The organism is Epibacterium sp. MM17-32 (assembly GCF_022348205.1).
Taxonomy (GTDB): Bacteria; Pseudomonadota; Alphaproteobacteria; order Rhodobacterales; family Rhodobacteraceae; genus Epibacterium.
This window is the reverse complement of sequence record NZ_JAKRFC010000010.1, coordinates 1-56,905: the sequence shown is the minus strand read 5'-3', so window position 1 is coordinate 56,905 and position 56,905 is coordinate 1. Positions and strand designations below refer to the sequence as shown.

The 56,905-nt window shown below is 62.8% G+C and carries 55 protein-coding genes (1 of these 55 cut by a window edge); 27 read left to right on the top strand and 28 right to left on the bottom strand.

Translation table 11 applies throughout. The annotated features are described in order from the left end of the window. On the bottom strand, window positions 1–261 hold the beginning of the coding sequence (locus tag MHM88_RS16065) for a helix-turn-helix domain-containing protein (RefSeq protein ID WP_239367467.1). The gene continues 390 nt to the left of window position 1, outside the view; the window shows 261 of its 651 coding nt (coding positions 1–261); the start codon lies at window positions 259–261; the stop codon falls past the left edge of the window. Window positions 262–325: 64 nt separating this feature from the next. Here MHM88_RS16065 and MHM88_RS16060 point away from each other — a divergent pair, with 64 nt between their 5' ends. From MHM88_RS16060 to MHM88_RS16010, 11 genes are all read left to right on the top strand, one after another. Next, window positions 326–1,600 carry an FAD-dependent oxidoreductase gene (locus tag MHM88_RS16060; RefSeq protein WP_239367465.1) on the top strand — a complete coding sequence of 425 codons (1,275 nt, stop codon included), beginning with the start codon at window positions 326–328 and terminating at the stop codon, window positions 1,598–1,600. A 53-nt stretch (window positions 1,601–1,653) separates the two neighbouring features. Next, window positions 1,654–2,589, top strand: coding sequence for an ornithine cyclodeaminase family protein (locus MHM88_RS16055; RefSeq protein WP_239367463.1), 936 nt, complete (start codon window positions 1,654–1,656; stop codon window positions 2,587–2,589). A gap of 100 nt (window positions 2,590–2,689) precedes the next feature. Next, window positions 2,690–4,144, top strand: a complete 1,455-nt coding sequence (gene nhaC / locus MHM88_RS16050) for a Na+/H+ antiporter NhaC (protein WP_239367461.1) — start codon at window positions 2,690–2,692, stop codon at window positions 4,142–4,144. Window positions 4,145–4,402: 258 nt separating this feature from the next. Then, window positions 4,403–5,473 (top strand): substrate-binding domain-containing protein, encoded by a 1,071-nt coding sequence (locus MHM88_RS16045; protein ID WP_239367459.1) that lies wholly within the window; start codon window positions 4,403–4,405, stop codon window positions 5,471–5,473. Between the two features lie 4 nt (window positions 5,474–5,477). Then, a complete protein-coding gene (locus tag MHM88_RS16040; RefSeq protein ID WP_239324218.1) occupies window positions 5,478–6,473 on the top strand; it encodes an ABC transporter substrate-binding protein in 996 nt (331 codons plus the stop codon). A 63-nt stretch (window positions 6,474–6,536) separates the two neighbouring features. Then, window positions 6,537–7,340: an ABC transporter permease gene (locus MHM88_RS16035; RefSeq protein WP_239367457.1), complete on the top strand. Its 804-nt coding sequence runs from the start codon at window positions 6,537–6,539 to the stop codon at window positions 7,338–7,340. A gap of 4 nt (window positions 7,341–7,344) precedes the next feature. Then, window positions 7,345–8,133: an ABC transporter permease gene (locus MHM88_RS16030; protein WP_239367455.1), complete on the top strand. Its 789-nt coding sequence runs from the start codon at window positions 7,345–7,347 to the stop codon at window positions 8,131–8,133. Next, window positions 8,130–9,161: an ABC transporter ATP-binding protein gene (locus tag MHM88_RS16025; RefSeq protein WP_239367453.1), complete on the top strand. Its 1,032-nt coding sequence runs from the start codon at window positions 8,130–8,132 to the stop codon at window positions 9,159–9,161. Before MHM88_RS16030 ends, MHM88_RS16025 begins: the two co-directional genes overlap by 4 nt. Next, complete coding sequence (locus MHM88_RS16020; protein WP_239367451.1) at window positions 9,161–9,976, top strand: phosphodiesterase; 816 nt, start codon at window positions 9,161–9,163, stop codon at window positions 9,974–9,976. The genes MHM88_RS16025 and MHM88_RS16020 overlap by 1 nt, the downstream gene beginning before the upstream one ends. 192 nt (window positions 9,977–10,168) lie before the next feature. Next, window positions 10,169–11,683 carry a malonyl-CoA synthase gene (locus MHM88_RS16015; protein ID WP_239367557.1) on the top strand — a complete coding sequence of 505 codons (1,515 nt, stop codon included), beginning with the start codon at window positions 10,169–10,171 and terminating at the stop codon, window positions 11,681–11,683. 146 nt (window positions 11,684–11,829) lie between these two features. Further along, complete coding sequence (locus MHM88_RS16010; RefSeq protein WP_239367449.1) at window positions 11,830–12,852, top strand: GSU2403 family nucleotidyltransferase fold protein; 1,023 nt, start codon at window positions 11,830–11,832, stop codon at window positions 12,850–12,852. 46 nt (window positions 12,853–12,898) lie between these two features. Here the strand turns inward: MHM88_RS16010 and MHM88_RS16005 are convergent, their stop codons facing one another. The 7 genes from MHM88_RS16005 to MHM88_RS15975 form a co-directional block, all read right to left on the bottom strand. Beyond that, window positions 12,899–13,789: a hypothetical protein gene (locus tag MHM88_RS16005; RefSeq protein ID WP_239367447.1), complete on the bottom strand. Its 891-nt coding sequence runs from the start codon at window positions 13,787–13,789 to the stop codon at window positions 12,899–12,901. A 30-nt stretch (window positions 13,790–13,819) separates the two neighbouring features. Further along, window positions 13,820–14,428 carry a DapH/DapD/GlmU-related protein gene (locus tag MHM88_RS16000; protein WP_239367445.1) on the bottom strand — a complete coding sequence of 203 codons (609 nt, stop codon included), beginning with the start codon at window positions 14,426–14,428 and terminating at the stop codon, window positions 13,820–13,822. 3 nt (window positions 14,429–14,431) lie between these two features. Further along, a complete protein-coding gene (gene rffA / locus MHM88_RS15995; protein ID WP_239367443.1) occupies window positions 14,432–15,577 on the bottom strand; it encodes a dTDP-4-amino-4,6-dideoxygalactose transaminase in 1,146 nt (381 codons plus the stop codon). A 155-nt stretch (window positions 15,578–15,732) separates the two neighbouring features. Beyond that, on the bottom strand, window positions 15,733–16,401 hold the full coding sequence (locus MHM88_RS15990) for a TetR/AcrR family transcriptional regulator (protein ID WP_239367441.1): 669 nt from the start codon (window positions 16,399–16,401) through the stop codon (window positions 15,733–15,735). Between the two features lie 85 nt (window positions 16,402–16,486). Further along, a complete protein-coding gene (locus MHM88_RS15985) occupies window positions 16,487–18,037 on the bottom strand; it encodes a TRAP transporter large permease subunit (RefSeq protein ID WP_239367439.1) in 1,551 nt (516 codons plus the stop codon). After that, complete coding sequence (locus tag MHM88_RS15980) at window positions 18,030–18,599, bottom strand: TRAP transporter small permease subunit (RefSeq protein ID WP_239367437.1); 570 nt, start codon at window positions 18,597–18,599, stop codon at window positions 18,030–18,032. Before MHM88_RS15980 ends, MHM88_RS15985 begins: the two co-directional genes overlap by 8 nt. Before the next feature lie 106 nt (window positions 18,600–18,705). Further along, window positions 18,706–19,788, bottom strand: a complete 1,083-nt coding sequence (locus tag MHM88_RS15975; RefSeq protein ID WP_239367435.1) for a TRAP transporter substrate-binding protein — start codon at window positions 19,786–19,788, stop codon at window positions 18,706–18,708. 137 nt (window positions 19,789–19,925) lie between these two features. Here MHM88_RS15975 and MHM88_RS15970 point away from each other — a divergent pair, with 137 nt between their 5' ends. Beyond that, a complete protein-coding gene (locus MHM88_RS15970; RefSeq protein ID WP_239367433.1) occupies window positions 19,926–20,300 on the top strand; it encodes a cupin domain-containing protein in 375 nt (124 codons plus the stop codon). Between the two features lie 106 nt (window positions 20,301–20,406). Further along, the gene (locus tag MHM88_RS15965; protein WP_239367431.1) at window positions 20,407–21,297 is read left to right on the top strand and encodes a LysR family transcriptional regulator; all 891 of its coding nucleotides are present in this window, start codon (window positions 20,407–20,409) and stop codon (window positions 21,295–21,297) included. A gap of 12 nt (window positions 21,298–21,309) precedes the next feature. Here MHM88_RS15965 and MHM88_RS15960 read toward each other — a convergent pair whose 3' ends face one another. From MHM88_RS15960 to MHM88_RS15910, 11 genes are all read right to left on the bottom strand, one after another. Next, the gene (locus tag MHM88_RS15960; RefSeq protein WP_239367429.1) at window positions 21,310–22,110 is read right to left on the bottom strand and encodes a glycine betaine ABC transporter substrate-binding protein; all 801 of its coding nucleotides are present in this window, start codon (window positions 22,108–22,110) and stop codon (window positions 21,310–21,312) included. A gap of 16 nt (window positions 22,111–22,126) precedes the next feature. Next, complete coding sequence (locus MHM88_RS15955; protein WP_239367427.1) at window positions 22,127–22,624, bottom strand: RidA family protein; 498 nt, start codon at window positions 22,622–22,624, stop codon at window positions 22,127–22,129. Window positions 22,625–22,761: 137 nt separating this feature from the next. Then, on the bottom strand, window positions 22,762–23,868 hold the full coding sequence (locus MHM88_RS15950; protein WP_239367425.1) for an alkene reductase: 1,107 nt from the start codon (window positions 23,866–23,868) through the stop codon (window positions 22,762–22,764). Between the two features lie 47 nt (window positions 23,869–23,915). Next, window positions 23,916–25,094: an MFS transporter gene (locus tag MHM88_RS15945; RefSeq protein ID WP_239367423.1), complete on the bottom strand. Its 1,179-nt coding sequence runs from the start codon at window positions 25,092–25,094 to the stop codon at window positions 23,916–23,918. 14 nt (window positions 25,095–25,108) lie between these two features. After that, complete coding sequence (locus MHM88_RS15940) at window positions 25,109–25,780, bottom strand: SDR family oxidoreductase (protein WP_239367421.1); 672 nt, start codon at window positions 25,778–25,780, stop codon at window positions 25,109–25,111. Further along, entirely contained in the window at window positions 25,773–26,168 is a 396-nt protein-coding gene (locus tag MHM88_RS15935; RefSeq protein WP_239367419.1) for a VOC family protein, read from the bottom strand. The genes MHM88_RS15940 and MHM88_RS15935 overlap by 8 nt, the downstream gene beginning before the upstream one ends. Before the next feature lie 328 nt (window positions 26,169–26,496). Further along, entirely contained in the window at window positions 26,497–28,002 is a 1,506-nt protein-coding gene (locus MHM88_RS15930; RefSeq protein ID WP_239367417.1) for a sugar ABC transporter ATP-binding protein, read from the bottom strand. Then, the gene (locus MHM88_RS15925; protein WP_005625641.1) at window positions 27,999–29,000 is read right to left on the bottom strand and encodes an ABC transporter permease; all 1,002 of its coding nucleotides are present in this window, start codon (window positions 28,998–29,000) and stop codon (window positions 27,999–28,001) included. The genes MHM88_RS15930 and MHM88_RS15925 overlap by 4 nt, the downstream gene beginning before the upstream one ends. Window positions 29,001–29,014: 14 nt before the next feature. Then, entirely contained in the window at window positions 29,015–29,989 is a 975-nt protein-coding gene (locus tag MHM88_RS15920; protein ID WP_239367415.1) for an ABC transporter permease, read from the bottom strand. A 69-nt stretch (window positions 29,990–30,058) separates the two neighbouring features. After that, the gene (locus tag MHM88_RS15915) at window positions 30,059–30,847 is read right to left on the bottom strand and encodes an SDR family NAD(P)-dependent oxidoreductase (protein ID WP_005625633.1); all 789 of its coding nucleotides are present in this window, start codon (window positions 30,845–30,847) and stop codon (window positions 30,059–30,061) included. 83 nt (window positions 30,848–30,930) lie between these two features. Beyond that, entirely contained in the window at window positions 30,931–31,878 is a 948-nt protein-coding gene (locus MHM88_RS15910; RefSeq protein WP_110365551.1) for a sugar ABC transporter substrate-binding protein, read from the bottom strand. 305 nt (window positions 31,879–32,183) lie between these two features. Between MHM88_RS15910 and MHM88_RS15905 the strand changes: the two genes are divergently transcribed. The 8 genes from MHM88_RS15905 to MHM88_RS15870 all read left to right on the top strand — a co-directional run bounded on the left by MHM88_RS15905 (window position 32,184) and on the right by MHM88_RS15870 (window position 41,804). After that, the gene (locus MHM88_RS15905; RefSeq protein ID WP_239367413.1) at window positions 32,184–33,929 is read left to right on the top strand and encodes an ABC transporter substrate-binding protein; all 1,746 of its coding nucleotides are present in this window, start codon (window positions 32,184–32,186) and stop codon (window positions 33,927–33,929) included. Between the two features lie 20 nt (window positions 33,930–33,949). Further along, window positions 33,950–34,759, top strand: coding sequence for an SDR family NAD(P)-dependent oxidoreductase (locus MHM88_RS15900; RefSeq protein WP_239367410.1), 810 nt, complete (start codon window positions 33,950–33,952; stop codon window positions 34,757–34,759). A gap of 63 nt (window positions 34,760–34,822) precedes the next feature. Then, window positions 34,823–36,121, top strand: coding sequence for a Xaa-Pro peptidase family protein (locus MHM88_RS15895; RefSeq protein WP_005619409.1), 1,299 nt, complete (start codon window positions 34,823–34,825; stop codon window positions 36,119–36,121). 59 nt (window positions 36,122–36,180) lie between these two features. After that, the gene (locus MHM88_RS15890; protein ID WP_239367408.1) at window positions 36,181–37,182 is read left to right on the top strand and encodes a thiamine pyrophosphate-dependent dehydrogenase E1 component subunit alpha; all 1,002 of its coding nucleotides are present in this window, start codon (window positions 36,181–36,183) and stop codon (window positions 37,180–37,182) included. Between the two features lie 10 nt (window positions 37,183–37,192). Further along, window positions 37,193–38,188, top strand: coding sequence for an alpha-ketoacid dehydrogenase subunit beta (locus MHM88_RS15885; RefSeq protein ID WP_239367406.1), 996 nt, complete (start codon window positions 37,193–37,195; stop codon window positions 38,186–38,188). Continuing rightward, window positions 38,178–39,473, top strand: a complete 1,296-nt coding sequence (locus tag MHM88_RS15880) for a biotin/lipoyl-containing protein (RefSeq protein WP_239367404.1) — start codon at window positions 38,178–38,180, stop codon at window positions 39,471–39,473. Before MHM88_RS15885 ends, MHM88_RS15880 begins: the two co-directional genes overlap by 11 nt. Before the next feature lie 15 nt (window positions 39,474–39,488). Beyond that, window positions 39,489–40,919, top strand: coding sequence for an NAD-dependent succinate-semialdehyde dehydrogenase (locus tag MHM88_RS15875; RefSeq protein ID WP_239367402.1), 1,431 nt, complete (start codon window positions 39,489–39,491; stop codon window positions 40,917–40,919). 9 nt (window positions 40,920–40,928) lie between these two features. Continuing rightward, a complete protein-coding gene (locus MHM88_RS15870) occupies window positions 40,929–41,804 on the top strand; it encodes a 2-oxo acid dehydrogenase subunit E2 (protein WP_239367400.1) in 876 nt (291 codons plus the stop codon). Window positions 41,805–41,962: 158 nt separating this feature from the next. Here MHM88_RS15870 and MHM88_RS15865 read toward each other — a convergent pair whose 3' ends face one another. Continuing rightward, a complete protein-coding gene (locus tag MHM88_RS15865; RefSeq protein ID WP_239367398.1) occupies window positions 41,963–42,901 on the bottom strand; it encodes a LysR family transcriptional regulator in 939 nt (312 codons plus the stop codon). A 116-nt stretch (window positions 42,902–43,017) separates the two neighbouring features. Here MHM88_RS15865 and MHM88_RS15860 point away from each other — a divergent pair, with 116 nt between their 5' ends. From MHM88_RS15860 to MHM88_RS15835, 6 genes are all read left to right on the top strand, one after another. Then, a complete protein-coding gene (locus MHM88_RS15860) occupies window positions 43,018–44,466 on the top strand; it encodes an aldehyde dehydrogenase family protein (protein WP_239367396.1) in 1,449 nt (482 codons plus the stop codon). Further along, window positions 44,466–45,446, top strand: a complete 981-nt coding sequence (locus MHM88_RS15855) for a membrane dipeptidase (protein ID WP_239367394.1) — start codon at window positions 44,466–44,468, stop codon at window positions 45,444–45,446. Before MHM88_RS15860 ends, MHM88_RS15855 begins: the two co-directional genes overlap by 1 nt. A gap of 64 nt (window positions 45,447–45,510) precedes the next feature. Further along, window positions 45,511–47,055: a BCCT family transporter gene (locus tag MHM88_RS15850; RefSeq protein WP_239367392.1), complete on the top strand. Its 1,545-nt coding sequence runs from the start codon at window positions 45,511–45,513 to the stop codon at window positions 47,053–47,055. Between the two features lie 107 nt (window positions 47,056–47,162). After that, a complete protein-coding gene (locus MHM88_RS15845) occupies window positions 47,163–48,854 on the top strand; it encodes a hypothetical protein (protein WP_239367390.1) in 1,692 nt (563 codons plus the stop codon). Beyond that, window positions 48,851–49,501: a DUF3726 domain-containing protein gene (locus tag MHM88_RS15840; protein ID WP_239367388.1), complete on the top strand. Its 651-nt coding sequence runs from the start codon at window positions 48,851–48,853 to the stop codon at window positions 49,499–49,501. Before MHM88_RS15845 ends, MHM88_RS15840 begins: the two co-directional genes overlap by 4 nt. Before the next feature lie 53 nt (window positions 49,502–49,554). Further along, entirely contained in the window at window positions 49,555–50,562 is a 1,008-nt protein-coding gene (locus MHM88_RS15835) for an Ldh family oxidoreductase (protein ID WP_239367386.1), read from the top strand. Between the two features lie 154 nt (window positions 50,563–50,716). Here the strand turns inward: MHM88_RS15835 and MHM88_RS15830 are convergent, their stop codons facing one another. The 8 genes from MHM88_RS15830 to MHM88_RS15795 all read right to left on the bottom strand — a co-directional run. Next, a complete protein-coding gene (locus tag MHM88_RS15830) occupies window positions 50,717–51,250 on the bottom strand; it encodes a biotin transporter BioY (protein WP_239367384.1) in 534 nt (177 codons plus the stop codon). Between the two features lie 39 nt (window positions 51,251–51,289). Next, window positions 51,290–51,880, bottom strand: a complete 591-nt coding sequence (locus MHM88_RS15825; protein WP_239367383.1) for an energy-coupling factor transporter transmembrane protein EcfT — start codon at window positions 51,878–51,880, stop codon at window positions 51,290–51,292. Next, window positions 51,873–52,553, bottom strand: coding sequence for an energy-coupling factor ABC transporter ATP-binding protein (locus MHM88_RS15820; protein WP_239367382.1), 681 nt, complete (start codon window positions 52,551–52,553; stop codon window positions 51,873–51,875). The genes MHM88_RS15825 and MHM88_RS15820 overlap by 8 nt, the downstream gene beginning before the upstream one ends. A 118-nt stretch (window positions 52,554–52,671) precedes the next feature. Next, on the bottom strand, window positions 52,672–53,757 hold the full coding sequence (gene modC, locus MHM88_RS15815; protein WP_239367381.1) for a molybdenum ABC transporter ATP-binding protein: 1,086 nt from the start codon (window positions 53,755–53,757) through the stop codon (window positions 52,672–52,674). Then, entirely contained in the window at window positions 53,754–54,449 is a 696-nt protein-coding gene (gene modB, locus MHM88_RS15810; protein WP_239324354.1) for a molybdate ABC transporter permease subunit, read from the bottom strand. Before modB ends, modC begins: the two co-directional genes overlap by 4 nt. A gap of 8 nt (window positions 54,450–54,457) precedes the next feature. Next, a complete protein-coding gene (modA, locus tag MHM88_RS15805; RefSeq protein WP_239367380.1) occupies window positions 54,458–55,183 on the bottom strand; it encodes a molybdate ABC transporter substrate-binding protein in 726 nt (241 codons plus the stop codon). 368 nt (window positions 55,184–55,551) lie between these two features. Beyond that, on the bottom strand, window positions 55,552–56,112 hold the full coding sequence (locus tag MHM88_RS15800; protein WP_239324350.1) for a chemotaxis protein CheD: 561 nt from the start codon (window positions 56,110–56,112) through the stop codon (window positions 55,552–55,554). Window positions 56,113–56,131: 19 nt separating this feature from the next. Further along, window positions 56,132–56,905 (bottom strand): CheB methylesterase domain-containing protein (locus MHM88_RS15795; protein ID WP_239367379.1); only part of this gene is annotated, 774 nt, incomplete at its 5' end.

The window sequence follows — 56,905 nt, the reverse complement described above, 5'->3', positions numbered from 1 at the left end:
CAGGCCGACACCATACCCCCGTGCGAGTCGCAGCAGATTCTCGAAACTCGGGGACACCTTGCCGTTTTCGATCTTGTAAATGGTCGAAACCGCAAGGCCCGTGCGCTCCGCCGCTTGTTCCAGTGTCATCTCGGCCGAACTGCGTAAGCCTTTGACACGCTTGCCGAGTTCAAGCCGGATCTGCTGCTTTTCACTGTCATCCAGCAATGCCGTTTGTGCATCAGAGACAAAGGGAGAGTCTTTTTTTGTTGTTTGGGACATGATTTTTCTTATTTTACCAAAAAATTGCCCATAGGCCGCGTGCCCGAGCTATTTGGATGAAAGTATGCATGACCAGCAGAAGCGTGGCCAGCGAATTGCCGTGATCGGAGCGGGGGTGGTTGGGATGGCCACCGCCTACCACCTCGCGGAACGCGGCCACCACGTGACCGTGATCGAGCGCGCAAAGGCCCCTGCCGAGGGCTGCAGCTTTGCCAATGCGGGGATCATTGCCGTCGGTCATGCCGAGAGCTGGGCCGGGCCTGCCGCGCCTGCGCAAATGATACATGCTTTACTGGGCCGTACCCCGAGCGTGAAGATCAGCAAGCTGATGGACCCGCAGCTCTGGCGCTGGGGGCTGGCGTTCTTGCGTCAGTGCTCGGCGCGGGCGCATCGGGAAAATTCCGGCGCGATGGCGTGGCTGGCCCGCCATGGGCGGCAAGAGTTGCAGGCCTTGGAGCAAGCCACTGGGCTTGCTTTTGAGCAGGGGCATGACGGGGCCTATTATCTTTATGGGGAAGAGAGCGCCTTTACCGCGCGCAAGGCATCGGATCATCTCGAAGGCTTCTCTCCCATGAGCGCCGAAGAACTGACCCAATGGGACCCGGCGCTGAAGGTTTATGGCGACAGGCTGAAAGGCGGGCTGTTGTCCTCGGTCGACAGTAAGGGCGATTGCCGCCGGTTCACCAGAGCGCTGGCGCAGTGGCTGGAGCAGAACCGGCAGGTCACGTTCCACTATGGCGCAACGGTCACCGGGTTCGAGCGCGCACAGGGGCGCGTGTCGGCGGTGCAGACCACAGACGGGCCAGTGCCCTGCGATCAGTTGGTGATCGCGGCAGGTGTTGGCACGGTCGCGCTCGGCAAACAGTTAGGCGTGCGCCCGCTGATCTACCCGGTCAAAGGCTATTCGGCGACCTACCCGATACGGGATGGTGCGTATATGCCAGCCCGCCCGCTGGTCGATGAAACCAATCTGATCGCAGTCACCCGGCTGGGGTCTTACCTGCGCGTCACCGCCATTGCCGAATTTGCAGGTCACGACAGCAGCCCCAACCCGGAGCGCGCGGCGTATCTGGATGACTATGTGGCGCGCCACTTTGGCTGCGCGGTCGAGTTGGATGCGGTCACACATTGGGCCGGTCTGCGCCCCACCACCCCCAGCGGGCGGCCCTATCTAGGCCGTTTGCGCACCCACAAAAATGTCTGGCTCAACGCCGGTCACGGTCAGCTTGGCTGGACCATGGCGCCGGGCGCAGGACAGCTCCTCGCCGCGCGGCTGCATGGCGCTCAATCTCCCTCATACGGCGTTTCCGAGACAGCCCGCTGGCTGATCGCCGCCTAGGCACGGGCGTTATCCGCCCGGCGCTGCCTCCTCTTCACAGTTAGGATCGTTCAATGAAAATTCTCGACCAGGAACAGACCCGCGCCGCCCTGCCTTATGCGGAATTGATTGATGCATTGGATCAGGGATTTTGCGGCGCGTATGAAGCGCCGCTGCGCCATCACCACTATCTGGAAAACGCCGGAGAAGAAGACGATGTGCTGCTGCTGATGCCAGCATGGCGTGCGGAGGGCTTTGGCGGCATCAAACTGGTCAATGTGGTGCCCGGCAACAGCAAACGTGGCCGCGCGGCGCTGTCGTCGAGCTATGTGTTGTTTGACCGCGAAACCGGCGCGCATCTGCTGCTGGCAGATGGCGGAGAGCTGACAGCGCGGCGCACCGCTGCGGCCTCGGCGCTGGCGGCACGGCGGCTGGCCCGCCCCGAAAGCGCCACGCATCTGATCATTGGCGCCGGGCGCGTGGGCTTTAATCTGGCGCAGGCCTACCGCGAGGTGCTGCCGATGACGCGCACGCTGGTCTATGACATCATGCCCGAAAATGCGGCGCGCACGGTGGCAAACCTGAAGGAGATGGGCATTGCCGCCGAGGTCACCGAAAGCGTCGAGGCCGCCGCAGCAGAGGCCGATGTGGTCTCTTGCGCGACCCTGTCGCAGACACCGGTGCTGCAGGGCGCGTGGCTGCACCCCGGCCAGCACATCGACCTGATCGGCAGCTTTACTCCAACCATGCGCGAAGCGGACGACGCGGTGCTGACCCGTGCCACGGTCTATGTGGACACGATGGATGCGCTGGTGGAAAGCGGCGACATCAAGACCCCGCTGGAAACCGGCGTGCTCGTCGAAAGCGACATTCGCGCTACGCTCAAGGACCTGTGCGAAGGGGATCTGTCCCCGCGCCAGTCGCCAAAGGAAATTACCCTTTTCAAAGGGGTCGGTACCGCGATTGAAGATCTGTCGGCCGCAATACTCGCCTACAGATCCACCAGCTGATCCCAAAGAGACGACAACCGGCACCGGACCCCGCTGCGCTCGGTGATGCCCTCATTGAGGCCAGGTCACGGTTCGCCACCCAACAGAGAGGACATGTTTCATGCCATTACAAAAAACGGACGTTCGTCCATCAATCGGTCTGGCGCTGCTGCCGATTGTGCTGACGCTCGGCATCCTTGGGGTGCAGATCTTTTATTTTGGGGATTTCACCCCGCATATCCCGCTGGCCATTGGTATCGCACTGACGGCCATCGTGGGCCTGATCGAAGGCCTGAGCTGGGATGAGATCGAAAAAGGCGCATTCCATGTGATCGCGGTCTCCTTTCCCGCCGTCTCGGTTCTGATCCTTGTCGGCATGATCGTCGGTACATGGATCGCCTCGGGTACGGTTCCGACATTGATCTATTACGGGCTGTCGCTGCTGTCGCCGCAGCTGTTTCTGGCTGCGGGCATGATCCTGTGTTCCATCGTCTCATTGGCGCTTGGGACAAGCTGGGGCACCGTGGGCACCGTGGGTCTGGCGCTCATGGGCATTGGCGAAGGCTTTGGCATTCCTGCCTATTGGACCGCAGGCGCGGTGGTTTCGGGGGCCTTCTTTGGCGATAAAATCTCGCCCCTGTCGGACACCACCAACCTTGCGCCCGCCGTGACCGATACGCAGCTGTTTGACCACATCCGCAATATGCTGCCGACCACGGTTCCGGCCATGCTGATTGCACTGGCGATCTATACGGTGATGGGCTTCAACCTTGGCGAAGGGGAGCCGTCTTTTGAACGGATCGAGAGCTTCAAGACCGCGCTGGATGGCTCTTTTGACATCACGCCCTGGCTCTTGTTGCCCGCGCTTCTGGTGATCGGGCTTGCGATGTTGAAGATGCCCGCAATCCCGACGCTGTTCATTGGTGTCGTGGTGGCCTCGCTGATCGCGATCTTCGTGCAGGGCGTATCGGTGCATGACGTCTTTACTTATGCCAACTACGGCTACTCGGTTGAAACCGGGGTGGAGGCGATGGACGCGCTGATGAACCGGGGCGGCATTCAGTCAATGATGTGGACCATCTCGTTGATCCTGATTGCGCTTGGTTTTGGTGGCGCGCTGGAGCGCACGGGCTGTCTGGCCGCGATCATTGAGCTGCTGACCAAGCGGGTCAAATCCATCGCGGGCGTGCAGACCTCGGCGATCCTGTCGTCGATGGCAACCAACACCGTGGCAGGCGACCCCTATTTGTCGATCGCGCTGCCGGGTCGGATGTTCAAGCCGGTCTATGACCGCATCGGCTATTCACGTCTGAACCTTGCCCGCGCCACCGAAGAAGGCGGCACCATCATTTCGCCGCTGATCCCATGGAACGCAGGCGGTGCCTTTGTAATCTCGGCGCTGGCGCTGGGGATCTCGGAGGGCAAAATGGAGAACCTTCTCTATATTCCGCTGTCCTTTGCCTGCTGGCTGGCGCCGGTGTTTGGCATCTTCTACGCATGGACGGGTTTCTTTACACCCAAGGCAGAAGAGACCGGCGAACAGGCACCCACCGGTGCGCACCAGGCCGCCAAATAAACTGACGCGGACCTAAAACAGAGAGGCTGCTCCGGTATCGACCGGGGCAGCCCTTTTTGTTGCCGCGATCCTGATAGCTGCGCAACCGCATCCTCCACGCGTGAAAATCCTATTCGGAACGGCCACCGGCAACGCGCAGCGGAAGTGTCAAACGATCCGCCGGCGACCTCGGCCTTTGTCATATTCCTGAAAAGAATCCTCTTTATCAGGTATGGAAACGTTTCCAATCGAGTCTGACGAATGGACCAGAAGCAAAGAGTGACCATCAAGGACGTCGCGCGCGCCGCCGGCTGCGGGATCGCAACGGCAAGCCGGGTTCTGAACAAATCCGGTCCGGCCAGTGCTGAGGTGCGTGCGCGGGTTGAGACCGCAGCGCGCGATCTGGGGTTCTCTTTCAGCGCCATCGGACGCGCGTTGCAGGGCGGACGCAGCATGACGATCGGCTGCCTGGTTCCCTCGCTGACCAATCCGGTCTTTGCAGAGGCGGTGCAAGGCGCGCAGGAGGTGTTGTCGGGCGCAGGCTATCAGCTGCTGATTGCCAGTTCGAATTATGACGGTGATGCCGACAACGAGGCCATCGCGACCCTCGTCGCCAAGGAAGTTGACGGGCTGATCGTGACCATGGTCGCCCCCGAACGCAGCGCGGCCCTGAACCAGGCGCGTAACCGGGGCGTGCCGGTGTCATTGATGTTCCACGATCCGCTCGACGGGTTCGTGACCGCTCATGTGGACAATTTCGAGGCCGCGCGAGAGGTCGCGCGACGCTTTGCCGATCTTGGCCACCAGCGCACGGCCTTTCTGTCGCTGCGGTTCTCCAGCTCGGACCGGTCCCGCAACCGCTATGCGGGATTTCATGCCGAGTGCAGAGCACGGGGCCTGCCGGATCCCGCCCTGATCGAACTCGACGAAGCCGAGGCGAATACGCCTGATATTCTGGCCGAGGTTCTCTCCTCCCTTGGCGGGCTGACGGCGATCTTCGCTTCAAACGACTTTTTGGCCATCGCCGTGCAAAAGGCCGCCCGCCTGGTGGGGAAAAGCGTCCCAAGGGACCTGTCGGTTGTCGGCTTCGACGGGATCGACGTCGGGCGGCTATTGGACGTGCCTCTGTCGACGATCGAGACGGCACCGGAGGCCATGGGGCGCCAGGCCGCGCAGACTCTACTGGACATGATGCAAGGTGGGGGCTGCGCGCAGCGACCCCCGTTGCCATTCGATTTCCGTGCCGGGGCCACGCTTGCGCGCCCGCGGACGGAAAGCCGTGACGACGACCAGGTTGCCGCCTGGCCGCCGTCTGTTCACTCGCTCAAGACCGATCTCAAACAAGGATGAACCCATGAAACATACTGTTCTTGCCGCGGCCTTCGCAACCGCGATCGCTGCACCGGCCTCTGCCGAGGATGCTGTCTGCTACAATTGCCCGCCACAATGGGCGGACTGGGCCTCGATGCTGGAGGCCATCGATGACCGCCTCGACATTCAGATGCCGCATGACAACAAGAACTCCGGCCAGACCCTGAGCCAACTTCTGGCGGAACGTGCAAGCCCCGTTGCCGATGTTGCCTATTATGGTGTGACCACCGGTATCAAGGCCGGGAATGAGGGCGTCGCGCAGCCGTACAAGCCCGCAGGCTTCGATGACATCCCCGAAGGCCTCAAGGACCCCGAAGGCCGCTGGTTTGCTGTTCACTACGGCACACTGGGCCTGTTTGTGAATGTCGATGCCTTGGGCGGTGCGCCGGTGCCGCAATGCTGGGCCGACCTGACCAAGCCGGAATATCGTGGCATGGTCGGCTATCTCGATCCGTCGTCGGCCTTTGTCGGTTATGCCGGTGCGGTGTCCGTGAATCTGGCCAACGGCGGTGATCTCGAGAATTTCGATCCAGCGATCGCCTATTTCAACGCGCTGGCCGAAAACGATCCTATCGTGCCCAAACAGACCTCTTTCGCGCGGGTGGTATCGGGCGAGATCCCGATCCTGTTTGACTACGACTTCAATGCCTATCGCGGGAAATACGAGGAAGACGGAAATTTCGAGTTTGTATTGCCCTGCGAAGGCTCGGTTCGGGTGCCCTATGTCATGAGCCTGGTCGCCGACGCCCCGAACCCCGATGCCGGCAAGAAGGTGCTGGATTTCATCCTGTCGGATGAGGGGCAGGCGATCTGGACCAACGCCTATCTGCAGCCCGCGCGGCCGGTAGATCTGCCTGCCGAGGTGGCGGCCAAGTTTCTGCCAGCCGCCGAGTACGAGCGCGCCGTCGCGGTGGATTACGCCGAGATGGAAAAGGCGCAGGCCGCGTTTGGCGAGCGATATCTGAACGAGGTCAAGTAACGTCGCTCTTCAGGCCGGGCGGACAGTGGTCCTGCCCGGCCGTCTCTTGCATCGGAGCCGCTGATGATCCAACGCCATTTCCTGACGCTGTGCCTGCTGCCGCTGGCGATTTTCACTCTCGCCTTTCTGGCGATCCCGCTGGCGCGCCTGGTCCTCGCTGCGGGCGAGGGTGACGCAGGCTGGGCCATCTACCTGCAAATTCTACAAACTCCACGGTACCTGTCGACGCTGGGGCAGACCGTTGTGGTGTCGCTGGCCGTCACCGTGGCGGCGTTGGCGATTTCCACCACCGCCGGGCTGTTCCTGGTGCGCAACCGGTTCGTGGGCCGCAATACGCTTCTGTCGATCCTGACGTTGCCGCTGGCCTTTCCCGGCGTTGTCGTGGGGTTCATGATCATCCTGCTGGGCGGACGGCAAGGGTTGGTGAACCAGATCCTGCCCGGTCATTGGACCTTTGCCTATTCGATTACAGGCTTGTTTCTGGGCTATCTCTATTTCTCGATCCCGCGCGTATTGCTGACGGTCATGGCCGCAGCGGAAAAGATCGACCCGGCGCTGGAGGAATCGGCCCGGACCCTGGGCGCGCCGCCGTTGCGTATTGTCATTGACGTTGTGCTGCCGGCGCTGGCGCCTGCGTTGATCGCCGCCGGGGCGATCGCCTTTGCCACTGCCATGGGTGCCTTCGGCACGGCCTTCACGCTCGCCACCGACATCGATGTGCTGCCGATGGTGATCTATACCGAATTCACGCTGTCAGCGAATATCGCCATGGCATCTGCTCTGTCCGTGGTGCTGGGGCTGGTGACCTGGGCGCTGCTGCTGATCGCGCGAAGCCTGTCGGGAACAAACGTTGCGGCAGGAGGATAGGACGATGAAATCCTTCACCAAAATCATACCATTATTGGTCACTTTGCTGACTTGCGCGTTTCTCCTGATCCCGATCATCCAATCGGTTCTTGCCGGGCTGACGGTGAACTACTTTCGCGGGTTGTCCTCGGGGGTGACGCTGAAATGGATCGGCGAGGTCTGGATGCTCTATTCCGGTAGCATCTTCTTGTCGGTCGGGCTCGCACTGGCGTGCCTGATCGTCACTCTGGTCCTGGGCGTGCCTGCCGCCTATGCTCTGGCGCGCAATCCCGGTCGTGCCTCGCGCGTGCTGGAAGAGTTCATTTCGCTGCCCCTGGCCATTCCGGGTCTGGCCTTGGCTCTGGCGCTTTTGCAGCTTTATGGCGGCTGGACCGAGTTTCGCACCAGCTGGCTGTTTATCCTTGTCGGTCACGTCCTCTACACGCTGCCGTTCATGGTGCGTTCGGTCCTGTCCGTGCTGGCGGCCATTGACCTCAAGACGCTGGAGGAAGGGGCTGCCAGCCTTGGCGCGGGGCCGGCGCGGCGTTTCATTGACATCGTTGTGCCGAATGCGATGCCCGGCATCCTTGCCGGGGCGCTGACCGTGGTCACCCTGTCGATCGGCGAGTTCAACCTGACATGGATGCTGCACGTACCCTATCTAAAAACCCTGCCCGTGGGCCTGGCTGACAGCTACGCCTCGATGCGGCTCGAAGTGGCGTCGGCCTACACGCTGGTCTTCTTCGTGATGATCGTGCCGCTTCTGATGGCCATGCAATGGGCCAGCGCACGCGCTCAAAGGATCATGCAATGACACTGACACTAACCAATATCGCCAAGACCTTTCCCGGCGGCACACGGGCGCTGTTGCCCACCGACCTGGAGATCGCCAAGGGCGAGATCCTGTCGCTGCTCGGCCCGTCCGGATGCGGGAAATCCACGCTGTTGCGCATCATTGCCGGGCTTGAAACGCCCGATCCCGGCGCGTCGATCGTTTTCGACGGCGAGGAGGTAACGCATCAGTCCGTTGAAACGCGCAAGATTGGCATGGTGTTTCAGTCCTATGCATTGTTTCCCAACATGTCGGTGCGCGGCAACATCGGCTACGGCCTCAAGATGCAGAAAATGTCGCGCGCGGAAATCGACGCCCGGGTGGATGAGGTCATCGCCCTGTGTCGCCTGGAGGCCTATGCCGACCGTGCGATCACCGCGTTGTCAGGCGGTCAGCGTCAGCGCGTGGCTCTGGCGCGCGCCATGGCCCCCCGTCCGCGGGTGCTGCTGCTGGACGAGCCCCTGTCGGCACTGGATGCCGCCCTGCGTGGCCAGTTGCGGGACGAACTGGCGATCCTGCTGCGCCAGTTCGGCATAACCGCGATCTTTGTCACCCACGATCAGGACGAGGCCATGGCCATCGCCGACCGTGTCGCGGTCATGAGCCAGGGCGCAGTGGCGCAGATCGGTACGCCCGAGGCGCTATATCGCAACCCCGCCACCGGCTTTGTGGCGCGCTTTGTCGGCGATGCGATGCCACTCGGTGGACGGATCGAGGCCAGTCGATTGCACCTGCCGGGTGGGGTGATTGACCTGCCGAAACCCGCCGACGGTCAGGAGGTCCTGGTGCGGGCCGAGGATGTCCGGATCGAGCCGCAGGGGGCTGTGACCGCCCGCGTCGAAGCCGTGACCTTTCTTGGCACGCATTACCGCATCGCGCTGACCGGAGCGACCGAGGCACCGCTTTTTGCCTTGCATACCGGCCTGTCCGCACCCAGACCGGGGGAGGACGTCCGTCTGTCGATCCCGACCGAAGCGCTCTTGATCCTACCAAAGGCAGGGGCTGCCTGATGACCGGTTTCATTCAGATCACCGACACCCACATCGTTTCCCCGGGCGCGCTCGCTTGCGGGCGTTCGGATACGGCCGAGGCCCTGTACCGCGCGGTTGCGACGATCAATGCAAAACTTCCCAGTCTGGACGGGATCGACTGCGTCATCGTGACCGGCGACCTGACGGATCACGGCGCGCCTGAGGAATACGCCCATTTCACCTCCATCATGGCTGAATTGGAACGGCCCTGGCTGGCGGTGCCTGGCAACCATGACACGCGCGAACCGATGCGCGCAGCCTTTCCCGGCGCAGCGTGGATGCCAACTCAGGGGCCTATCCACTGGGTGCGCGAACTCGGGCCCTTCGCCATTGTCGGTCTCGACACCCTGCAGGAGGGCGCGCGCCATGGAGCGCTCGGCTCCGATGGGTTGGCGTTTCTTGATACGGCGCTGGATGATTTGGGCGATAAACCGGTCATTGTCGCCACGCATCACCCTTGGATACATGCCGGGATTCCCGCGATGGATACCGATAACCTGCATGACGGTGCGCAGCTGATGGCGCGACTGGAGGCCTATCCCGGCCCCATTCGGATGATTTCGGGCCATGTCCATCGCGCTGTCGTCGGTCAAATCGGTCGTATCACCTGTCAGATCGGACCCGCGACCTGCCACGCAGTGTTGACCGACCACCACGCTGCCCGCGACCCGCAGCTGGTTCTGGAACCCGGCGCAATCACGGTGCACCGGTGGGTCGAGACGCCCAGTCCAGGTTTCGTATCCGATGTAATACCGATCGGCGCCTTTTCCGGCCCCTGGCCCTTCACCGATTGAACTGTTCCTGCCTGATCGATTTCCGAGACTGGTCAGCTGGTTGCCCCATCTGGTATTGGAGGCCGCAAGATGACCCCGTCGGCAAAGCGTCTGCCCGCAACGTTTGTGCCGCATGCGGTCGACGACACATGCAATGAGCATCCCCTCGCGGCCTCCATCGCCAGCGGGCAGGTTCAGGAAAGGCAGCGCACCATGGCAAACCCGTTATATGACCGCCTGTTCGGCATCCACGCCGGCAAGTCCACGCCTTTTCTGCATTTGCAAACCGGGGCGGTGATAAGCCATCAGGATTTCCTTGGCAGGGCAGCACAAATCGCACATGTGCTGACACACTCGGGCCTGAAACCGGGAGACCGGGTGGCGGCGCAGGTCGAGAAGTCCCCCGAGGCATTGGCACTCTATGCCGCCTGCGTACAGGCCGGGTTGATCTTCCTGCCGCTGAACACCGCCTATACCGCCGAGGAACTCAGCTATTTCATCGAGAACAGCGGTGCATCGGTGGTGGTCTGTGACCGCCGCAACGAGGCGACGCTGCTGCCGATTGCCCGGCAACTCGGCGCTGCGCTGGCAACGCTGAACGCCGATGGCACCGGCACCTTGATGGATCAGGCCGCGGGTATGCCGACATCCTTTGCCACCGTTACCCGCGACGCTGAGGATCTGGCAGCCTTTCTCTATACCTCCGGGACGACCGGGCGCTCCAAGGGCGCGATGCTGACCCAAAACAACCTGTTGTCCAATGCCGAGACTCTGGTCCGGGAATGGCGGTTCACCGCAGATGACGTGCTGTTGCACGCGCTGCCGATCTTTCACACCCATGGCTTGTTCGTCGCCACGAACATCACCTTGGCGTCAGGCGGAAGCATGATCTTCCTGCCGAAGTTCGATCTCGACCTGGTGCTGACGCACTTGCCGCAGGCCACCACGATGATGGGGGTGCCCACCTTCTATACCCGGTTGCTGGGGGATGAGCGGTTCACGCGTGATCTTGCCGCGCGGATGCGGCTGTTTGTCTCCGGCTCGGCGCCACTGCTGGCCGACACTCATGCGCAATTCGAGGCGCGGACCGGTCATCGGATCCTGGAACGCTACGGCATGACCGAAACCAATATGAACACCTCCAACCCCTATGCGGGCGCGCGCCGGGCAGGGACCGTGGGTTTTCCCTTGCCCGGGGTCGACCTGAAGATCACCGACCCCGAAAGTGGTGACACGCTGCCACAGGGGGAGATTGGCGTGATCGAAGTGCGCGGGCCAAATGTGTTCAAGGGCTATTGGCAGATGCCCGAGAAAACAGCGGCCGAGCTGCGCGCCGATGGGTTCTTCATCACCGGTGATCTGGGGCGCGTGGATGAGGACGGCTATGTCCATATCGTCGGACGCAACAAGGATCTGATTATCTCGGGCGGCTACAATATCTACCCCAAGGAAATCGAGCTGGTGCTGGATCAGCAGCCGGGCGTTCTGGAGAGCGCGGTGATCGGTGTGCCGCATCCTGATTTCGGGGAAACCGTCCTGGGCCTCATCGTGCCCGAACCGGGCAAAGCCCCTGATCTGGAGGGGGTCGCGGAAACGGCAGGGCAGGCACTGGCGCGCTTCAAACACCCACGCCGGTTGCTGGTGCTGGACGAACTGCCGCGCAACACCATGGGCAAGGTCCAGAAGAATATTCTGCGGGAGCGCTATCAAGATATGTTCGCGGAGTGAGCCTGGACGCCAGCTGCGGACGCCGACCTGTGCACAGGGGATGCCCGTTTGGTGCTAAAGAACAGGTGATGTTCAACGGACTATCTTTTTGTTGAACATGCGCTATGCTCAACAGAATAAAGTTTTGTTGAACACGCGGGGAGCCCATGCTGGATCGCCATTCTGCGCTTGCCCATGCGGCCTATCACGACCTGCTGCGGTCGCTGCAAGACGATGCGGTGTCGGAAATCCGGGGCACGCCGACCAAAGTGCTGCGCAACGGGCGCAGCTATTGGTATGACAGCTACCGCATCGGTTCCGACGTGAAAAAACGCTATATCGGCGAGGACAGCGCGGAGCTGCGCGCGCGGCTGGATCGGCACGAGGCGCTGAAGGCCCAGCAAGACACCCGCCGACGCAACCGGACGCGGCTGGTGCGCTTGCTGCGGGCAGAGGGGTTTCTGGGGCTGGATGCGGCGACGGGGAGCCTGCTGGCGGCGCTGGCGAAATCGGGCGTGTTCCGGCTGGGTGGCACGATCGTCGGCACTCATGCCTTTCGGCTCTATGAAGGCGAGCTTGGGCTGCGGTTCGGCACCGATATGGCGGCGCAGACCGATGACATCGACGTGGCGAGCTTTTCACGTCTGTCGCTGGCGCTGGAGGATATTGCCGCCCCACCGCTGGAACAGGTGTTCCGGGATTTCAGCTTTGCCCCGCAACCCAGCCTACAGGCCGGGCGCAGCTGGCGCTGGAAACAGACGCGGGGGGATACGCTGGTCGAATTCCTGACACCGGCCTTTGGCGAGGATGAGAGCCTGCGCCCCTTGCCGGCGCTGGGGGTGGATGCCCAGGGGCTGCATCATCTGAATTATCTCATCGCCGATCCGATCCGGGCGGCGATCACCTACCGCAGCGGCGTGCTGGTGCAGATCCCGCAGCCAGAGCGGTTTGCCATTCACAAGCTGATCGTCGCGGAGCGGCGCACGGCGGCGGATGCGCTGAAGGCGGAAAAGGACCGGCGTCAGGCGGCGTTCCTGATTGCGGCGCTGGCGGAGGACCGCCCGGATGAATTGCATGGCGCCTATGCGGATGCGCTGGAACGTGGTCCCAAGTGGCGCGCGCGCATCGCAGCCAGCCTCGACCGGATGCCACAGACCAAAGCCCGGATAGACGCCGTGCTCGGATCCTAGGGGCAGATCCTGGGGGTCAAGGAGGGCAGGGGGTTTCGGCCCCCAGTCAGGCGCTGCTGTGGCGCGCCTGGGTGCGGGTGACAAAGGCCTTGGCCGATTCTAGCCCGGCCTGCTCCTGCGCGTCCAGAAGCGGCGCCACCTGGTCACGGGTGGCGCGGGCATGGGCAAGGTCGTTCAGCCCGTAGGCGACACCCACCCGACCGATCGGATGCGCGGCCACCCAGTCGGCACGATCCGCGAAATAGCCCGGCACGATGACGCTGTCGCAGCCGCAGATGGCGGCATATTGCGAATAAAAGGTGGCCTCGTCGTAGCTGTAGAACGTGTCGCACCGGTTGAAGACGGCCGCGGTTTCTTCATGCGAGAGACCGTCGACACAGATCGCGTCCTCGGTCTCCGGGATGCGCGGCTTTTCATGGCCCTTGCGCAGCATGTAGCAGGCGCCCTTGCGGTCGGGACGATTTTCGTTGCGATAGACCGGATTGCGCCGCCACAGGAACAGGTCCTGAGCGCCGCCGGTGATTTTTGGCAGGTCAGACATCTCGCCCGCGCGAAAGAACATCTCCCCGGGGCCAAAGTCATAGGGGTCCTTCAGTCCCGGCTTGTAGAGGAGCCACCGCGCCACATGCGCCGCGCCGAGCGGATTGCCGAGCGTGACTTCGGGGTAGACCACCACGGTCTCGGAGCGCAGATCCGCGGGTCGGGCTACCCGGGTGCGCAGGGTCGGGTCCTGCGGCATCCGCATGGGCTTGCCCAGCATCCGGCGCAAGCGCTTGCGCAGCGGAGGCCTCGGTGCCTCCCACCAAGGCCAGAGCGCAGCGTCCTCTCCCAGCGTGGTCAGCGCATGGGCCAGTTGATGCAGAAAGATCGACCCGCCGCTGTCGGGGTCATACGCCGGGGCGTAGATCAGGTAGTTGGCGCGGGGCGTTTCAGGCATAGGGCAGGGGCCTTGGCAGCAAGGGAGGGGTCAGGAAGTGGGAGGCGACGGCGGGAACTTGGCGGCGGCGCGTTCCGCCTCAGCTTCGGCTTGCAACAGCGCCTGCTCCTGCGCCAGCAGATCGCATGCGCGGGTCTTGCCGGGCCGCGCCGGCACCCCGGTGAGGATGGTCCAGGGCGCGCAGGACCGCAGCACCACCGCCCCCGCGCCGACCGCCGCGCCTTCGCCCAGCTCGACCCCCGGCGCAATCACCGCATTGGCGCCAACAATCACGTGGCGTCCCAGCGACACCGGCGCCTTGTGCTCCGCCTTGTAGGCGGCGGGAACCGTCGGATTGGTTAGCGTCGCGCCGGAATAATCGTCGGATTGCGAAAACACCTTGACCCCGTAGGCCAGGCCCGAGAAGTCGCCGAAGGTGATGCCCGGCGATCCCCCCGCGACCAGGCAGAGCGGCGCGATATGCACATTGCGCCCGGTCACCACCCGTCCCGAGACCACGCAGAAGTCATCGATGCGGGTGTGATCGCCCAGCGACATCTTTTCCGGCTCGTATAGAGAAGCCTTGTCGCTGATCCGCACATTGCGCCCCAGCGCGGCAAAGCCCATGTTTTCCAGAGTTTCCTGGGTCAGATAGGCCATCGGTCAGCGCGCCTCTGCAAAGAAGTCATGCACCGCCGCGATCACCGCGTCGATGTCGTCACCGAGCGTGTAGAACAGCGGCAGTCGCAGCAGGCAGGCGGAGGTCCGGTCAGTCACCGGCAGCGGATCGGCGGTGCGCCCGTAGGTCTGGCCGGCGGGGGCGGAATGCAGCGGCACATAGTGGAATGGCGCAATGATACCGCGCGCCCTGAGGGCGGCAATCAGCGCATCGCGGCGGGCCTGATCCGGCAGCAGAAGGTAGAACATGTGGCCATTGCCGGTGGTGTGCTCCGGGATCACGGGGCGGCGCAGCTGGCCCCGGGCCTCCAGATCTGCCAAAGCAGCCATGTAGTGATCGAACTGGGCGCAGCGGCGCTGGCGGATCTCGTCCTGGAATTCCAGCTGACCATGCAGGAAGGCGGCAATCAACTCGCCCGGCAGGAACGAGGAGCCCAGGTCGACCCAGGTGTATTTGTCCACCTGACCGCGCAGGAAGCGGGAGCGGTTGGTGCCCTTCTCTCGGATGATCTCGGCGCGCTCGACCAGGTCCGGACGGTTCAGGGTGAGCGCGCCGCCTTCGCCGCTGATGATGTTCTTGGTCTCGTGAAAGCTGAAGGCGCCCATGTCGCCCAGGGTGCCCGCCTGACGCCCCTTGTAGGTGGACCCATAGGCCTGGGCCGCATCCTCCACCAGCATCAGGTCATGCGCCCGGGCAATCTCTGCCAGCGCATCCATATCGGCGGGAAATCCGGCGTAATGCACCGCAAAGATGGCGCGGGTGCGGGGCGTGATGGCGGCGCTGACCCGGGCAGGGTCGATATTGAGGCTGCGGGGGTCGATGTCGACAAACACCGGCACCGCGCCGCGCAGTACTACTGCATTGGCGGTGGACACAAAGGTGAAGGAGGGCATGATGACCTCATCCCCCGGCGCCAGATCACACAGCAGCGCCGCCATTTCCAGCGCCGCGGTGCAGGAATGGGTCAGCAGCGCGGCGCCGGCCCCCGTGGCGGCCTCGATCTGCTGGTGGCAGAGACGGGTGAAATGGCCATCGCCGGACAGCTGGCCACGGTTGATGGCCTCGGTCACCCAATGCAGTTCGCGGCCTACAAAAGAGGGGCGGTTGAAGGGTATCTTGGTTTCAGCCACGCGTCGGCCTTTCTGCATCACCTGCCATCAGAGCCTCTGTTTCTCATTATCACTGGCAGGAATCCAGCCCAATCACCCGCGCAAAGTGCTCCGCGACATTCGACGGACAACACGGATAATACACTCCGGTGATGCAGCTGCGGGTTAAATAAGATTTAGCCAGCTTCCGCGTTGTGCAGAAAATCCTCAAACCCCAGCAGGAAGCTGCGCACCCGGCAGCGGATCAGCGATTGTATCTCCACCTGGCTGGGCACCTTGTAGACCCATTGCCGCACCCCGAGGTAGAAAATGCTGGCGTGAAACCCCCAGATCAGCTCCATCGCCATTTCATGATCCTCGGGCCGGACCAGATCGCCCCGTCCCATGTGGGCGAGTTGCTCTTGCAGCAAAGGCTCGAAGATCCGGCGCCGCAGCATCGCGGTATACCGCTGCGAGATCACCGGATCGTCAAAGGCGGACAAGAGGAAGATCCGCACCCAGTCCTTTTGCAGAACCACCTTTGCGTAATCCCCCAGGTAGCGCTCCAGCCGGTCGGACAGCGGCAGGCTGCGGTCGCGCAGGATCTCGTCCCATTCCGGGTTCCAGCGCCCGACATAGACCCGATCATAGATCTTCTCGACGATCTCTTCCTTGGTCGCGAAATAGCGATAAAGCAGGCTCTGACTGACGTTGAGATGGCGCGCCAGTTCCCGGGTGGAAAACGCAAAGCCGTGGTCGGCGACATATTCGATGGCCCCGGTCAGGATCAGATGCTCGCGGTCCTGCGGTGACAGGCGCGTGCGTTTCTTCTTGGCGGCAGGCGGGGCGGCGGGATCTTGTGTCATTGAGCCCTTGCGGTCTGGTGGAGATCTTGTCGGAGCGAGGCCCGCCCACTGCGTGTGATCCGGCGCGGCGGGCGGGCTCCGGCGCTTACCTTAGCGCATAGGGCAGCCAAGTGGAAATGCCCGGCAGCAACGCCACGACGATCAGAACCAGCACCTGCAAGCCGATGAACGGCAGCACCCCGGCGTAGATGTCGCGGGTGGCGATCTCGGGCGGGGCCGCAGAGCGGAAATAGAACAGGGCAAATCCAAACGGCGGCGTCAGAAATGAGGTTTGCAGGTTCAGCGAAATCAGGATCGCCAGCCAGATCGGATCCAGTCCCGCCATCAGCAGCACCGGCGCAATGGTGGGCACAATGACAAAGATGATCTCGATGAAGTCGAGGATGAACCCGAGCAGGAACATCACAGCCAGCACCACCGCCAGGGCCGCATATGGCCCGCCGGGCACACCGGAGATCAGCGCCTGCACCGCCTCGTCGCCGCCAAAGCCTCGGAACACCAACGACAGCATCGCCGCCCCGATCAGGATCATAAAGACCATTGCGCTCAGCCGCACGGTCTCGGTGGCGGCGCTGGAGAGCGCGCCTGCGCGCAGGCACCGGACCAGGGCCAGGGCAAAATAGCCGCCAACCACCAATGCGGGCACCGCGATGATGTAGCGTTCCGTCTGGAGCGGCAGGTCGAGGCCGGGCAGGAGCCCCTGTTTCACCGCCACGGTCAGCCCCAGGATCAGCAGCGCCATATTGGCGTGGCGGCGATGGCTGGGACCAAAGCCCGCCAGAAGGACCGCCCCCGCTGCCCCGATCGAAGCGGATTCGGTTGGTGTCGCCACGCCGCCGAGGATGGAGCCGAGTACGCCGAGGATCAGCGCCAGCGGCGGCACCAGTCTGGCCAGCAGCACCCGGGCCGTGATGGTCATTTCCTCCGCCGCGCGCTCTGGCGGGGCCGGACTGCTTGCAGGGCTCAGCAGCGCCATGGCGATTTGATAGAGCAGGAACACCACGACCATCAAAAGGCCGGGCCCCATCGCGCCGGCAAACAGATCGGAGATCGACACGGTATCGGGCGAGAAATTTCCCATCGCCAGCTGCGCCTTCTGATAGGCCGAGGAAATCGTGTCCGCCAGCAACACCAGCACCAGCGAGGGCGGGATGATCTGACCCAAAGTGCCAGCCGCGCAGATCGATCCGGCCGCCAGCCGCGGCGAGTACCCCCAGGTCATCATCACCGGCAGCGACAACAGCGCCATGGTGGTCACCGTGGCGCCGACGATACCGGTGGAGGCCGCCAGCAGCGCCCCTACGAGGGTGATCGCAAAGCCAAGCCCGCCGCGGCGTCGGCCAAACAGACGACCAATCCCGTCCAGCAGTTCGGAGGCAATGCCGCTGCGTTCCAGCATGGCCCCCATGAACACGAACAACGGCACCGCAAGCAGCACGTCATTTGTCATCGCCGCGTAGATCCGCTGCGGGATCGCCGACAGGAAGGACGCATCGAAGTGCTGCAGCAGAACGCCAAGCCCAGCCAACAGCAGCGACACCCCGCCCAGTACGAAGGCCACCGGAAACCCCGACATTAGGCAGATCAGCAGCCCGGCGAAGAGCGCGATCAGATAGAGCGTGTGCACGTCAACCATCAGCTCGCCCCCCGACACCCAAGCAGCGGAAAAGCACCGCCAGTGCTTGCAGGATCACCAGGGTCAGCGCCACCGGGATCACCGTCTTGAAGACAAAGACCCCGGGCAGCCCCGCCGCCTCGCGCGAGGCTTCGCGCGCGGCCCAGCTGCTGAGCACATAGTCCTGCGAGGTCCACAGCATGAACAGGCACAACGGCAGCAGGAACAGCAGGATACCCGCCGCATCGATCCTGCGCCGCCACCGCGGGGACAGCCCGTGGTAGATCATGTCGACCCGCACATGCCGGTCCGAGGCGAGCGTATCCGCCATCGCCAGCATGAACATGGTGCCAAAGAGATAGAGGATCGCCTCCTGCGCCATCACCGCACCGGCATCGAACAGGTAGCGCGCCACGACCACCGCGAATTGCAACAGCACCATGGCAACCGCCAGCCAACGGCTGACCCGTCCGATCAAGTCAATGCCCCGGGCCAGCGGGCCGGAGCCCTTCATATGTGTGTAGGTGTTTTCCATTTCCGTCTTCCCGACGCCACCCACCCGGCCCGAACGGGGCCGCTGCACGGGGCATCTCCTGGAGAATTGCGATCCGGCCCGGTAACAGAGGTTGGATCACCGGACCGGATCAACTGGCCACAAATGGGTGGACGGGCCAGCTGTTCGGGGGCGCTCAGCCCTGTTTGAGCCGCGCGTTGGCATAATCGCCGATGTCGCCCCACCGGCGCTGAGTCTCGCGGAAGGCAAGCCAGTTCTCGTGCACCTTGGTCGCCATCGGGCTCTTGGCAGCGCTTTCGGCCAGCACCTCGGGCGCCATGCGTTTCATCTCCACCAGGATGTCGATGGGCCATTCGTGCAGCTGAACATCGTGATCGTCGACAAGGGTGGTCAGCGCATCGAGGTTGCGGGCGTTGTACTCCGCCAGCGAGGTGACATATTCCGCATCCGCCGCCGACTGCATGATCGCCTGTTCGCTGCTGCTGAGCCCCGACCAGACATCGGCGTTCACATAGGACGACAGCGTGTGCCCCATTTCATGGAAACCCGGGTAATAATAGTGCTGTGCGGTGCGGTAAAAGCCAAAGGCGAGGTCGTTCCACGGTGCGATCCACTCCAACCCGTCGATGGTTCCCGATTGCAGCGCGGTGAACAACTCCCCGCCGGGGATATTGACCGGCGTTGCCCCAAGGCGCGACAGCATCTGGCCGCCGAGACCGGGATAGCGCACCCGCAGTCCCTGCAGGTCGGCGGCGCTGTTGATCGGGGATTTGAACCAGCCGCCCATCTGGGCGCCGGTGTTGAGGTTCGCCAGCGGCTTCACCCCATGCGCGGCCCCCAGTTCGTCCCACAGCTCCTGACCACCACCGAATTTGAGCCAGGTGAAGTGTTCATCCGCGGTCAGGCCAAAGGGCACCACCGCAAAAAAGACAAAGGCCGGGTCCTTGCCGAACCAGTAATAGGAGGTGTCATGGGTCAGATCGCCCGCACCGGCCGCGACCGCGTCGAGCACCTCGAAAGGGGCGACGATCTCGCCGGCGCCGTAGACCTTGATACGCAGCTTGCCGTCGCTGGCCGCGGCGACGCGCTGTGCAAATCGCTCTGCACTGGTGCCGAGGCCCGGAAAGTTCTTGGGCCAGCAGGTCAGCATCTTCAACTCAGTCCCGCCCTGCGCCAGCGCCGGCGCTGCCAGCGCTGCACCGGCGGTCCCCAGAGTTGCCGTCCTGAAAAACCGACGGCGAGTCAGATTGGATGTCATCACGTTTCCTCCCTTGGATCTTATCGATCATTCGATCATTAAAATATCATCAGTACGTCGGTCAATCCTTATTTTTCAGCATATATTGTGCTATGTGACGATTCTAATACTCATATGATCACTTATTGGAGGCTATCATGCTGGATAAATCTCACTCCGACCGCTTCGACGCCTGGCCCGAAACACTGCAGCAGGAAATCACCGAAAACTGGACCAATTGCCGAGTCGGGTCGCATTTGGTGTCGGAAACCGAGACACTGCGAATCTGGCACCTGCACCTCGAGCCCGGGGAGCGCGCGCCGTTCCATCGACATGAGGAAACCTATTTCTGGACCGTCACCGGCCCAGGAAAATCGCGCTCGCACTATCATGACGGCAGCGTGCGGGACACGGTCTACGCGGCAGGCGATACCCGGCACTTCCAACTCGGCGCGGGAGAGTTCTTTGTTCACGACCTGGAAAATACCGGCACCACTCCACTGGTCTTCGTGACCGTGGAGTTCAAATCCTGATCCTGCTGCGCGAGGCCTGCACAGGCGACGGCCCCGGATCGGCGACCTTGCGCGGCAACGGCGGAATTGAGACAGTTCCGCCAAACCAACTTGGAGACGGAAGCCCATGCTGCTCGACAATCTCGCGCTGTTCCTGCGCATCGTGGAAAAGGGTGGCATGGCGGCGGGCGGGCGAGAAATGGGCCTGTCGCCCGCCACGGTATCCGAACGCCTTGCAGCGCTGGAAAACCACTACGGCGCCCGGCTGCTGAACCGCACGACCCGCTCCATCAGCCTGACAGAGGAAGGGCGCGAACTGATCGCCGGTGCGCAGCGCCTGCTGGCAGAAGCCGAAGAGCTGGAATCCCGCGTGCGTCTGGGTGTGGACCGGATCGCCGGGCCGATCCGGCTCAGCGCGCCGTCGGATCTGGGGCGCAACCGGCTGGCGCCGATCATCGACCGCTTTCTGGAGCAGCATCCCGAAGTGTCGGTCGATCTGCATCTCAGCGACGGATATGTCGACATGGCGGCGATGGGGCTCGACCTGGCGCTGCGCTATGGCGATCTGGCCGACAGCAGCCTGATCGTGAAACGTCTGGCCGACAGTGCCCGGATCGTCTGTGCCGCACCGGAGTATCTGCGTCAGGCAGGCACGCCGCGGCACCCGAACGACCTCGAACACCACAATTGTCTGCTGATGCGCTTTGGCGCCGATACGGATCAAACCTGGCCATTCGAAATCGACGGCAAACGCCAGGCGATCACGGTGCGAGGCAATCGCATCGCCAACGATGGGGATCTGATCCGGCAATGGGCCCTGAAGGGCTGTGGCATCGTGCGCAAGTCACAATGGGATGTGAAAGCGGATCTGGATGAAGGGCGACTGGTGCCCTTGCTGCGAGAATACGAGGTACCAGCGCTGGGGTTGCAAATGGTCTGGCCCGCCTCGCGGAGTCAGCCCCGGCGCGTCCGGGCGCTGATCGATGCGCTGGTGGTGGCCTTTCGCACCCCGGGCTGAACCGCGACCCTGCTACATAGGCCTGATCCAATCGTGCCACTGGACGGCGTTTTCGGATAGCCAAGCCTCTGCCGCTGCCTCCGGAGTGTGGCCCTCGACGCAGATCGCATAGTCCAGCTGTGACACGGTGTCATTGCCAAGCTGCATCGTTTCGAGCAGGGCACGGCCTTCCGGGGTCAGCCGCGGCGCCGCCTCGCGCCGCAGGACCAGCGTTGCCGCATCCTGCCCGCCCAGCAGGCCCAGCGGATCCGACAGCGGGCGCAACCGCAACTGCCGGTGCAGCCATTGCGGATGCCAAAGCGGCACCACCGCCAGATCTCCGCCTTCGTCTGCCGCCAGCGCCGCTGCGGTACAGTCTGCCAGCGTACCGTTTTGAAAGTGGAACCCATGCGCGTCGAGGTCGTAAGCCTCCACCATCCGGCGGGAGAACCGGCTGATTCCGGCGCCCGGTCCGATGCCCTGGATGCGCCGATTGAAGAGGCGCGCCACATCTTCCTGCGCCAGATCCCGAACCGAGCGGATATGCGCAGGAGCACGGTCCGAAATGCCCCAGATACAATAGGGTGTGTAGAGCGTGGACAGCTTCAGCAACTGATCCTCGCAGGGGGCGATGTAGCGCCCGTGGCTGGCGGGCAGCCAGGCCGAGACCACCAGATCGACCTCGCCCGCCGCCTGCAGGGCAAACATGTCTTCATGCGCGGCGGTGCGCAGGTCGACCTGATGGCCGGTACGGTTCAGCAACGCGCAGACCACCGCCGCCGCTGCCTGGTGAAAACTCAGGTCGATCTGGCCGACCGTCAATGCGCGTGCCATGTCTGTGAATCCTCGTTCAGATTTCGACTTCAGCCCAGAGCACCACCAGCGTGGCGCAATTCAGGCACATGGCAGTGTCGGAGTAGATCATCCGCGTGTGCCGGCCCCGCTCTCCGAACACCGCGTTGACTAGATCCGACGCACCATCCAGCGCAGCGGGCTGTTCGGTGAAGTCCGGCGTGGTATGAGCCGTGCCCTCGACCCGCAGGATACGCCGCACCCGGTTCAGCGATCCCAGCGCGTCTTGCAGTTGCGCAAGGCCATTGAGGGCCGACAGAAGAAAGGCCTGATACCCGTCCTGCACCGTCAGCTCCGCACCCATCTTGCCGGTGTATTTCAGATCCCCGTCGACCCAGGGCAATTGCCCGGAGGTGTAGATGACGTTGCCAACCTGCATCCAGGGCGCATAGGCGCCGACCGCCCCGGACACCGGCGGCAGCTCGAGGCCCAGCTCCTCCAGCCGCTGTTCCGGTGTCAGGTCTTGGGTGAAGTTCTGTTCGACGATGCGCAGCATTGGCGTCCTCCCGTTTTTGCGTCGGCTCAACGGTTGCGTGGAAAGCCAGGGGGAACAATCGGCGGCTTCTGAAATCAGAATTTGCCCCGACCAAAGAATGCGCCGGTGTCCCCCTTGGCAAGTCGTCGTCCGCAGGATCAGGACGGGGCGGTATCCTCATAGGCGGCATAAGTGGTGTAGCCCTGCCGGTCGCCACCAAACAGCGTCTCCCCGTCGAATGCGGCCAGCGGCAGGTTCTCGGCATAGCGGCGCGGCAGGTCCGGGTTGGCAATGAACGGACGCCCGAAAGCCACCACATCAGCAAGCCCTTCGGCCAGAATGGCCCCCGCCCGCTCCTTGTCATAGCCGCCCGCCACCAGGATGGTGCCGGGGAACGCGGCCCGCAGGGCCAGACGGAAATCGCGCGGGGTCTCCGGCGCGTCGTCCCAATCGGCCTCGGCGATATGGATATAGGCGATCCCGATACGGCCAAGCGCGCACGCCAGCGCCAGCAGGGCCTCGGGTGCTTCGGGATCATCCATGCCGCGCTGGGTGATGAAGGGCGAAATCCGAATGCCAACGCGATCAGCCCCGATTTCGGCCGCCACTGCCGCCACCGTATCGACGGCAAAGCGGATGCGGTTTTCCACGCTGCCGCCATAGGCATCGTCACGCTTGTTGGAACTGCGGCGCAGGAAGGAATCGATCAGATAGCCATTGGCGGCGTGGATCTCGACCCCGTCAAAACCCGCGTCGCGGGCATTGCGCGCGGCCTGGACATAATCGGCGGTAATGCCCGGGATCTCTTCAGTGTCCAACGCGCGGGGCGTCGGGCACTCCGCCATGCCCCCCTGTCCGGTCTGGGCATCGACAACCCAAACCGTCGCCTCCGGAGCAATGGCCGAGGGCGCGACCGGCAGCCCGTCGGCATGGAACATCTGGTGGCTCATTCGGCCGACGTGCCAAAGTTGGCTGAAGATTCGCCCGCCGGCCGTGTGAACGGCCTCGGTGACCTTGCGCCAACCGGCCACTTGCGCATCCGTGTGGATGCCGGGGGTGAAGGAATAGCCCTGGCCCTGCTGGCTAATCTGCGTGGCTTCGGTCAGGATCAGGCCAGCACTGGCACGTTGGGCGTAGTAGTCGGCCATCATCTCATTGGGAATATTGCCGGGTTGGTCCGTGCGGCAGCGTGTCATCGGGGCCAGCGCGATACGCGAGGGCAGGTCCAGTTGGCCGATCCGGGTCGGGGCGAACAGAAGTGTCATTTTGGGTCTCCGGTTGTGATAAAGAGGTGAGCGAGCCGCGCGAGCGCTCAGGCTCCTGTGGCGGTGCCGGGCTTGGATCTGCGCTCCTGCGTGAGGATGAACAGCACGCCCAGTACGGGCACCAGCGCTGCGGCATAGGGGATGGCGGCTGCACCCAAAGTGCTGTCGACAACTGCGGCACCGATGATGCCGCCCAGGGCGTTGGCGATGTTGAAGGCGGAAATATTGGCGGTTGCGGCCAGTTCAGGGGCGGCGCTGCCATGACGCATGACGCGCATCTGCATGGCCGGCACATTGGCAAAGCTCATCACCCCGAACACAAAGGCCGCCGGGACAAAGGCCCATGGCACCGGCGCCAGCAGACCGACCACCAGCAGGGCTGCGATCATGGCGATCGGCCAGCCGATCAGGGACAGACGCAGGTTTGCATCGGCGGTGCGCCCACCCAGCGTATTTCCGAGCACCAGCCCGAGCCCGACGATGACCAGAACCCAGGTCACATCAGCGCGGGCAAATCCCGCCACCTGTTCGGCCACCGGGGCGATATAGCCGTAGAACCCCATGAAACCGGTCCAGGCCAGGATGGTGAAGGCGAGGCTTGCCAACAGGTTGCGATCTGCAAAGGCGCTGATCTGGCCGCGCACAGAGGCCGGGACCTCACGCGGCTGCCGGGGAATGGCCACGAGAATGGCCGCAGCCGCCACCACACCAAGCGCGGCCACCACCTGGAACGTGGTGTTCCAGCCGACGCTATTTCCAATCCAGGCGCCACCTGGCACCCCCAGAACATTGGCCAGCGTCAACCCGGCGAACATCTGGCCCACGGCGCGACCCGCCATGCGATCCGGGACCAACCGGGTCGCGACGACGGCACCGATGCCGTAGACGGGGCCTTGGGTTAACCCGGCGATGATGCGGCTGAACAACAGCGTCGAGAAGTCATCGGCATAGGCCGACAGCAGGTTGCCGGCGATGAAGAGCCCCATCAGCCCTAGCAACACCCTGCGCTTGTCGAACCGGGCCAACCAAAGGGTCAGCACCGGGCCGCCGATCACGATCGCCAGCGCATAGGCGGTGATGAGTTGCCCGGCCTGACCTTCGGAGATGGCCAGATCCTCTGCCACCTGGGTCAGAAGCCCTGCGATGACAAATTCGGCGGTGCCGATGGCAAATGCGGAAAGGGTCAAGATCCAGACTTGCAACGGCAGTTTAGATTCTGTTGGCATCGGAAGACTCCGGTTCAGTTGATCAAGGCGCCGCCGTCGATGTCGATTACGGCACCGGTGACAGAGGCGGTTTCAATGGCAAAGAGATAGCCGGCGGCCACGTCCTGCGGACGCGCCACGCGGCCCGCAGGCAGCTTGGCCGCAGCACCCTCAAGCATCTGCTTGCGAGCAGCGGTTTCCATTCCGGCATAGGCATCGGTATCGGTCAGGCCCGGGCTGACCACATTGACACGGATCGGGGCCAGTTCCCGAGCCAGGATCTTGGCGCTCGCTTCCAGTGCGGCATTCATGGCGGTCTTGGCAAAGGTACCCGGTACCGTACGGCGCGCCAGAAACCCGCTGGTGAGGGTGATGGTGCCGCCAGGTCTGAGCTCTGCCGCTGCCGCCTTGGCCGCGCGGATACTGCCCCAGAACTTGACGTCGAAGGCCCGGCGCGCCGCTTCGAGATCCAGCGCGTCGACCGCGCCACCCGGGGCCTGTGACCCGGCGGTGAACACCAGATGATCAAACGGCCCCTGACCGGCGATCCAGCGCGACAAGGCGTCCGCGTCGGTAACATCCAAACCGGTGGCACGGCTGGCGCTTGTCACCGCGGCTCCGCGCTCTGCCAGCACCTGGGCAACGGCCGCGCCAATCCCGGAGGTGCCACCGATCACGATTGCCTTTGTTCCTGTTAGATCAGTCATTTTCTTCTCCTGTGAGGCATGCGTTCCCGCGGAACACGGTTTCGATGAGTGGACCGCAGGGCGCGCGGAAGAACAGGCGGCGCTCGTTCAATTCGGGCAGGTCCATGGTGGAGTAGCGAATGCCCTTTTGCGCGAGGCTGGCGCGAAACCGGGCATAGTCGTTGCGGCGGAAAGCGACGTGATCCCACGCCTCTGGGCCGATACCCGTATTCGGGCCGCGCGATCCGATCAGATGGACGATCGGCGCGTCTCCGGCATAGAGCCAATGGCCCGGAATGCGCTGGATCGCCTGCGGGCGCGGGCGTTCTTCCAGCCCGAAGACCTCAATGAAGAACGCCCGCGTTGCAGCGAGATTTCGAGTCCGGATGGTCACATGATCGAGATGCATGAGGCTGTTTCCCTTGTTGCGGACAAGCTATGTCATCCGGCAGAGCAAGAGTATTGGCCAACTATCGAAGTTATAATTCGGGTTATTTGAATAAATAGATGCAGCCCCATGTCGGGCTGACGGGTGTGCCAGCGACCTGCGATCAGGCGGGGCGGAAACGGCGCACAGTCATGTCGGCGCCGCACCCAGCCATGCCCCGACTTACACTTTGGATCAGAGCGAATTGGGTAAGCGCAGCGCGCGCGCCGGGATGAACAGGATCAGGACATGTTATCCGGTGGCGGCGTGTCAGCGCCCCCGTTATTGACGGAGCCTGAACGCGTGGCGCTCAGGCCACCTGACCGCCTTCCAAGCCCGAAATTGACTGGATCAGACTGTCCTCGGTGACCTCTTCAGAGGTGAAGCTGCGCATGATGCGGCCTGAATACATCGCCACGATCCGATCAGAGACATGCAGCACCTCGGGCATCTCGGAGCTGATGACGATCACCGCATAGCCCTGTGCGGCCAGCCCGCGCAGCAGTTTGTGGATCTCGGATTTGCTGCCCACGTCGATACCGCGCGTGGGTTCGTCCACGATCAGCACATTGGGATGCATCGACAGCCATTTGCCGATGACGATCTTTTGCTGATTGCCGCCGGACAGGTTGCCCACCTGCTGCCGCCAGCCGGGGGTGCGAATGTCGAGCCGGTCGCGGTACTGATCAAAGATCGCGATTTCCGCGCCTTCGGCCACAAACGGTCCGGCCTTCAGGTCATCCACCTGCGGCAGGGTCATGTTGTCGCGACAGTTCATGCCCAGTACGAGACCCTGACCTTTGCGGTCCTCCGGCACCAGAGAGATGCCCATATTGATGGCCTCCACCGGGGAGGTGATCCGCACCTCGCGCCCATCGAGCAGGATCTGCCCGGCGGACGGGTCACGCAGGCCAAAGAGCGTCTCGGCAATCTCTGTGCGACCCGCGCCCACCAGACCGTAAAAGCCCAGAACCTCGCCCCGGCGCACCTCAAAGCTCACGTCGTGAAACAGCTTGCCGCAACTGAGGCCTCGCACCTCTAATGCCACATCGCCCAATTCGTGATGCGCGGCGTTGCGAGAGAGGTCCAGCTTGCGCCCGATCATCATCTGGGTGACGGCTTCCTCATTGGTGTCGGCGGTCTCGACTGTGCCCTGATACTGCCCGTCGCGCAGCACGGTGATGCGGTCGGTGATCTTAAAGATCTCTTCCATGCGGTGCGAAATATAGATGATCCCGACGCCCTCGCGTTGCAGATCCGCGATCACGTCAAAGAGCACCACCTTTTCCGCATCCGTCAGCGAGGCGGTGGGTTCGTCAAAGATCACCGCCTTGGCGTCCACGGTGAGCGCGCGGGCGATTTCGACCATCTGCTGATTGGCAATCGACAGATCGCCCACACGGGTCTTGGCATCAAAGCCCACGTTCAGCTTTTTCAGGATTGCATTGGCGTTTGCTGCAAGCCGGGGCCAGTCCACCCGGCCAAAGCTCTTGCGCGGCAGCTCCCCGAGGTAGATGTTTTCCGCCACCGAAAGCTCTTCTGCGAGGCTCAGTTCCTGATGGATAAAGACGATGCCCTTGGCCTTGGCCTCAAGAGGGCCGGCCATCACCGCCTTGTTGTCGCCCATATAGATGTGGCCGCTATCGGGCTGGTGAATGCCGCCGAGCACCTTCATCAGGGTGGATTTGCCCGCACCGTTTTCCCCCATGAGGGCGTGCACCTCGCCCGGCATCACCGAAAAGGACACCCCGTCCAAGGCCCGCACACCGGGGAAGGTTTTGACGATGTTTTCAAGACGCAGAACCGGACCACTCATACCTTCAGTTCCTCTTTGCCTTTGACGTTGAGCTGACGATCAAGAAACAGCACCGCAATGAGAATGAGGCCGATCACCAGGTTCACGGTGGAGGTATCGGCACCGATATGGCCCAGCCCCTTGCGCAGCAACTGGATCGCGATGACACCGCCGAAGGTGCCGATCACCGATCCCGCGCCGCCGGTGATCTTGGTGCCGCCAAGGACCACGGCCGTAATCACCCAGAGCTCATAAAGCTGGCCGTCATTGGGATTGACCGAGCCGCTTTCGGAATAAAACACCACGGCCGAGAGCGCTGCGAGAAAGCCGATGATGGCGAAGTTGACCATCATATGCGGTCCAACGCGGATACCGGCATTCACGGCGGCGTCGCGGTTGTCGCCAATGGCATAGGCGTTGCGCCCATGCACGGTGCGCGCCATCAGGAACCAGATTGCCAGCGTCACCGCCAGCAGGAACCATGTGGCGGTGTGCAGGCCAAGAAATTGCGCCTCGGCAAAATCCACCAGCGTCCAGTTCAGATGCGAGGTCGGGTTCTCGCCGTTGAACATAAAGACGATGCCGCGATAGCCCAGCATCGACCCTAGCGTCACGATGAAGGCATCAACCCCGGTTTTCCACACAATAAGCCCGTTGAGCGCCCCCAGAAGCGTGCCGACCGTCAGCGCCAGAAGCCACGCCACCGGGATCACCCAGTCGCCCAGTCCCGCAAAGATCGGCCACGTCATACTGTCCAGCAGCACGATTGCGGCAATCGCAAAGGTGGCCCCGACACTGAGGTCGATATTGCCGTTCACCATGACGATGGTCATGCCCATCGCAATGATCCCGATGGGGGCGGACTGCTTCAGCAAAAGCAGCATGTTCTCAAAATCCATAAAGGCCTTGTCGGAGAGCGACAGAAACTCGCCCGCGACGCTGAAGAAGATCAGCTCCAGCACGATGAAGCCCCAGATTGCGCCGTTTTTCAGCGCCTTGGACAATGCACCCGGTTGCATGGGCCTCTCCCTTCTTATGCGATTGGCGACCAGAGCTTGCCGCGCTTGGCCGCGATATCGAGCCAGACAGCAAGGATGATGATGACCCATGTCACCACGAACTGGACGTAGAATTGCAGGCCCAGCAGCAGCAGACCGTTCTGGATGAACCCGAGGATCAGCACGCCAATCACGGTTTTAAAGATCGTCCCCGATCCCCCCATCAGTGACGCCCCGCCCAGGATCACAGCGGCGAGCACCTCAAGCTCCAGCCCCTGGCCCACGGTGTTTTGCGACCCCAGAGAGCGGCTCGCCTGCATGAGCCCTGCGGTGGCCACACAGGCTGAAGAGATCAGATAGCAGCTGAACACCGTCCGGGCGCGGCGGATGCCCGAGAAGGTCGCGGCGGTGCCATTGCCCCCCACCGCATAGATTTTGCGGCCAAATGGGGTCTTGCCGAGGACCAGCCCCAGCAAGGCCGCCAAGAGCGCAAAGATCAGGATCGGCACCGGAATGCCAAGGGCGCTGCCCTGTCCAAAGACGCCGAACCAGGTGCCTTCCTTGTCGGCGATATCCATGTTCTGCCCGCCCGAGTACGTCAGCGTCAGCCCGTGAATGGCCGAGAGCATCCCCAGCGTCACGATCAGCGAATTGAGCCGCAGATAGCCCACCAGAAACCCGATCAAGGCCCCCAGCGCCATCGTCATCGCAAACATCGCCGGGATCGCCTGCAATGGTCCAAGCGTGTCGTGCAGATCCAGCACCACGATGGTGGAAAACGACATCATCGACCCCACCGACAGATCGAGATTGCCACTGATCACCACAAAGGTGACGCCAAGCGCCATCACGCCGAGAATGGCGGAGGAACGCACCACGCTGAACACATTATCAACGGACAGGAATTTGGGGTTGGCGATGGTAAAGGCGACCAGAAAGACCGCGAAAGCAATCAGGATGCCTTGCTTGGCAAGGACACGTCCGATCTGCTCTTTGCTCAGTGTTGCCATCATCCCCTCCCTTGGATTCTGGGCGTGTTTTGATGTCTCGGGCATCGGCTCCTCCTGCCTTGTCGCCGGTCACACGAGGGTCATGCCCCCGTCGATCATGACGATCTGTCCGGTCATGTAGTCGCTGTCCCGAGAGGCCAGAAACGTGGTGGTTCCGGTGATATCCTCGGGCGTGGCCACACGTCCCTTGAGGATATCCGCCGAGAAGGTCTCCATCGCCTCTCCGGGGCGCTCGGACGCGCCGATCTCCATCAGATCCTGATCAACCTGCTCCCACATTTCCGTGGCCACAACACCGGGCGCAAAGCCGGTGACGGTAATGTTATGTTTCGCCAGATCCCGTGCGCCCGATTGGGTGAGCGACACCACCGCCCATTTCGAGGCACAATAGGGGGCGACATTGTCAAAACCCTGACGGCTGGCCACCGAGGCGGTGTTGATGATCTTGCCGCCCTGACCTTGGGCAATCATCTGGCGGGCAGCTTCCTGCATGCCGATCATACAGCCCAAGCCGTTGATGCCCATGATGAAGTTCCAGTTTTCTTCGGTCACGTCCAGAAAATTCATTGGCCGGTTGACGCCCGCGTTGTTGAATTTCACATCCAGCCGGCCAAAGGTTGCAACCGTATGGGCGATCATCGCCTGCACCTGTGCGCGATCGGTGACATCCACCGGGGCAGAGGTGACGCGACCGGGATGATCCGCGGCAAAGCTCTGGGCCACCTCGGCCACCTTATCGCCGTTGATGTCGGCCAGACAGACCTGTGCGCCCTCGCGCAGCAGCGCCTCAGAAATGGCGCGGCCTATGCCCTGCGCTGCCCCCGTCACAAGGCAGACGCGATCCGATACACGTCCCATAGGCGTGCCCCTTCCAAATCTCGATTTTGGGAAATGCCATATGGGGCGCCTGCACCCGGCAGACGCGCCCCACATGATGTGCCTTAAAAGACGGGTTTGGTGAACTCGCCCATATTGTCCTGCGTGATCTTCGGCGTGTCGAAGTAATTCAGGAAGGGGATGTCCTTGCCCGACAGGATGTCGACGGCGGTTTGCAGCGCGGCCTCGGCATCATCCACCGGCGACTGATAGATGGACCCCCAGTAATCCCCCGCTGCCATGGCCTCGTAGCCCACGGCAAAGTTGGTGGCCCCGACAAAGATGATGCCGTCACGGCCCGCAGCCTTGGCGGCGTTGAGGGCACCGACACCCATATTGTCATCGCCCGCGTAGACGCCGTCGATGTCGTCGTATTTCACAAGGAAGGCTTCCATCACCTGCTGCGATTTCTCGCGGTTCCAGTCGCCCGGTTGCGTGTCGACGATGGTCACATTCGGGCAGACCTCGGGCAGGCGGTCCTCAAACCCCTTGGCGCGTTCAATGGCGGTGGTGTAGCCGGGCTGGCCGGTGATGTGCACCACCTGAGCCTCATCCGCGATGCCCATGTCCTTGAACTTGTCGCACATGATCTCTGCCGAGCGCGCGCCCTGGGTGATGTTGTCGGGGCCGGAGAAGGACTTGATGAAGTCAAAGCCCGCCTCGGCAATGTTGGAATTGGTGACAACCACCGGAATGCCTGCTTTCTGTGCCTTGCGCACAGCGGGGATCACGGCCTCACCATTGGTGGGCCAGATGATGATCGCATCGACCTCTTGCTGGATCAGGTCTTCCATCTGCGCAATCTGGCGGGCCACGTCGCCGCCTGCATCCAGAACCACGGCCTCGATATCCGCATTGGCATCGGCCGCGGCGATGAAAGCCTTCTCATAGGTGGTCTGATAGCTGTCCACACCCACGTTGTTCTGGGTGATGCCGATCTTCATGGTGTCGGCGGATGCTGCACCCGCCAGCAGGATCGCGGTGCTTGCGGCAAGCATGGTTCGAATATTCATATTTTGATCTCCTCCCGTTTTTTCCCGAGACTTCCTCCAGTCCCGAGCGCCCCTCCCGGACGCCAATGGACCACCCGGACGACCGGATGACTTCGAGCACAATGCCAAGTCTGCGTCATCCAAAATGTAGCGAAAATATCCATTGTGGATGTTTTGATGTCCAATATGGATACCTTCGCGCTACGCTGTGCATGTCAGTTTGGACATCTTCGAAAGGAAAGCCCGTGAGCGACTCCGCATCATCCAATCCGGATAAAATCACGAAACCCCGCAATCCTTTGTATCGCAAAAGGTCCACCGCGCCGATGAATGCCTTCGCCAGACATGACCAGACCGGCCCGGTGTCGCCTGAGGCGAAATCCGAGGCGCTTGGGGCGTTGTCGCTGCTCGAGGAGCTGAGCGATGAGCTGGAAGATACGCTCGATGTTTACGTGCCAAATGCCCATCTGCGCATGGCGATGCATCTGATCAAGGGGCATTTCGAGGCCAAGACCATCACGCCTACGTCGCTGATCGGGGCCAGCCGGGTGCCCTATGCGACCGCCACCCGCCGGATGAAGGAAATGGTGGAGGCGGGCCTTATCGAGCAGCGCCCGCGTACCAAATCCGGCAAGAGTTTCTCGATGCATCCCAGCGACAAGCTGCTGGACCAGTGGATACGCCTCTCAAGCCGCGTGCGGCGCATGGCCGAAGCGCGGTTTGGCGGGCGTCATCGCGGGCAGGAGAGCAAGGACTACTACTTTGGCGGCAGCTACTCCGCCGCGCAGTCGATCCTGCCGATGCGGGTGCGCAGCGAGCCGTTGAAAGTGTCGGGCGGCCTGCGGGTGCTGGTGCATGGGGATCCGACCTTTATGGTGATGGAGAACCTGAAACGCCAGTTTGAACAGGTGATCGGGGTTCAAATCAGCCAGCGTGCGTTTTCCATCGACCGGCTGCGCGAAGAGGCCCTGCGCAATGCGGACCGCGCCGCCAGCCGCTACGACATTATCGCCGTCGATCTGCCCTGGATCGGGGAGTTTGCCACCAAAGACGTGCTGATGCCGCTCGATCAGGTGATGGATGTGGCCCGGCTGGATACGGCGGATTTCCACACGGCGGGCTGGAAGGCGGCGCATTGGGGCGGGCGGGCCTATGGGGTGCCGGCGCAGACCACGCCGGAGTTGCTGTTCTATCGCCGCGACCTCTTTGCCGAGGCGGGGCTGGAGCCCCCCGCGACCACCGATGCGCTGTTGCACGCCGCACGGGCGCTGCATGACCCGCGCCATGGCCGCTATGGCATTGCGTGGAATGCGGCGCGCGGCACGGCGCTGGGGCATACGGCCTTGATGACGATGGCAGATTTCGGCCAGCCGGTTCTGGACTTGCCTGCCAACGCCGGCGGGTTTGACACCGACGGGCTGGCGGATCGGACGTACCGCGCCACCATCGACACGCCTGCGGGGCTTTTGGCGGCGGAATACCTGCTGGAACTGCTGCAATATTCGCCGCCCGACATCTTGTCGATGTCCTGGTACGAGCGGGTGCGCCCCTATGCGGCGGGCAATATCGCCATGGCCTACGGCTATACGCTGCTGGCCCCATATTTCGAGCTGGACGAAAGCTCGCCCGCTTATGGTCAGACCGGTTATCTGCCGCATCCCGCAGGTGGGGGCGGCAACCCAATTGCCCCGGTGGGCGGCTACGTCATGGGCATTCCGGCCAATCTGGCGCCCGACCGCATTCCCGCCGCTGTCGAGGCGCTGATGGTGTTTACCTCGCCCGAGGCGCAGAAGCTCTTTGTGCAGCACGGCAGCCGAACCAACCCGCGGTACTCGGTGGGTTCGGACCCCGAGGTGCGGCGGACCTCGCAGATCTTCGAGGCGGTCGACGCGATGTCCTGGCGCGATGAGCTGCAATTCTGGCCGCGCCCGCCGGTGCCGGAAATCGGCCAGATCATCCGCATCTGTGGTGAGGAATTTCACGACATGCTGCGCGGGGTCATCCCCCCGCGCGAGGCCCTGCGACAGGCACAGGCACGAGCCGATGCCCTGATTGCAACACAAAGAACATAGCGACTCTAGGAGGAGAGATCATGGACCCCAACCGATTGAAAGGTAAAAACATTCTGATCACGGGTGCGGCCCGTGGCATGGGGGCGACCAATGCCGAAGCCTTTGCGGCGCAGGGGGCAAATGTCTGCATCGGTGATCTCGACGGTGGTGAGGCGCAGGTGCTGGCCGACAAGATCAACGCCGCCGGAAACGGCAAGGCGATCGCCATTCGGATGGATGTGACCAAACGCGACGACAACGCCGCCGCCGTCAAGGCCACCGTGGATGCCTTTGGCTCCATCAATGTCGGCCTGTTCAACGCTGGTCTCAACAAGCCCCGGTTCTTCATGGATATCGATGAGGACAACTGGGACATGATCATGAACGTCAACACCAAGGCGATGTGGCTGGGCATGCAGGAAACCGCCCGCCAGATGATCGCGCAGGGGCCGATGGCGGACCACCCCTACAAGCTCATCAACGTGGGCAGCATCGCGTCGCGCAAACCGCTGGTGGATGTGACCGTCTATTGTACCTCGAAATACGGCTGTCTGGCGCTGACCCATTGCGGGGCGATTGGCCTGTCGGAGCATAATATCACCGTCAACGGCTATGCGCCGGGCGTGGTGGTGACGCCGCTCTGGGAGCAGCTCGACAAGGATCTGGTCGAGATCGGTTTCAAGGAGCGCGAAGGTCAGGCTTATGACGATATCGCCCGCGATGCCTTGCAGATCAAACGCGTGTCCTACCCCAAGGATATCGTCGGCACCGCGTCCTTCCTCGTCTCGGACGACAGCGACTACATGACCGGCCAGATGATCCACATCGATGGCGGCTGGTGCATCCAGTAGCACACTAACAAACTGAAATTACGCGATAAACGGGTGTGTGAGCGCATACCCGAAGGAGGAGCTATGTCTCGCGCACTGACCCCGAACGTCCTGACACCACAGGATCTGGAGCCCAATTGGCAATGGGAAGGCCGCCTGCCCGCATGGGGCCCGACACAAGTGGATTTTGAGCGCCGAGTCGATCACGACCGGCTGCGCCGCTACCGCCTGAGCCGCACCCGCGAGGCGCTGAGGAAAAGCAGCGCAGGCTCGCTGTTGCTGTTTGATGTCAACAACATCCGCTATGTGACCTCGACCAAGATCGGCGAGTGGGAGCGCGACAAGATGTGCCGCTTTGCCTTGCTCACGGGCGATGACGCGCCGCATGTCTGGGACTTTGGCTCTGCTGCGGTGCATCATCGCAAATACTCCGACTGGTTGGTGCCGGATCACTGCCACGCGGGCGTTGTCGGCATGCGCGGCACCATCCCGCCGAGCTTTGGCCTGATGAAGAAATACGCCGAAGACATCGCGGGCCTCATTGAGGATGCGGGCATGAAAGGCATGCCGGTGGGCGTGGATTATGCCGAAACCGCCATGTTTGAGGCCCTGAAAGAGGCCGGTCTGAATGTGGTGGATGGCCAGCAGATCATGCTCTCGGCGCGCGAGATCAAGAACTGGGACGAGATCCAGCTGCTGACGCAGGCCGCCAGCATGGTCGATGGCGTCTACCACATGATCTACGAGGAGCTGAAACCCGGCGTGCGCGAAAACGAGATTGTCGCCATGTCCAACAAGCTCCTCTACGAGTGGGGCTCGGACGATGTGGAGGCGATCAACGCCATTTCGGGCGAGCGCTGCAACCCGCATCCACATAACTTCACCGACCGCATGTTCCGCCCCGGCGATCAGGCGTTCTTCGACATCCTGCAAAGCTATCAGGGCTATCGGACCTGCTATTACCGGACCTTCAACATCGGCAAATCGACGCCTGCGCAGGTCGATGCCTACGTCAAGGCGCGCGAATGGATTGATGCGTCAATTCAAGCGATTAAGCCGGGCGTAACCACCGATCAGGTCGCCAAGCTCTGGCCCAAGGCCGAGGAGTTCGGCTTCCCGGATGAGCTGTCGGCCTTTGGTCTGCAATTCGGCCACGGGCTGGGTCTGGCGCTGCACGAACGGCCGATCATTTCGCGCGCGGTCAGCCTCGATAACCCGATGGAGATCCAGACCGGCATGGTCTTTGCGCTGGAAACCTATTGCCCGGCCAGCGACGGCTACTCCGCCGCGCGGATCGAGGAAGAGGTGGTGGTGACAGACACCGGTTGCGAGGTGATTTCGCTGTTCCCTGCCGAAGAGCTGCCGATCGCCAACCGTTACTAACCTCCCCCGAAGACTGCTCGGGCCTGCGGGTCCGGGCACTTTTTCTAAAGAGAGATCCCATGAGTCCCGCCAAGACATCATCGAACACCGAAGACTATCTGCGCATGTATCGCCAGATGGTTCGCATCCGCACGTTTGAGGACAACGCCAACCAACTGTACCTTTCGGCCAAAATGCCGGGGCTGACGCATATGTACTCCGGTGAAGAAGCCGTGGCCGTTGGCATCTGCGAGGCGCTGAAGATCACCGACAAGATCACCTCGACCCATCGCGGCCACGGCCATTGCGTCGCCAAGGGGGCCGAGTTCAAGGAGATGTTCTGCGAGCTTCTGGGCAAGGAAGAGGGCTATTGCCGTGGCAAGGGTGGCAGCATGCATATCGCGGATCAGTCCAACGGCAACCTCGGCGCCAATGCCATCGTCGGTGGCTCCATGGGTATTGCAACAGGCTCGGCCTTTACCGCGAAACTCTTGGGCAAGGACGATGTGACGGTCTGTTTCTTTGGCGATGGTGCCACCGCGCAGGGGCTGATGTATGAGGTCATGAACATGGCCGCGCTGTGGAATTTGCCGGTGATTTATGCCTGCGAAAACAACGGATACTCGGAATACACCCGCACCGATGAAATCGCGGCTGGCTCCATCACCGCCCGCGCCGAGGCCTTTGGCATCGAGGCGCATCAGGTGGATGGCCAGGATGTGCTTGCCGTGAATGAGCTGACTGAACAGCTGGTGGCCCGCGCCCGCAAAGGCGAGGGGCCGTTTTTCATGGAGCTGATGACCTATCGCTATCACGGCCACCACGTCGGCGACATCAACCGCGAATATTACCGCTCCAAGGAAGAAGAGAAGGATTGGAAGGAAAACCGCGATCCGATCACCCGTTTCCGCGGCTGGCTGGTGGAGCAGGGCATCGCCACCGAAGACGAGATCGAGGCCCTCAATGACGCGGTGCGCAGGGATGCCGAAGAGGCGGTGACTTACGCGCTGGAGGCCAGATACCCCGACGAGTCCGAGGTCGACATGCACGTCTTCACCGATGTCAAACACGCGCTGGCCTGAGGAGAGCGACATGCGAGAGATTACCCTATCCCAAGCGGTCAACGAGGCGCTGGCCGAGGAAATGCGCCGCGATGAGACCGTGTTCATCATTGGCGAGGACGTGGCCGAGGCGGGCACACCCTTTAAGGTGCTGAGCGGTCTGGTCGAGGAGTTCGGCACCGATCGCGTGGTCGACACCCCCATCGCAGAACCCGGTTTTATGGGGCTTGCCGTGGGCGCAGCGATGACCGGCACCCGGCCCGTTGTGGACCTGATGTTTGGCGATTTCATCTATCTGATCATGGATCAGCTCTGCAATCAGGCTGCCAAGACCCATTACATGTCCGGCGGCAAGATGAGCGCGCCTTTGGTCCTGCGCACCAACCTTGGCGCAACCCGGCGCTCGGCGGCGCAGCACTCGCAATCGCTGCACGCGCTGGTGGCGCATATTCCGGGGCTGAAGGTGGCGATGCCCTCTTCCGCCTATGAGGCAAAAGGGCTGATGAAGACCGCGATCCGCGACAACAACCCGGTTGTGATCTTCGAAGACAAGCTGATGTACAACGACAAGGCCCCGGTGCCCGAGGAGGAATATCTGATCCCCTTTGGCGAGGCCAATATCCTGCGCGAGGGGACCGACATCACCCTGATCGGCACGTCATCCATGGTGCAGGTCTGCGAGGCCGCCGCCGAGATCCTCGCCAAGGAGGGCATCAGCGCCGAGGTCATCGACCCGCGCACCATTGTGCCGCTTGATGAGAACACGCTGATCAAATCCGCCAAGAAAACCTCGCGGGTGATCGTCGTCGACGAGGGCCATCAGAGCTATGGCGTCACCGGCGAAATTGCCGGGCGGATCAACGAGAAGGCCTTTTATCATCTGGACGCGCCGGTGCTGCGCATGGGGGCGATGGATGTGCCGGTGCCCTTCACGCCTGCGCTCGAGGATCTGACCGTGCCCACGCCGGAGGCCGTGGTCGAGAAGGCGCGCAAGCTGATGTCGGGGGAGATGATCCATGCCGCATGAGGTGATCATGCCCGCGCTCGGCATGGCGCAGGACAGCGGCCAGATCGTCGCCTGGCACAAAAGCCCGGGCGACGAGGTCGCCGCTGGCGACGTGCTCTTTGAGGTAGAGACCGACAAGGCCACGATGGAAGTCGAGGCACAGGCCAATGGGGTTCTGGGGCAGGTGCGTCACGAGGCGGGCGCCGATGTGCCCGTGGGCGAGGTGATCGCGATGATCAGCACCTCTGCCGAGGCCACTGCGCCCTCGCGCTCCGATGGGGACGCCGCCGCCCCGGCACACGAAATCCCCGATGGCCACGGCGTCATCATGCCCGCGCTTGGCATGACCCAGGACTCCGGCTTGATCGTCGCCTGGCACAAGGCCCCCGGCGATGCGGTCGCCTCTGGTGATGTGCTCTTTGAGGTGGAAACCGACAAATCCACCGTCGAGGTCGAGGCCGATACAAACGGATTTGTCGCGGCTCTGTTGGCCGAGGCGCGCGAAGAGGCCCCGGTGGGGGAGGTGATCGCGGTGATCTCCAAAGAAAAGCCACACGCCCCCGTGCAACTGAGCCGCAGCGCCATCGGCAACGCTCCGGCGTCCGCCGCGGCGGCCCAACCGGCAGAGCCAGAGGCCAAAGCCGCTGCAACCGCAACTGAAGCGCCAACCTCGGCGCCCGCGCAACCGGAGCCCGCCACTGATGGGCGCATTCTGGCCTCACCCAAGGCCCGGCGTCTGGCGCTGGAGCAGGGCCTTGATTTTGCGCGCCTGGCAGAGGCCGGCCATCCGCAACCCTATCACGTCGCGGATCTTGAGATCCTGCGCACCCTGCCCACCAAGGCACCCGAACCTGCCGCCGCCAGCGCGCGCCGTCTGACGGCGGCTCTGGCGCAGGAGGGGTTCTCTGAGTTTGCCGCCTGGGCGCAAGAGGCTGCGGGCCTCGGCGACGCGACGGCGTTGCTTGCCGGCTTTGGTGGTGCAAGCCTTGGACGTGCGGCCATTGTCGCGGTGGAAACCCTAAACACTCAGCGCGTCTATCAGGTGCCACTAGGGCCCTTGGGTGATGTCACCGAGGCCGATCCCGACAGCCCCCCGGATCTCTGCTTGCGGGATCTGCGCCTGAGCCGGATCAGCGGCGTCGACCTCGGACCCGAGGACTGCCCGACGCTGACGCTCTGTGCGGAAGGGGCCGGGCTGGTGGTGACGCTGGAATGCGCCGCCCGCAGCCTCTCGGCGCGCGAGGCCATCACCCTTCTTTCCAATTTTGCAGCGCGGATGGAACAGCCCGTCCGCCACCTGCTCTGAGCCATGGAGACTGTCATGGAATTCATCGATCTTTATATAAACGGCACATGGGTGCCCGGCGCGGAAAAGGCACGGTTTGACGTGGTGAACCCCGCCACCGAAGAGGTGATCGCCTCCGTTGCCTCCGCCGAAATCAGCGATGCCGATGCCGCATTGGACGCGGCTGAAGCCGCCATGCAGGACTGGGCGGCGCGCACCCCGCGCCAGCGCTCCGAGGTGCTGCGCAAAGCCTGGGAGCTGATGAGTGCCCGGCTGGAAGAATTTGCCCAGTACATCACGCTGGAAAACGGCAAGGCCCGCGCCGATGCCATGGGCGAGGCCACCTATGCGGCAGAGTTTTTCCGCTGGTTTGCCGAGGAAGCCGTGCGCGCTGATGGGATGCTCACCCATGCGCCCGCCTCGGGTGCGCGCATCATGGTGCAGCACAAACCGGCGGGGTTAGCGGTTCTGGTCACGCCTTGGAACTACCCCGCCGCCATGGGCACCCGCAAGATCGCGCCCGCTTTGGCGGCGGGCTGTGCGGTGATCATCAAGCCGGCCTCCGAGACGCCGCTGACGATGCTGGCGCTGATGCCCTTGCTCGAAGAGGCAGGCGTGCCGCCGGGGCTGGTGAATGTACTGCCCTCCATGCGCACGGGCGCGCTGGTCGATCACATGCTGCATGATCCGCGCGTGCGGGTGGTGTCTTTTACCGGCTCCACCGGGGTGGGGCGCAAACTGCTGCACTCTGCCGCCGATCAGGTGTTGAAACCGGCAATGGAGCTGGGCGGCAATGCCCCCCTCATCGTGTTCGACGATGCCGATCTGGATGTGGCTGTCGAGGGTGCGATGCTTGCTAAGATGCGCAATCTGGGCGAGGCCTGCACCGCCGCCAACCGCATCTATGTGCATGAGGCCGTGGCCGAGGAATTCACCCGAAGATTCTCGGCCGCCATGGGCGCGCTCAAGGTCGGCGATGGCACCGACCCAAGCGTCGATGTCGGCCCGCTGGTGAACGCCGACACCCGCGACAAGGTGGCAAGCTTTGTCGCCGACGCGGTGGCCAAGGGTGCCAAGATCGAGATTGGCGGCACCCAGCCCGAGGGGCCGGGGTACTTCTACCCGCCCACGGTGCTCTCGAATGTGCCGGAGACCGCCGACTGCGTGCATGACGAGATCTTTGGCCCGGTGGCGGCGATCCAGACATTCTCCGACCAAGACGACGTGATACGGCGCGCCAATGACACCGAATATGGTCTGGTGGCCTATGTCTTCTCCGAGGACATGAAACGCGCGCTGCAAGTCTGCGAGCGGCTGGACTACGGCATGGTGGGGCTCAATCGCGGGCTGGTCAGCGACCCGGCGGCTCCCTTTGGTGGGGTCAAACAATCCGGTCTGGGCCGTGAAGGCGGGCATGAGGGGATGCTCGAATTTATGGAAACCCAATATATTTCGGCCAGCTGGTAGGGGGCGCTTATGTCAGACGTCATTGCATCCCCTTCGGTCCGCGCATTGGCGCGCAAAAAGGGCGTGGATATTGAAAAACTCGCTGCGGATCTCGGTCGCCAGACCATCGCGCGCGAGGATCTGGAGGGCGGCGCCACTGCTGCCCCGGCAGGCGACACCTCTTATTGGGAGGTCGATCACAGCGCCTATGGTCCGGTCACACAGGAACCCATGAGCCGCTTTGGCCAGATCGCGGCGGCCAATCTTGCGGCGGCCAATGCGCTGATTCCGCAGGTCACACATCACGACCGCGCCGATATGACCGCGATCGAGGCGCTGCGCCGAGACCTCAAGGCGGAGACACAGGCGCAGGGCGTCAAGCTCACGGCGCTGGCGTTTCACGTCAAGGCGCTGGCGCGTGCGCTGCGGGAATTCCCCCGCTTCAACGCCTCGCTGAGTGCCGATGGCAAGACCCTGATCCTGAAAGGTTATGTTCATATCGGCATCGCGGTCGATACCGCGCATGGGCTGATGGTGCCGGTGATCCGCGACGCCGACCAAAAGGGGCTGTTGCAGATCGGGGCAGAGATCCGTGATCTCGCCAGCCGTGCGCAGAACCGCAAGATCGGCCCGGACGAGATGGGCGGCGCGTCGATGTCGATCTCCAATCTGGGTGGCATCGGCGGCATTGGCTTTACGCCGATTGTGAACCCGCCGGAGCTGGCGATCCTTGGCATCACCCGCACCGAAACCGTGACCGTCTGGGACGGCGACGCGCCGCGCCCGGTGCCGATGGTGCCCTTGGATCTGAGCTACGATCACCGGGTCATCAACGGTGCGGATGCGGCGCGGTTCCTGTCCTATTTTGCAGGACTATTGAGCGATCCACGCCGGATGATGGTCTGAGGTGGCAACGAGATCCGATAGGCACGCTGACCTCATTCAGGACGCATACCCAGGTGGCCAGCGGAGGATCGCCATCGAGCAAGCCCTTGGCGGGCTCAGCGTTTTGTAACGAGTTCCTGGGTGCGCCCCGGCTGCGCGATGTGCGGTCGGGGCATGTTTCACGGCATTTTTCGGGACGCGTCCGACAGGCGCGCAGCAGCGAGCACGGCCTCCGATCCGACCTGCAAGTTTGCCACCGTCTCCTTGATGCGCTCTTCCAGCAAGCGCGCCGCGGGCGAGAGAGTCGAATCGGCCTTGCGCAGCAGGTGAATTTCGCGCCGCGCCGTCACATCCGCCAGCGGACGAAACACCAGCTCCCCTGCGGCGGCGGCCGATGTGGCCATTTCCGGCAGCAATGTAATCCCGATGTTCGCGCGCAGCATGCCAAAGATCGAGGTCAGGTTCTGCGCCGTCAGCAGCGCCTGCGCGTGCAGGTCCCGCGCCGCGGCGGCTTCGATCCCGGCAGAGAGGCTGTTGGCTATCAGGCGATGCCCGGCCAGCTCTGCCCAGCTCACCGGTTCCTCCTGCTGCGCCAGTGGATGCTCAGGCGCGCAGATCACGCCAAACTCGTCCGACAACAGCAATTCGCTGTGCAGCCCCGCGTCATGTTCGCCCTTGGTGGCAATGCCAATGTCGATACGATTGCGCGACAGCTCATGCCGGATGGAGTTGGAGTCCATGTCGCGGACCTCGATGTCCACTTCGCCGAAGTCGTTGATGTAGCGTGAAAACACCTGCGGAATGATGGTGCCCGCAACCGAGGGTACGGTTGCGATCCGTACCCGCCCGTAGACGGCGCGGGCATATCCCTCGATGGCGCGCACAGTTGTGTCGAAATGCTGAACCTCCTGCTCCGCCTGCTCCAGCACAAAAGCGCCCAGGGCCGTCAGCCGGTTCTTCCGATCCGTCTCGAACAGCGGTTCGCCCAGATGCGCCTCCAGCTGTTTCAGCATCATCGACAGGGCCGAGGGGGTTCGGCCCAGCACCTCTGCCGCGTCGCTCAGGTTGCCGCTGCGGGCCACGGTCACATAGGCGCGCAAAGTCTCGATCTTGAGCATGCTGTTGCTCCTGTATTTCAGCAAATCTGAAATTTGCTTAAGAACTTTAAGTTTGCCTGAATGAAATCAGCGAGTCCATACCGGGGAAAACGGACTCCTGACGAGGCAAGACACCCATGACAGAGATTCAAAAGAACCTGATTGCAGGCGAATGGCAGGCCGGCGAAGGCGAGATCGAGAACCGCAACCCCTCCGACCTCTCCGATCTGGTGGGGCTGTTTGCCCAGGCAAGCGGCGATCAACTGGACGCGACACTGACGCAGTCGCGCAGCGCGCAACAGGAATGGGCCGCCTACGGGATGGAACGCAAACAGGCGGTGCTGATGGCGATCGGCACCGAGCTGATGACCCGGGCCGAAGAACTCGGCACGCTGCTGTCGCGCGAAGAAGGCAAACCGCTGGCCGAGGGCAGGGGCGAGATCTATCGCGCCGGTCAGTTCTTTACCTACTACGCCGCCGAATGCCTGCGCCAGCTGGGCGAGAATGCCGACTCCGTTCGTGCTGGTGTGGAAATCGACGTGCGCCGCGAACCCGTCGGCACCGTGGCGATCATCAGCCCGTGGAATTTCCCCACCGCCACCGCCGCGTGGAAGATCGCGCCGGCGCTGTGCTACGGCAATGCCGTGGTGTGGAAACCGGCCAATGTGACCCCGGCGTCTGCCGTGGCCCTGACCGAGATCATCGCGCGCCAGGATATTCCCCGGGGGCTGTTCAGCCTCGTCATGGGCGCTGGCCGCAGCATCGGCCAGCGGCTTGTCGAAAGCCCGCAGATCGACGCGATTTCCTTTACCGGTTCGGTGCCGGTGGGCAAGGGCATCGCGGCCGCGGCAATCCAGAACCTGACCAAGGTGCAGATGGAGATGGGCTCCAAGAACGCGCTGGCGGTGATGGACGACGCCGATCTGGACCTGGCGGTGACGCTGGCCCTTGGCGGCGCGTTCGGCGGCACCGGTCAGAAATGCACCGCGTCCTCGCGCCTGGTGGTGCATGAGGCCGTGCATGATGCCTTTGTCGAGGAACTGGTGGCCGGCACCCAAGCGATGACGGTCGGCCATGCGCTGGAGGCCGGCACCCAGATGGGCCCGGTGGTCAGCGCCCAGCAACTGGCCGAAAACCTCGCCTATGTGGATCTGGGCCGCTCCGAGGGCGCGGAGCTGGCCTGCGGCGGCCAGCGGTTGGAGATGGCCACCGAGGGCTTCTACATGTCGCCCGGCGTGTTCCTGAACACCACCAACCAGATGCGCATCAACCGCGAAGAGATGTTCGCGCCGCTGACCTCGGTCATCAAGGTTGCCAGCTATGACGAGGCGCTGTCGGTGGTGAACGACACCAACTTCGGCCTGACCTCCGGCATCGTGACCACCTCGCTTGCCCGCGCCACCCATTTCCGCCGCAACGCGCGCACCGGCGTGGTGACCGTGAACCTGCCGACGGCGGGCACCGACTACCACGTGCCCTTCGGTGGGCGCGGTGACAGCTCTTACGGACCGCGCGAACAGGGCAAGGCTGCGGCGGAGTTCTATACCACGGTCAAGACCGCCTACATCAGCGCCGGACCGGTGTGATGCGGATCGACGGCCTGCAATATGCCAACTGGTCGGAAAAGATCTTTCGGCAGCTGCGCGAGGGTGGCGTGGACGCGGTCCATGTCACCATCGCCTACCACGAGAATTTCCGCGAAACGGTGCTCAACTTCGAGAAATGGAACCGCTGGTTCGAGCAATTTCCGGATCTGATCCTCAAGGGGCAATCAGCCGCCGATATCGACACCGCCCGCGCCACCGGGCGCACGGCCGTGTTTTTCGGGTTTCAGAACCCCAGTCCGATCGAGGATGACATCGGCCTCGTGGAGATCGTGCACACCCTGGGCGCTCGCTTCATGCAGCTGACCTACAACAACCAGTCGCTGCTGGCCTCGGGCTGTTACGAGGACGAGGACACCGGGCTGACCCGCATGGGCAAGCAGGTGGTGCGCGAGATGAACCGGGTCGGCCTGGTGGTGGACATGAGCCATTCCGGCGATCGCTCCACCATCGCGGCGGCAGACCATTCCGACCGGCCCATCGCGATCACCCACGCCAACCCGCACGCCTGGTCCCCGGCCCTGCGCAACAAGCGCGACGACGTCATCCGTGCGGTGACGGAAAACGGCGGCATGTTCGGCTTTTCGGTCTACCCGCATCACCTGAAGGGCAAATCGGAATGCAGCTTGCAGGACTTCTGCGACATGGTGGCCCGCACCGCCGAACGGTTCGGCCCGGCGCATCTCGGGATCGGCACCGACCTGTGCCAGGACCAGCCCGACAGCGTGGTGGAATGGATGCGCGTGGGCCGCTGGACCAAGGAGATCGACTATGGCGAGGGGTCAAAATCCGCGCCCGGTTTCCCCGCCATGCCCGAATGGTTCCGCGACAACCGCGACTTTTCCAATATCGAGCGCGGCCTGCGCGCCACCGGCCTGAGCGAGGTCGAGGTGGCCGGCATCATGGGCGGCAACTGGTATCGTTTCTTTTCTGAAAATTTCGGCCCCAAAGCAACAACATAACCGGTCGAAGCGGACAACTTGCCGGCGCGGCAAACGCAGCGCGGGCGGACAACGGGAGGGACTTATGTCCGACGCAACACAAGACGAAATCAAGAAGGACAGCCGCGTGAACGTGCCGCTGTTCCTGATCTCCGGCGGCTTTATCGCGCTGTTCTGCCTGGCGGCGCTGATCAATCTCGACGCGCTCTCGGCAGCGGTCGACTGGGGGTTCAACATCGCGGCCACCTACTTTGGTCTGTATTGGCAGGTGCTGCTGCTGGCGACCTTCCTGATCGGGCTGGTGCTGTGCATTCTGCCCGGCGGGCGGGCGATCATGGGCGGGCTTGCGGCACCGGAATTCACCACCTTCCAGTGGGGGTCGATGATCATGTGCACCCTGCTTGCGGGCGGGGGCGTCTTCTGGGCGGCGGGGGAGCCGATCGCGCATTTCCTCTATTCACCGCCGCTCTTTGGTGCCGAAGGTGCGACCGCGGCCGCCGTCAACCCGGCCATCGCGCAGAGCTTCATGCATTGGGGGTTTCTCGCCTGGGCCATCCTCGGCTCGCTGACCACGGTGATGCTGATGCATTACCACTATGAAAAGGGCCTGCCGCTGGCGCCGCGCACGCTGCTCTATCCGGTGTTCGGCGACAAGGCGATCCACGGTCCCATCGGGCTGATCGCCGATGCCTGTTCGATCATTGCGGTGGTTGCGGGCACCGTCGGGCCGATCGGGTTCCTGGGCCTGCAAGTCAGCTATGGTCTGGCAGCACTGTTCGGTCTGCCCGATGTGTTTGCCACCCAGTTTGCCGTGATTGCGGGGCTGGTGGCGATCTATACGATCTCTGCCATGACCGGTCTGTCCCGCGGCATCCAGGTCTTGTCAAAGATCAACGTGGTGCTGGCCGCGCTGTTGCTGCTGTTCGTGCTGGTGGCGGGGCCGACCACGTTCATCTTCGGCTCGTTCTTTTCGGGGTTTGGCACCTATGTCGGCAATTTCTTCCAGATGGCCCTGTTCCGCGGCGAGGCTGGCCTGTTCGGCGATCCCGGCTGGCTCGGCTGGTGGACGGTGTTCTTCTGGGGCTGGTTCATGGGCTACGGGCCGCTGATGGCGATGTTCATCGCCCGGGTGTCCCGGGGCCGGTCGATCCGGTCGATCATCCTCATGCTCTCGGTGATTGCACCGATCGTGACCAATTTCTGGTTCACCATCGTCGGCGGCACCGGCATCGCGATGGAACTGGCGGAACCGGGCACCATCTCCGCCGCCTTCGAAGGGTTCAACCTGCCCGCCGCGCTGCTGGCGATCACCACCAACCTGCCGATGGGCTTTGTGGTTTCGATCCTGTTTCTGATCCTGACCACGATCTTTGTAGCCACCACCGGCGATTCCATGAGCTACGTGATTTCCGCCACCATGAGCCACGATGACACGCCCCCCGCGGCCATCCGGGTGTTCTGGGGCATTGCCATGGGCCTGATGGCGGTGATCCTGATTTCCGTCGGCGCTGGCGGCGTCTCCAAATTGCAGAGCTTCATCGTGGTGACAGCGGTGCCGGTCTCGCTGCTGCTGCTGCCCTCGCTCTGGGATGCGCTGCGCATCACCCTAGCTAAAGGCAAGGACAGCTGAGCCTTCTCCCGGGCGCACCCTTGTGCCCGGGCCCCAACCGGCCAGACCCGGCCTGACCACGACACATGGACCCCACCACCACAGACCCCTGCACAAGGCCCCACCGAATGACCGACGTTCCCGCCCGCGATCCTGATCTGGTAATGCGTCTTGCGCGCCTCGGCTCCATCCACCAGTCCCGCCTGTCCTTCATGCGGATCCTGACCCGCCGCATGGCCCGCGACGGCTGGCGGTTCGAACAGACCGCCTTCGAGATCGATGCCAGCGGCGAAGGCCACGCAGTCTATACCGCCCACACGCCGGAGCGCGCCTATTCGCTGGTGGCCTTTGCCCATGATCTGCCGCCGGAAAAACGCTCCGACCGGGTGATCGCCGACGCCTGGGACGCGACCTTCACCCTGTTTGACGGTATCCCGACGCCCGAGGACATCGCCCGGCTGGCACAGAATATCCCCCTGCAGGAAGCAGGCCGCGTCACCGGCAGCGAGCTTTCGGTCTCTCGCGCCAACCGTTCGGTGCGGCTGTGGGAGCATGTGGTCACCGCGCTGGCAGCCGGGCAACAGCCCGACGCGGCGCAGATCGACGCCGTCGGCTACCTGATGCGCACCACCGCGGTCTACGGCTCCGGCAAGCTGGGCGCGGCAGATCGCGAGATGATCGCCGACCGCCCCGAATTCCGGGTGCCGTTTCAGGCCGAAATGCTCTCGGTTTACCTGACCCGCTGGTTCGTCACCGACCTTGTGCAACATATGGCGGACTGTCGCGCCGCGCGGTCGGGCAAGACCGCTGCGACCCTCGCGCCCGAACTGGCGCGCTCGATGGGGATCGGCAATTCCACCGGGCTTGGCATGGCCCCCTTCCTGCTCAACCACCCGGTGTTGTTCAATAACTGGATCGCCGCACGGGAAACCGCCCTCAGCCGGGTGCGCGGCCTCGATCAGGCCAGCCCCGGGGACATTGCCCTGTTTCGCGACCTGTTCGACCGCGCAGCGCAGCTGGTCGACGGCTGGCACTCCGAACACCCGGTTCAGGTGGACAAGCTACAGGCGCTGCGGGACGACATCGACCAGCTGCGCGGCTACCTGGAGCGGGCGGATCTGTCGGCGCCCGCCCCATGGGATGCGCTCTACCGCTGGGCCGAGGACACCTTGTCCCTTGAAGGGCAGGAATGGATCGCCTCGCTGATGCTGGAACCCTACGGAACACTGGTCGATGATCTGGCCGGCACCATGTCGGCCGACAACACGGCCACGTTCCGCATCGCGGGCGCCATGTCGATCGGTGATCTGCGCAACTTGCTGGACCGGGTCTACAGATGGGCCATCGACACCGACTGGTCCGCGCCGGGCAACAAGGCGCGCGCCTGGTACGTGTCCGAGGAAAAGCTTGAACCGCGTCTTGGTGAACGGTTTGAGGAACCGATCGAGGAATACGAACAGCCGCTTGCCCCCGGTCGCGATGCCGCCCTGCTGCATGCGGCGCTGAAACACTGGCCGGACGAGGCGCAAGTGGCCGAATTCATCCTGCGCCATCCGGAGCACCGTCATGTCTTGCGCCGGGTCCAGATCGTGGGCCGCGCGCCCTATGCCGAGATCCGCGACAACACGATTTCCGACCGGGTGCTTCCCATCGACATGCTGCGCTGCAAGCTGGCGTTCTTCGGCGCGACCAAATTCGATCCGCGCTCCGACCGCTGGGTGCGCATCTGCATGTATGGCAACGCCCCGCTTCCCAGCGAGCTGTCACCGGAGACCGCAGATTTCTGGGTGTATCCCACCTTGCCGGAGGTCCAGGCATGAGCCACTCCCTCAATGAAATCGAAGCCATGAGCAAACGCGCCGCACGGGGCGCCGGCCTGTCGTGGGGCCTTGCGGAAGAGGCGGCCAAGGGCACCCGCTGGCTGTCGGCCTTCGGCTTTCCCGGCACCGACCTGCTGGCGGATCTGTTGGAAATGAACGACCGCATCCCGCCCATCGACGTCTCGCCCGTGTCCCTTCGCGCGCCCGTCTGGCATGCCCCCGCGCGGCGCATGAGCCCGCTGATCGCCGGTGCATCGCTCAGTGACTGCGCGATGCGGTTGATGGAGCGCGGCACCATCGCGATGGAGAACATCTGCTTCCCGCTTCTGTCGGTGCCCTTCATGGGCGGCGCGGCGCAACGCCTGGGTCATCCGGTGGCGACGGAATGGGCCGGGGCACGGCTGGCCACCGATGGACGCCAGCTCTGCGTGCAGGGCGATACGACGGTGTTGCGGGCCAGAATGGCGGATCAGATGGTCTTTACCGCCCCTGCCAGGATGACCGGACGCCGCGAACCGGTGCTGCGCGCCGATGTGTCGGTCGAAAGCTGGCAGCGACTTTCGACCTTCGCCCACCGCACCTTTGCCCCCGCCACCGACGACAGCCGGCTGCGCGGTGCCGGCGCCGGGCTTAGCGACAACGACTGACATTTGGCCCTGACCCGATGACCCATACGAGCCCCCAACAGAAAGACCTGCATATGACCGCAACTGAAACCCTGTCCCTGAGCGAGATCGAAGACCTTGCCTTTCGCGCCCTGGTCAAGGCCGGCACATCCGAGGAAAACGCTCGCCCGCTGGCCGTTGCGACCGCGATGACCGAGGCCGATGGTGTCGCCTCCCATGGGCTTGCCTATATCCCGATCTACGCCCAGCACGTCGGCTGCGGCAAGGTCGACGGCACGGCAACGCCGCGACTGTCACACCCGCGCCCGGCAGTGATCTGCGTCGATGCCGCCACTGGGTTTGCCCATTCGGCAATCGATCTTGGATTTGAACAGCTGGTGCCACTGGCCCGCGAGTTGGGCGTGGCGGTGCTGGCGGTGAACAATTCTTACAATTGCGGCGTCCTTGGCGTGCACACCCGGCGTCTGGCAGAGGCTGGCCTATTGGGGATCGGGTTCACCAATGCCCCCGCCTCGATCGCCCCCTCCGGTGGGGCGCGGCCGGTGGTGGGCACCAACCCGTTCTCCATCGCCGCCCCCGATGCAGATGGCTCCGTCGCGGTGCTCATCGACCAATCCGCCAGCACCATCGCCAAGAGCGAAGTCATGAAACACGCCCGCGAAGGCCGACCGGTGCCCGAGGGCTGGGTGCTGGACGCCGACGGCCAGCCGACCACCGATCCGGAGGCCGGGCTAAAGGGGTCCATGGTGCCTTCGGGCGGCTACAAGGGCGTCGGGATCGCCCTGACAGTGGAGCTGATGGCGGCCGCAATGACCGGAGCCAACCTCGGCACCCAAGCCAGCCCTTTTTCCGGCACCGCAGGCGGCCCGCCGCGCACTGGACAGATGTTCATCGCCATTGATCCACAGGCAAGCTCCGGCGGCGCTTTTGCCGACAAAATGCGCAGTCTTGTCGACTCCATCCACGCGCAGGAGGGCGCACGGCTTCCCGGCGACGGCCGCAAGTCCCATCGACAGCGCGCCGCAGAGCGGGGAGTGGACGTCAATGCGGCCCTGCTTGAAACCGTGCGCGGGTTGACCTGACTTCGCGCGTCAAGCGCGCACTGCCACCAGGCGCGATCCACCAAGGACCATGCTCCGACGGAACAACGAAAAACGGGGGTGCTAAAAACACCCCCGTAATGTTGATTATGTTATATTGGTTCGGTGACATACCGAGATTTGAACCCGCAGCGGATCACAGTGTCGGAATAGCCTTGCGGACCTCTCGGGCAATCAAAGCAGTCAGGACAGCTTTGACGCAGTCACCAGGCAGGAAGGCCGCAGATCCAACAAGCGCCTGCCCCAGCGACAGTTCGGCGATTTGAGCCAGCCATGGCACGCCAAACAGGTACACAACTCCGATGCCACCGATCAGGATGTAAATGAGAGAAAGCAGGAACGCTGGTTGGGTCTTGTGGCGATCAAAGAGCAAGCCGATCACAAATGCCCCCACGACGAACCCGATCAGGAAGCCGCCAGAGGCACCGAAGAACACCCCCGCGCCGCCACGCCCGCCGGCCAACAGCGGCAGCCCAAGCGCGACAAGCCCGAGAAACAGCGCAATGGCCAGACCGCCACGTTTGGCCCCCAGCAACGCGCCCGCCAGCATCACGCCCATGGACTGAGCGGTGATCGGCACGCCAAGCGGCAGCGTAATCTGTGGGATCACGCCAAGCGCCGCCATCAGGGCAGCAAACAGCGCGATGAGAACGATATCCTTCGTATTCATGGGGAGGAGTCCTTGTGTGGTCGTTAGATAGGGTGGCGTTCAAAACCCGCGGGCGTCGATAGCATCCGAGATTTCTTCCGAAATCTTGATGGTCCGCACGATCGAGGGAATGGCGATGGCGAAGGGATTGCGCTCCAACCCCCGGGTTTTCTGAGCTTCGCGTACCTCTTGTACCACCTGCGTCAGCACGGGAATGAAACGCAGGGTCAGCGAGATCGCCAGGCTGATACCCTCGGTACGAAATCCAAAGCGACGCAGCGGTGTCAGTCCGGCCTCGATCCCGTCGATCATATCGCTGGATTTCGTTGTCAGCGTCAGCAGCCCAGCCAGCATCAACAACACCGCAAAGCGCAGGATCACAAAGAGGCCGAAGAGCCAGCTGTTGAAAACCAGCTGGGCAACAAAGATCAACCCAAAGATCCACCACGCCGGACGGACCTGCTGCCAGGCCATGACAACCGGCAACCGCGCGACACTGTAGAGAACAAGCGTACCGCAAAGGGCGCCCAACGAGAGCGCGAAATGATCGATGGCGAACAGTACAGACCCGGCAATGGCAAGCGCGAGAATTTTCCAGCCCGGTGCAAGCGCGTGAAGCGGAGAGTCGCGTTCAACATACAGATCAAGCATCCTGCATTGCCTTTATATATCGAACGGTGGCCCGGTCAGGTTGGTCATCCACCAATACCCGCCCCTCCTCAAAGACGATCGCCCGATCAAATTGGGACACCAGATCCAGATCGTGAGTGACGACAATCGCCGTCTGCTCCAAAGCCTCGATCGCATTGGCGATTTTTAACTTGTTGCGAAGGTCCAGCAATGTGGTGGGCTCGTCCAAAACCACATACTCCGGGTCCATCACCAGGACGCCGGCAATTGCCAGAAGCTGCTTTTGCCCCCCGCTCAGGACATGCGAGGACTGCCCCCGGCGGGATAGCAGCCCGTATCTGCCAAGGACCTCTTCGGCCAATCGCGCCCGGTCTTGCGCGGGCAGGCCGAGGTTCTTCAGACCAAAAGCAACGTCCTCCTCGACAATCGGAAAAACGATCTGGTTATCAGGATTTTGAAATACAAACCCGACCTTCTTACGAATGTCACGGCCGTGTTTCGCTGTATCGAGACCATCGACCAGAACCCGGCCCTCTGTGGGCAGACGCAATCCGTTCAGGAGCCGGGCAAAGGTGCTTTTGCCGCTTCCATTGCTGCCCAGAATGGCAATCCGGCGCTCTGAGAGAGTCAGGCTGACGTCCCTGAGAACGGGGCTGTTATCAAGTGTCAGACTGACATTTTGAACTTCAATCATTCTTGCGCGCCCTGATCGTCTCTTGGCCGTTGGCGTCTCCGCTGCCGTTCAGCCCATAGCGGATCTGCCGAAGAATGAAAAGAATATATTATCTATAATATCAAAATTGCGGCTCACTCTAGCCTGACCCGATGTCCTCCGGGGCAATGGCTACGGATTTCACGATTGCAAATGCCTGCCGTCCCGGCGCCAATTGTAACGCCGCCACCGACCGTTGCGTGACACGTGCCAGCAAGGGGCCGGCCTGAGTGTCAAGGGTCACCAATGCGCCAGGCCCCTCCCCTGACCGGATAGCCACCACAGTCCCGGGCAATATGTTCAGCGCCGACATCCCTTCGGGATACCGGTCTGCCAGAATGACCTCATGGGCAGAGATCCTTAACCGCAATGACGCCCCGGAGGCGGCGGCAACACGGGGCACCAGAATTGGAATCCCGGCGGCATCCAATTCACTCAGCCCGTCGGCATGGTGGCGCACCAAACGCGCATGCAGGATTGAGCCGACATTGCGAACACCAGTTGGCACTACGCTTGGATCGGACAATACATCTCTTGGTGGCCCGATCTGAACGACCCGTCCGCCATCCAGTACAACAACGGTTGTGGCCAGTCGCGCGACTTCGGCCGAGGAATGGCTGACGTATAAAACCGGGATCTTCAGCTCATCCCGAATGCGCTCGAAATAGGGCAGAATTTCCAGCTTCCGCGGTGTGTCCAGTCCCGTCAGCGGCTCGTCTGCCAATAACAGCTCAGGTGCCGCGAGCAAGGCCCGTCCGATTGCCACCCGCTGCTTCTCTCCTCCGGAGAGCTGCGCTGGAAATCGGTCGAGCAACGCCTCAAGCCCGAGAATGTCGACGATATGGGCCGGCTCCGCGGGACGCCGACGAAGGGGAAGAAGACGGTATCCGTAATAGAGGTTTCGGCGCACCGACAGGTGCGGAAACAGCCGCGCATCCTGAAAGATGTAGCCGATCCGCCGCCGCCGGGTGGCAAGCGCGACCCCCCGGGAAGCATCGTACAATACGCGATCACCGACACGAATATGGCCACGCTCCGGACGGATCAGACCGGCAACGGCATTCACGATCGTCGTCTTGCCAGAGCCCGAGCGCCCAAACAATGCAGTCAGGCCCTGCGGCGCGGAAAACGCTGCCTCCAGCTGAAACGCCCCTTGGCGTAGCGCAATATCAATTTCAAAACTCATGAGGGTGTGCCCGTCTTCCGGAGCCTGCGCCCAAGGAGCTCTGAGAGCAGCAATGCGAGAAATGAAATCAGTATCGAGACCACGACCAGTCGTATGGCGGCGCCCTCCCCGCCCGGCACTTGCAAGAAAGCATAGATGGCGGAGGGCAATGTCTGGGTTTCACCCGGGATATTGGCCACGAACGTGATGGTCGCACCAAACTCACCCATTGCCTTGGCAAAGGCCAGGATTGCGCCGGCAATCAGACCGGGGAACGCCAGCGGCAGGGTCACGGTGAGAAAGATCCACGGCGCGGATGCCCCCAAGGTGGCGGCTGCGCGCTCCAGCCCGGGATCTACCAACTCGAAGGAGAGGCGCAAGGACCTGACCATAAGCGGAAAGCCCATGATACCGGCAGCCAGGGAAGCGCCAGTCCAGCGAAAGGCAACCCCCATGCCAAGCGGCTCCAACACCCGTCCGAATGGACCCGTCGGACCAAACCCCAGCAACAGCAGGTAGCCAGTTACCACAGGTGGCATGATCAACGGCAAGTGCACCAGGCCGTTGAGCAATTGCTTTCCCGGAAACCGGAAGCGCGCCAGCACATAAGCCGTTGCCACGCCGAACGGCAGACTCACCAGCGTTGCCCAGAGCGCCACTTTGACGGACAGGCGCACCGCGTTCCACTCTTCCGGCCCAAATGATGTCAGCATATTTGCCATCACTCACCAATCAGAGGGACAAACCCCTGTTTGGCGAACAAGGCGATCGCCGATTTGGACGTGAGATGATCCAGAAAGGCGCTCGACGCCTCAGACTGCCGCACTGCCGCCACCGGGTAGATGATCGGTGCATGAAGCTCTGGCGGGATGGAGTAAGCCACCGTGACACGCGGTTCCGCGAAGGCATCCGTGCGGTAAACAATCCCATATGGCACCGCCTCTGCCGCAACCAGGGCAAGCGCTGCGCGGACATTGGCGGATTGGGCCACACGGGTCGAAACCTCTTCCCATATCCCCGCCGACCGGAGCGCGTTTGCCCCATAGATCCCCGCTGGCACAGCATCAATCTGAGCCATGGACAGCCGCCGCCCGCGTAGTTCACGCCGTAAATCCTGCAAACGCTCCAGTTCCGTCTCTCCCGGGGCCGCAATCACCACCAATGTGTTCCCCAGCAGATTTGCCTGTGTGTCAGGGGCAATCAGGCCTTCTTGCGACAGCAAATCCATCCAGGCCAAATTGGCCGAGAAGAATATATCTGCCGGCGCGCCCTGCTGAATCTGTCGCGCGATGACCGAAGAGCCTCCGTAGGAAACCGTTACGGCCTGGCCCGTGTCCTCTGCATAGAGAGCGACAACCTGATCCAAGGCGGACTTGAGGCTGGCGGCCGCAAAGATACGCAGGGGTTCAGCGTGCAAATAGGAGGGAACCAGCAGGGCGCAGACCATTCCCAGCCTGACCGCCAACCTCCGAAGTGCGTTTCCAAACGTGTTGTACATTGATTCCGGGCGCCATTGGTGCTGCCCAATCAAACTAGGGTCAGGCTCCGCTCGGATACAAGGCTCAGTGTGGAGGTTTTTCGAAACGGAACAGATTCAGACCCTCGAGATCTGGCCGATACTGCAAACCGTTCTGATCCGGACCTCTTGACCCGAGCCGAGGTTTCGCGACCGAAAGGCAGAGATCGTCCCAGCGCTGACGCGGAAGGAGGTTCTGTTCGAAGGCATTGGGGAGCACCTGTCGTCGACCGATCCCCGGCCAAACGGTCCGGGATCTGCTGGCCGCGAACCGCCCTTGCGCCCGCGCAAGATCGGGATCAGAACAGCGTGACGTTGTCGACAGCTGCCGGTTTGCGCGCCGGAACGCGGGTCCGAGCGACCGCTGCCTGTTCTTCTTCACCCAAGCGACGGTCATCCGCGACATGGGTTTGCTGTGCTGCCCCTGAACATGCGTGAAAGCGGACGCGCCGGGCGGAGGTACCGCCAACCGAGGAGGACACCACCGGAATCCCTTCATCACGCAGGAAACGCTGTACAAAATCGGCATTGTTCGCCCCGATGTCGGACAGGTTGGCCGACATCTTCGCTCCGCCAAAAACCTTTGCTTTCAGGTTGCTGCGCAAGGCGCCCTTCTTCATAACCCCGTTAATCAGAAGTTCCATCGCGTGCACCCCATAGCGGGCACTGACCCCGCCGGCACCGGAGGAGGACGCCAGCAAGAAGTGATTCATGCCGCCGACCCCGTTCTGATCGTCATAGATACACGCCGCAATACAGGAGCCCAGAACGGTCGAGAACACGACCTTAGAATCCGTTGTGACCTTGTAGTCACCTTGTAAGACGGTGACAGTGTTCGTATTTTGAAAAACAGTCGACAAAGCGGCTTCCTTCCAGATCTTAGGTCTTGCAGGCTTGCAGAATTGCTCCGGCCATTCGGGCCAAAGGCACTTGTTTTTGGGCGGCGCCGATTTCCCAAGCAACCCTGGGCATACCGTAGACCACCGCGGTCTTTTCATCCTGAGCAACGGTTGTTGCACCTGCTTTGCGCAACTCCAGCATGCCCTTGGCCCCATCCTGCCCCATACCGGTTAAAATTGCGGCAACAACATCTTTGGCACAGGGCACTGCGGACGAAAAAAGTGCGTCAACAGACGGTGTGTGGCCAGAAATATTCGGCCCCTCCTTCATCCTGATCCGATGCGGTTTGCGTGGGGTGATCCCCATGTGACGCGGCTGCCCGGCCGCAATGTAGACACGGCCCGTTTGCAGCGTCATGTTATCCTCGGCAGCCACGACTTTAGCGGGGCAAATGCGGTCAAGGAGAGACACCAGGCCACTACCGAAGCTCTTGCCTGTATGCTGGACGATCAATGTCGGCGGACATTGAATCGGAAACCCGACCAGCACATTGCGCAACGCCTCGACCCCGCCTGTCGACGACCCAATCAGAATAATCTTCTTAAAGTCCTCTCGACCGCTGCTGGCCTGTGCCGTGGCTGCAGGTGGCGCGTTGCGTCGCGGCGCCTTGATCATCATGTCAAAGTACTGGACGAACTGTCGCGGGCTATCGGATTTTGTCAGTTCGAAAATACCCGCCCCGACATTCAAGAGCGGGGAAGAACGCCGCGCCGGCGTCGAGTTGGCGTCATCCATGACCGACACCCACCGCAC

Bases quoted from the DNA above. Each gene is read 5' to 3' on its own strand.
- MHM88_RS16060 (WP_239367465.1), top strand. From the start codon at position 326: ATGCATGACCAGCAGAAGCGTGGCCAGCGAATTGCCGTGATCGGAGCG.
- MHM88_RS16055 (WP_239367463.1), top strand. From the start codon at position 1,654: ATGAAAATTCTCGACCAGGAACAGACCCGCGCCGCCCTGCCTTATGCG.
- nhaC (WP_239367461.1), top strand. From the start codon at position 2,690: ATGCCATTACAAAAAACGGACGTTCGTCCATCAATCGGTCTGGCGCTG.
- MHM88_RS16040 (WP_239324218.1), top strand. From the start codon at position 5,478: ATGAAACATACTGTTCTTGCCGCGGCCTTCGCAACCGCGATCGCTGCA.
- MHM88_RS16035 (WP_239367457.1), top strand. From the start codon at position 6,537: ATGATCCAACGCCATTTCCTGACGCTGTGCCTGCTGCCGCTGGCGATT.
- MHM88_RS16030 (WP_239367455.1), top strand. From the start codon at position 7,345: ATGAAATCCTTCACCAAAATCATACCATTATTGGTCACTTTGCTGACT.
- MHM88_RS16025 (WP_239367453.1), top strand. From the start codon at position 8,130: ATGACACTGACACTAACCAATATCGCCAAGACCTTTCCCGGCGGCACA.
- MHM88_RS16020 (WP_239367451.1), top strand. From the start codon at position 9,161: ATGACCGGTTTCATTCAGATCACCGACACCCACATCGTTTCCCCGGGC.
- MHM88_RS16015 (WP_239367557.1), top strand. From the start codon at position 10,169: ATGGCAAACCCGTTATATGACCGCCTGTTCGGCATCCACGCCGGCAAG.
- MHM88_RS16010 (WP_239367449.1), top strand. From the start codon at position 11,830: ATGCTGGATCGCCATTCTGCGCTTGCCCATGCGGCCTATCACGACCTG.
- MHM88_RS16005 (WP_239367447.1), bottom strand. From the start codon at position 13,789: ATGCCTGAAACGCCCCGCGCCAACTACCTGATCTACGCCCCGGCGTAT.
- MHM88_RS16000 (WP_239367445.1), bottom strand. From the start codon at position 14,428: ATGGCCTATCTGACCCAGGAAACTCTGGAAAACATGGGCTTTGCCGCG.
- MHM88_RS15990 (WP_239367441.1), bottom strand. From the start codon at position 16,401: ATGACACAAGATCCCGCCGCCCCGCCTGCCGCCAAGAAGAAACGCACG.
- MHM88_RS15985 (WP_239367439.1), bottom strand. From the start codon at position 18,037: ATGGTTGACGTGCACACGCTCTATCTGATCGCGCTCTTCGCCGGGCTG.
- MHM88_RS15975 (WP_239367435.1), bottom strand. From the start codon at position 19,788: ATGACATCCAATCTGACTCGCCGTCGGTTTTTCAGGACGGCAACTCTG.
- MHM88_RS15970 (WP_239367433.1), top strand. From the start codon at position 19,926: ATGCTGGATAAATCTCACTCCGACCGCTTCGACGCCTGGCCCGAAACA.
- MHM88_RS15965 (WP_239367431.1), top strand. From the start codon at position 20,407: ATGCTGCTCGACAATCTCGCGCTGTTCCTGCGCATCGTGGAAAAGGGT.
- MHM88_RS15960 (WP_239367429.1), bottom strand. From the start codon at position 22,110: ATGGCACGCGCATTGACGGTCGGCCAGATCGACCTGAGTTTTCACCAG.
- MHM88_RS15955 (WP_239367427.1), bottom strand. From the start codon at position 22,624: ATGCTGCGCATCGTCGAACAGAACTTCACCCAAGACCTGACACCGGAA.
- MHM88_RS15950 (WP_239367425.1), bottom strand. From the start codon at position 23,868: ATGACACTTCTGTTCGCCCCGACCCGGATCGGCCAACTGGACCTGCCC.
- MHM88_RS15945 (WP_239367423.1), bottom strand. From the start codon at position 25,094: ATGCCAACAGAATCTAAACTGCCGTTGCAAGTCTGGATCTTGACCCTT.
- MHM88_RS15940 (WP_239367421.1), bottom strand. From the start codon at position 25,780: ATGACTGATCTAACAGGAACAAAGGCAATCGTGATCGGTGGCACCTCC.
- MHM88_RS15935 (WP_239367419.1), bottom strand. From the start codon at position 26,168: ATGCATCTCGATCATGTGACCATCCGGACTCGAAATCTCGCTGCAACG.
- MHM88_RS15930 (WP_239367417.1), bottom strand. From the start codon at position 28,002: ATGAGTGGTCCGGTTCTGCGTCTTGAAAACATCGTCAAAACCTTCCCC.
- MHM88_RS15925 (WP_005625641.1), bottom strand. From the start codon at position 29,000: ATGCAACCGGGTGCATTGTCCAAGGCGCTGAAAAACGGCGCAATCTGG.
- MHM88_RS15920 (WP_239367415.1), bottom strand. From the start codon at position 29,989: ATGGCAACACTGAGCAAAGAGCAGATCGGACGTGTCCTTGCCAAGCAA.
- MHM88_RS15915 (WP_005625633.1), bottom strand. From the start codon at position 30,847: ATGGGACGTGTATCGGATCGCGTCTGCCTTGTGACGGGGGCAGCGCAG.
- MHM88_RS15910 (WP_110365551.1), bottom strand. From the start codon at position 31,878: ATGAATATTCGAACCATGCTTGCCGCAAGCACCGCGATCCTGCTGGCG.
- MHM88_RS15905 (WP_239367413.1), top strand. From the start codon at position 32,184: ATGAATGCCTTCGCCAGACATGACCAGACCGGCCCGGTGTCGCCTGAG.
- MHM88_RS15900 (WP_239367410.1), top strand. From the start codon at position 33,950: ATGGACCCCAACCGATTGAAAGGTAAAAACATTCTGATCACGGGTGCG.
- MHM88_RS15895 (WP_005619409.1), top strand. From the start codon at position 34,823: ATGTCTCGCGCACTGACCCCGAACGTCCTGACACCACAGGATCTGGAG.
- MHM88_RS15890 (WP_239367408.1), top strand. From the start codon at position 36,181: ATGAGTCCCGCCAAGACATCATCGAACACCGAAGACTATCTGCGCATG.
- MHM88_RS15885 (WP_239367406.1), top strand. From the start codon at position 37,193: ATGCGAGAGATTACCCTATCCCAAGCGGTCAACGAGGCGCTGGCCGAG.
- MHM88_RS15880 (WP_239367404.1), top strand. From the start codon at position 38,178: ATGCCGCATGAGGTGATCATGCCCGCGCTCGGCATGGCGCAGGACAGC.
- MHM88_RS15875 (WP_239367402.1), top strand. From the start codon at position 39,489: ATGGAATTCATCGATCTTTATATAAACGGCACATGGGTGCCCGGCGCG.
- MHM88_RS15870 (WP_239367400.1), top strand. From the start codon at position 40,929: ATGTCAGACGTCATTGCATCCCCTTCGGTCCGCGCATTGGCGCGCAAA.
- MHM88_RS15865 (WP_239367398.1), bottom strand. From the start codon at position 42,901: ATGCTCAAGATCGAGACTTTGCGCGCCTATGTGACCGTGGCCCGCAGC.
- MHM88_RS15860 (WP_239367396.1), top strand. From the start codon at position 43,018: ATGACAGAGATTCAAAAGAACCTGATTGCAGGCGAATGGCAGGCCGGC.
- MHM88_RS15855 (WP_239367394.1), top strand. From the start codon at position 44,466: ATGCGGATCGACGGCCTGCAATATGCCAACTGGTCGGAAAAGATCTTT.
- MHM88_RS15850 (WP_239367392.1), top strand. From the start codon at position 45,511: ATGTCCGACGCAACACAAGACGAAATCAAGAAGGACAGCCGCGTGAAC.
- MHM88_RS15845 (WP_239367390.1), top strand. From the start codon at position 47,163: ATGACCGACGTTCCCGCCCGCGATCCTGATCTGGTAATGCGTCTTGCG.
- MHM88_RS15840 (WP_239367388.1), top strand. From the start codon at position 48,851: ATGAGCCACTCCCTCAATGAAATCGAAGCCATGAGCAAACGCGCCGCA.
- MHM88_RS15835 (WP_239367386.1), top strand. From the start codon at position 49,555: ATGACCGCAACTGAAACCCTGTCCCTGAGCGAGATCGAAGACCTTGCC.
- MHM88_RS15830 (WP_239367384.1), bottom strand. From the start codon at position 51,250: ATGAATACGAAGGATATCGTTCTCATCGCGCTGTTTGCTGCCCTGATG.
- MHM88_RS15825 (WP_239367383.1), bottom strand. From the start codon at position 51,880: ATGCTTGATCTGTATGTTGAACGCGACTCTCCGCTTCACGCGCTTGCA.
- MHM88_RS15820 (WP_239367382.1), bottom strand. From the start codon at position 52,553: ATGATTGAAGTTCAAAATGTCAGTCTGACACTTGATAACAGCCCCGTT.
- modC (WP_239367381.1), bottom strand. From the start codon at position 53,757: ATGAGTTTTGAAATTGATATTGCGCTACGCCAAGGGGCGTTTCAGCTG.
- modB (WP_239324354.1), bottom strand. From the start codon at position 54,449: ATGCTGACATCATTTGGGCCGGAAGAGTGGAACGCGGTGCGCCTGTCC.
- modA (WP_239367380.1), bottom strand. From the start codon at position 55,183: ATGGTCTGCGCCCTGCTGGTTCCCTCCTATTTGCACGCTGAACCCCTG.